This window comes from Candidatus Methylomirabilota bacterium (assembly GCA_036002485.1).
GTDB lineage: Bacteria > Methylomirabilota > Methylomirabilia > Rokubacteriales > CSP1-6 > AR37.
In genome coordinates, this window is record DASYTI010000105.1 from 1 (window position 1) to 41,894 (window position 41,894).

Annotated in this window: 40 protein-coding genes; 4 read left to right on the plus strand and 36 right to left on the minus strand. The window is 68.6% G+C overall.

Annotation, left to right across the window (positions count from 1 at the left end):
- Positions 1–15: 15 nt before the first annotated feature.
- From pgeF to VGT00_10235, 26 genes are all read right to left on the minus strand, one after another.
- A complete protein-coding gene (gene pgeF / locus VGT00_10110; protein ID HEV8531757.1) occupies positions 16–777 on the minus strand; it encodes a peptidoglycan editing factor PgeF in 762 nt (253 codons plus the stop codon).
- 167 nt (positions 778–944) lie between these two features.
- Positions 945–1,379, minus strand: a complete 435-nt coding sequence (gene mscL, locus VGT00_10115; protein HEV8531758.1) for a large conductance mechanosensitive channel protein MscL — start codon at positions 1,377–1,379, stop codon at positions 945–947.
- 182 nt (positions 1,380–1,561) lie between these two features.
- A complete protein-coding gene (gene ftsZ / locus VGT00_10120) occupies positions 1,562–2,722 on the minus strand; it encodes a cell division protein FtsZ (protein ID HEV8531759.1) in 1,161 nt (386 codons plus the stop codon).
- A gap of 94 nt (positions 2,723–2,816) precedes the next feature.
- A complete protein-coding gene (gene ftsA / locus VGT00_10125; GenBank protein HEV8531760.1) occupies positions 2,817–4,061 on the minus strand; it encodes a cell division protein FtsA in 1,245 nt (414 codons plus the stop codon).
- A gap of 7 nt (positions 4,062–4,068) precedes the next feature.
- Complete coding sequence (locus VGT00_10130; GenBank protein HEV8531761.1) at positions 4,069–4,938, minus strand: cell division protein FtsQ/DivIB; 870 nt, start codon at positions 4,936–4,938, stop codon at positions 4,069–4,071.
- A 13-nt stretch (positions 4,939–4,951) separates the two neighbouring features.
- A complete protein-coding gene (gene murB, locus VGT00_10135; protein ID HEV8531762.1) occupies positions 4,952–5,833 on the minus strand; it encodes a UDP-N-acetylmuramate dehydrogenase in 882 nt (293 codons plus the stop codon).
- Positions 5,833–7,233 carry a UDP-N-acetylmuramate--L-alanine ligase gene (murC, locus tag VGT00_10140; GenBank protein HEV8531763.1) on the minus strand — a complete coding sequence of 467 codons (1,401 nt, stop codon included), beginning with the start codon at positions 7,231–7,233 and terminating at the stop codon, positions 5,833–5,835. Before murC ends, murB begins: the two co-directional genes overlap by 1 nt.
- Positions 7,234–7,236: 3 nt before the next feature.
- A complete protein-coding gene (gene ftsW / locus VGT00_10145) occupies positions 7,237–8,337 on the minus strand; it encodes a putative lipid II flippase FtsW (protein HEV8531764.1) in 1,101 nt (366 codons plus the stop codon).
- Positions 8,338–8,512: 175 nt separating this feature from the next.
- Positions 8,513–9,937 carry a UDP-N-acetylmuramoyl-L-alanine--D-glutamate ligase gene (gene murD / locus VGT00_10150; protein HEV8531765.1) on the minus strand — a complete coding sequence of 475 codons (1,425 nt, stop codon included), beginning with the start codon at positions 9,935–9,937 and terminating at the stop codon, positions 8,513–8,515.
- A 4-nt stretch (positions 9,938–9,941) separates the two neighbouring features.
- Positions 9,942–11,021, minus strand: coding sequence for a phospho-N-acetylmuramoyl-pentapeptide-transferase (mraY, locus tag VGT00_10155; protein ID HEV8531766.1), 1,080 nt, complete (start codon positions 11,019–11,021; stop codon positions 9,942–9,944).
- Positions 11,021–12,412 (minus strand): UDP-N-acetylmuramoyl-tripeptide--D-alanyl-D-alanine ligase, encoded by a 1,392-nt coding sequence (gene murF, locus VGT00_10160; protein HEV8531767.1) that lies wholly within the window; start codon positions 12,410–12,412, stop codon positions 11,021–11,023. Before murF ends, mraY begins: the two co-directional genes overlap by 1 nt.
- Positions 12,413–12,420: 8 nt before the next feature.
- Entirely contained in the window at positions 12,421–13,908 is a 1,488-nt protein-coding gene (locus VGT00_10165) for a UDP-N-acetylmuramoyl-L-alanyl-D-glutamate--2,6-diaminopimelate ligase (GenBank protein ID HEV8531768.1), read from the minus strand.
- Between the two features lie 11 nt (positions 13,909–13,919).
- Positions 13,920–15,914 (minus strand): penicillin-binding transpeptidase domain-containing protein, encoded by a 1,995-nt coding sequence (locus tag VGT00_10170; GenBank protein ID HEV8531769.1) that lies wholly within the window; start codon positions 15,912–15,914, stop codon positions 13,920–13,922.
- A 29-nt stretch (positions 15,915–15,943) separates the two neighbouring features.
- Positions 15,944–16,384 carry a cell division protein FtsL gene (locus VGT00_10175; GenBank protein ID HEV8531770.1) on the minus strand — a complete coding sequence of 147 codons (441 nt, stop codon included), beginning with the start codon at positions 16,382–16,384 and terminating at the stop codon, positions 15,944–15,946.
- Between the two features lie 101 nt (positions 16,385–16,485).
- Positions 16,486–17,376 (minus strand): 16S rRNA (cytosine(1402)-N(4))-methyltransferase RsmH, encoded by an 891-nt coding sequence (gene rsmH / locus VGT00_10180; GenBank protein ID HEV8531771.1) that lies wholly within the window; start codon positions 17,374–17,376, stop codon positions 16,486–16,488.
- A 14-nt stretch (positions 17,377–17,390) separates the two neighbouring features.
- Complete coding sequence (gene mraZ / locus VGT00_10185; protein ID HEV8531772.1) at positions 17,391–17,837, minus strand: division/cell wall cluster transcriptional repressor MraZ; 447 nt, start codon at positions 17,835–17,837, stop codon at positions 17,391–17,393.
- A 211-nt stretch (positions 17,838–18,048) separates the two neighbouring features.
- Positions 18,049–18,831, minus strand: coding sequence for a M48 family metallopeptidase (locus VGT00_10190; GenBank protein HEV8531773.1), 783 nt, complete (start codon positions 18,829–18,831; stop codon positions 18,049–18,051).
- Positions 18,832–18,840: 9 nt separating this feature from the next.
- Positions 18,841–19,386, minus strand: coding sequence for a prepilin-type N-terminal cleavage/methylation domain-containing protein (locus tag VGT00_10195; GenBank protein HEV8531774.1), 546 nt, complete (start codon positions 19,384–19,386; stop codon positions 18,841–18,843).
- A gap of 145 nt (positions 19,387–19,531) precedes the next feature.
- A complete protein-coding gene (locus VGT00_10200) occupies positions 19,532–20,425 on the minus strand; it encodes a 3-hydroxyacyl-CoA dehydrogenase family protein (GenBank protein ID HEV8531775.1) in 894 nt (297 codons plus the stop codon).
- A 23-nt stretch (positions 20,426–20,448) separates the two neighbouring features.
- Positions 20,449–21,864: an amidase gene (locus tag VGT00_10205; GenBank protein ID HEV8531776.1), complete on the minus strand. Its 1,416-nt coding sequence runs from the start codon at positions 21,862–21,864 to the stop codon at positions 20,449–20,451.
- A gap of 25 nt (positions 21,865–21,889) precedes the next feature.
- Positions 21,890–22,801 carry an ABC transporter permease gene (locus VGT00_10210; GenBank protein ID HEV8531777.1) on the minus strand — a complete coding sequence of 304 codons (912 nt, stop codon included), beginning with the start codon at positions 22,799–22,801 and terminating at the stop codon, positions 21,890–21,892.
- Positions 22,791–23,744, minus strand: a complete 954-nt coding sequence (locus tag VGT00_10215; protein ID HEV8531778.1) for an ABC transporter permease — start codon at positions 23,742–23,744, stop codon at positions 22,791–22,793. Before VGT00_10215 ends, VGT00_10210 begins: the two co-directional genes overlap by 11 nt.
- Positions 23,745–23,754: 10 nt before the next feature.
- Positions 23,755–25,359: an ABC transporter substrate-binding protein gene (locus VGT00_10220; GenBank protein HEV8531779.1), complete on the minus strand. Its 1,605-nt coding sequence runs from the start codon at positions 25,357–25,359 to the stop codon at positions 23,755–23,757.
- Between the two features lie 204 nt (positions 25,360–25,563).
- Positions 25,564–25,911: a hypothetical protein gene (locus VGT00_10225; GenBank protein HEV8531780.1), complete on the minus strand. Its 348-nt coding sequence runs from the start codon at positions 25,909–25,911 to the stop codon at positions 25,564–25,566.
- Entirely contained in the window at positions 25,908–26,336 is a 429-nt protein-coding gene (locus tag VGT00_10230) for a MucR family transcriptional regulator (GenBank protein HEV8531781.1), read from the minus strand. Before VGT00_10230 ends, VGT00_10225 begins: the two co-directional genes overlap by 4 nt.
- 133 nt (positions 26,337–26,469) lie before the next feature.
- Positions 26,470–27,084 (minus strand): hypothetical protein, encoded by a 615-nt coding sequence (locus tag VGT00_10235; GenBank protein HEV8531782.1) that lies wholly within the window; start codon positions 27,082–27,084, stop codon positions 26,470–26,472.
- A 219-nt stretch (positions 27,085–27,303) separates the two neighbouring features.
- Here VGT00_10235 and VGT00_10240 point away from each other — a divergent pair, with 219 nt between their 5' ends.
- Positions 27,304–28,116, plus strand: coding sequence for a hypothetical protein (locus VGT00_10240; protein ID HEV8531783.1), 813 nt, complete (start codon positions 27,304–27,306; stop codon positions 28,114–28,116).
- 38 nt (positions 28,117–28,154) lie between these two features.
- Entirely contained in the window at positions 28,155–32,270 is a 4,116-nt protein-coding gene (locus VGT00_10245) for a sigma 54-interacting transcriptional regulator (protein HEV8531784.1), read from the plus strand.
- Here VGT00_10245 and VGT00_10250 read toward each other — a convergent pair.
- The 3 genes from VGT00_10250 to VGT00_10260 form a co-directional block, all read right to left on the minus strand.
- Positions 32,262–32,408, minus strand: a complete 147-nt coding sequence (locus VGT00_10250; protein ID HEV8531785.1) for a hypothetical protein — start codon at positions 32,406–32,408, stop codon at positions 32,262–32,264. The genes VGT00_10245 and VGT00_10250 overlap by 9 nt on opposite strands.
- Before the next feature lie 64 nt (positions 32,409–32,472).
- Complete coding sequence (locus VGT00_10255; GenBank protein ID HEV8531786.1) at positions 32,473–32,691, minus strand: hypothetical protein; 219 nt, start codon at positions 32,689–32,691, stop codon at positions 32,473–32,475.
- Positions 32,692–32,737: 46 nt separating this feature from the next.
- Complete coding sequence (locus VGT00_10260; GenBank protein ID HEV8531787.1) at positions 32,738–33,853, minus strand: hypothetical protein; 1,116 nt, start codon at positions 33,851–33,853, stop codon at positions 32,738–32,740.
- A 98-nt stretch (positions 33,854–33,951) separates the two neighbouring features.
- Between VGT00_10260 and VGT00_10265 the strand changes: the two genes are divergently transcribed.
- Positions 33,952–35,415: a CPBP family glutamic-type intramembrane protease gene (locus VGT00_10265; GenBank protein ID HEV8531788.1), complete on the plus strand. Its 1,464-nt coding sequence runs from the start codon at positions 33,952–33,954 to the stop codon at positions 35,413–35,415.
- Here the strand turns inward: VGT00_10265 and VGT00_10270 are convergent.
- From VGT00_10270 to VGT00_10300, 7 genes are read right to left on the minus strand one after another with little or no spacing between them, the layout of a single operon-like run.
- A complete protein-coding gene (locus VGT00_10270) occupies positions 35,412–35,852 on the minus strand; it encodes a heme-binding protein (GenBank protein HEV8531789.1) in 441 nt (146 codons plus the stop codon). The two genes, VGT00_10265 and VGT00_10270, sit on opposite strands and share 4 nt — an antisense overlap.
- Positions 35,853–35,877: 25 nt before the next feature.
- The gene (locus VGT00_10275) at positions 35,878–36,186 is read right to left on the minus strand and encodes a Rieske (2Fe-2S) protein (protein ID HEV8531790.1); all 309 of its coding nucleotides are present in this window, start codon (positions 36,184–36,186) and stop codon (positions 35,878–35,880) included.
- Between the two features lie 11 nt (positions 36,187–36,197).
- Positions 36,198–36,884, minus strand: coding sequence for an iron-containing redox enzyme family protein (locus VGT00_10280; GenBank protein ID HEV8531791.1), 687 nt, complete (start codon positions 36,882–36,884; stop codon positions 36,198–36,200).
- Positions 36,885–36,900: 16 nt separating this feature from the next.
- Positions 36,901–37,875 carry a dipeptide ABC transporter ATP-binding protein gene (locus tag VGT00_10285; GenBank protein ID HEV8531792.1) on the minus strand — a complete coding sequence of 325 codons (975 nt, stop codon included), beginning with the start codon at positions 37,873–37,875 and terminating at the stop codon, positions 36,901–36,903.
- Positions 37,876–37,903: 28 nt separating this feature from the next.
- Positions 37,904–38,884 (minus strand): ABC transporter ATP-binding protein, encoded by a 981-nt coding sequence (locus VGT00_10290; protein HEV8531793.1) that lies wholly within the window; start codon positions 38,882–38,884, stop codon positions 37,904–37,906.
- The gene (locus VGT00_10295; GenBank protein ID HEV8531794.1) at positions 38,881–39,783 is read right to left on the minus strand and encodes an ABC transporter permease; all 903 of its coding nucleotides are present in this window, start codon (positions 39,781–39,783) and stop codon (positions 38,881–38,883) included. The genes VGT00_10290 and VGT00_10295 overlap by 4 nt, the downstream gene beginning before the upstream one ends.
- Positions 39,773–40,693: an ABC transporter permease gene (locus VGT00_10300; protein ID HEV8531795.1), complete on the minus strand. Its 921-nt coding sequence runs from the start codon at positions 40,691–40,693 to the stop codon at positions 39,773–39,775. The genes VGT00_10295 and VGT00_10300 overlap by 11 nt, the downstream gene beginning before the upstream one ends.
- Positions 40,694–40,953: 260 nt before the next feature.
- Between VGT00_10300 and VGT00_10305 the strand changes: the two genes are divergently transcribed.
- Positions 40,954–41,894 (plus strand): MBL fold metallo-hydrolase (locus VGT00_10305; GenBank protein ID HEV8531796.1); only part of this gene is annotated, 941 nt, incomplete at its 3' end.

Sequence of the window (41,894 nt, forward strand, 5' to 3'; positions counted from 1 at the left end):
TCCCTCCGCGAAAGGCTACGGCGTGGCCGTCAGCGGAAGGGCGGCGATGGATACTAGTCGCCCCTTGTCCCCTCGGCGATACGAGTAGAAGAGATCGTCCCGGCAGCCGGTGCACAGGCGCGGATTGGCGATGCGGTCACCACGCATTCCCGCGTTTCGGAGCTGCTCTTCATTGGCCGCCCAGAGGTCGAGCATCCACTTGCCGCCTCCCTTGCTCCTCACCCATGATCCCCAGCGCCCGGGAAAGGCAGCGTCCAGGCGGGCCACCACGGGCTTGTCCACCTCGTAACAGCAGGGCCCGATGGAGGGTCCGATGGCCGCGAGGAAATGCTCGGGCTCGCCGCCGGCGCTCCTGAGCGCGTCCACCGCGGCCCGCGCGACGCCCTGTACCGTGCCGCGCCAGCCGGCATGCACGGCGGCCACCCGGCGCCCCTCGGGATCATAGAGAAGCACAGGCACGCAGTCGGCGGAAAACACCGCGATGGGCAGCCCGGGCTTGTCGGTCATCAGTGCGTCGGCCTGCCCGGCATGGCCTCCATCGCTCACGTGCGCCACGCTCGCTCCGTGCATCTGCTTGAGGAAGGCGGACGGCTGCACGGCCAGCGCATTGGCCTCGAGGAGGACCTGGGCTCCGGCGCCAAGCGGCGGGCCGGGCTCCCTGAAAGCGCTGATACCGGGAAAGTGGCGCGTCGTGAAGAGATGCGGCAGTCCGGCCTCCTCGAGCAGCGAGCAGAGGTAGTGACTTGGCGGATCGCCGCGAAAATCGGGAGCGGTCATGACCCCCATTCTCTCACGGAGCCCCGCACCCTTCGCGCAGCCAGAGACCTGCAGGCGGCTCAAAAAGGTCCAGATGCGAGGCGGCGAGGGCGGCGGCACCCCGAGGCGTACTCTCTGTACGTTGAGCGGGTGCCGCCGCCCTCGCCAACGAAGCAGATGGGCCTTTTTCAGCCGCCTGCGACCTGGGCGGTGCAGTGACCGCACCGCGTCGCCTTGACAGGGATCGGCATGAGGCAGAGCGGACACGGTCGTGTCGTCACGGGAGCGGGAGCGGGTGGGAAGAGCCGGGTGACCTGCCTGATGAAAAGGAAGACGGCGAAGGCGACGATGACGAAGTCCACGATGGACTGCAGGAAGGCGCCATAGTTGAGCGTGGGGGCGCCCGCTGCCTTGGCCGCGGCCACCGTCGGATACTTCGTGCTCGTCAGACTGATAAAGAGGCTGGACACATCGGCCTGGCCCAGGAGCAGACCGATGGGCGGCATGAGAATATCGCCCACGAAGGACGCGACGATCTTGCCGAAGGCCGTGCCTATCACCACGGCGATGGCGAGCTCCACCACATTGCCCCGCATGATGAACTCTTTGAACTCTCTCAGCATGTGGCCCTCCTCTCGCGCGGGCAACGGGCTGGCCTGGATCATTCGCGAGACAACGCCACCCTCACCCTGCCCTCTCCCTCTCCGAGGGAGAGGGATTCATTTTTATCCCTGCCCCCGAAGGGGGAGAGGGCAGGGTGAGGGGGAGGCCCGGATGCGGTACGCGCCCTCGTGAATGGTTTGCGCTAGTCGGCCTGCCTCCTCAAAAAAGCCGGAACATCCAGGTCCTCTTCGGTCGGCATGTCGGCATCGGCGCGGGCATCGGCCGGCACCCGCCGCCGCCAGTGATTGGCCGGGGCGGCGGCGCCGCTTCGGGGAGCGCGGGCCATGTCCACGACCTTCCCGGCGGGCTGGTTGGACTCCTTCCGCTCGATGAAGCCGGTGGCGATCACCGTGATCCGCACCTCGTCCTGGAGGCTCGGGTCGATGACGGCACCGAAGATGATGTGGGCCTCTTCGTGTCCCGCCTCCTGGACGATCCGCGCCGCCTCCTCCACCTCGTGCAGGGAGAGGTCGGGGCCGCCCGTGAAGTTCATGAGGATGCCGCGCGCGCCGTCTATCGAGGTCTCATCGAGGAGCGGGCTCGCCACGGCCTTCTGCGCGGCTTCGACCGCCCGGTGCTCGCCCTTGCCCACGCCCGTGCCCATGAGGGCCATGCCCATGCCCGCCATGATCGTGCGGACGTCGGCGAAGTCGAGGTTGATGAGCCCGGGCACGAGGATGAGATCCGAGATGCCCTGCACGGCCTGGAGCAGCACTGTGTCGGCGATCCTGAAGGCTTCGACGAGCGGGGTGCCGCGATCCACCACGGCGAGGAGCCGCTGGTTGGGAATCGTGATGAGCGTGTCCACCACGCCGCGCAGCTCGGTCAAGCCCGCCTCCGCCTGCTGCGCGCGGCGCCGGCCCTCGAAGGCGAAAGGCTTGGTGACGACGGCGACGGTGAGGATGCCCAGCTCCTTGGCCGTCGCGGCCACGATGGGCGCCGAGCCCGTGCCCGTGCCGCCCCCGAGGCCCGCCGTCACGAAGACCATGTCGGCGCCCTCGAGGAGCTTCTTGATCTGCTCGCGGTCTTCCAGAGCGGCATTCTTGCCGATCTCGGGATCGCTACCGGCGCCCAGCCCCTGGGTCAGTCGCGCCCCGAGCTGGAGCTTGATGGGAGCGGGCGAGGCGCGGAGGGCCTGCGAGTCCGTATTCGCCACGATGAACTCGACGCCGGTGAAGCGGGCCTCCATCATGCGGTTGATGGCGTTGGATCCGCCGCCGCCAAGTCCGATGACTTTGATCTTGGCGTTGTCCCTCGCCTCCTCGAGCTCGAATACCGGCCGCCCTGCCCGTGGATGCTCCATCGGCTCCTCCTTGACCGACCTGCGTGAGTACTGTGGTCGGCCCCGCGGCAGCTGGAGGAAGAGCTCCCCCTGCCCCGGGGGCCTGGGCCCCTTGCTAGAAGAGTTCACCGAACCAGTCCCTCAGCCGTCGTCTCATGCCCGACCCTGAGGTCGCGCCTGCCTCCTCGGCGGCTCCGCCGGCGCGCCGCCCGCGAGCGCCGTAGAGAGCGAGCCCCACCCCCGTAGAGTGGATGGGGCTCTGGACCACATCGTGGAGCCCGCCGATGCCCGTGGGCAGCCCGCGCCGCACGGGCAGGTCGAAGATCTGCTCGGCCAGCTCGGGCACTCCCTGCATGATGGCGGTGCCGCCGGTGACGACGACGCCCGCCGCCGCCGCGTCCTCGAGGCCGGCCTTGGCGAGCTCCCGCGCCACCAGCGTGAAGATCTCCTCGACGCGCGGTTGGATGATCTCCGAGCAGATCTGGCGGGACAGCTCCCGCGCCTTGCGCCCGCCCACGGAGGGCACGCTGATCACCTCGTCCTCGCGGACGAGAGCGGTGAGGGCGCACCCATGGCGCTTCTTGAGCTCCTCGGCTTCCGCGGTGGGCGTGCGCAGGCCGACCGCGACATCGTTGGAGATGTGATCGCCGCCCAGGGGCAGGATGCCCGTGTACCACACGGCGCCATCGCGGAAGAGGGCCGCGTCGGTGGTGCCGCCGCCCAGATCGATGAGGAGGATGCCCAGCTCCTTCTCTTCCTCGGAGAGCACGGCCTCCGCGGAGGCGAGCGGCTCCAGCACGATGTCCTGGACCTGCAGCCCCGCGCGGTTGACGCTCCGGACCACGTTTCTCACGGAGGAGGTGGCCCCGGTGACGAGGTGGACCTCCACCTCCAGGCGGACGCCCGACATGCCGAGGGGCTCCTTGACGCCGTCCTGATCATCGACGAGATAGGTCTGCGGCAGCACGTGGATGATCTCGCGGTCCTGGGGCAGGTTGATGGCGCGGGCGGCATCCAGGGCCCGCTCGACGTCGGCTTGGCTGACCTCTCGGTGCTTGCCCGAGACGGCGACCACCCCGCGGCTGTTGATGCCGCGGATATGCCCGCCCGCCACGCCCGCGATGACGCTCGCGATCTCGACTCCCGCCATCTCCTCCGCGTCACCCACCGCCTGCTTGATGCTCTCCACGGTCGAGTCGATATTGACGACCACGCCCTTGCGCAGGCCCCGGGAGGGGCTCGTCCCCACCCCGACGATGTCGAGGGTTCCGATGGACGACCACTCCGCGATGACGCAGCAGATCTTGGTCGTTCCCACGTCGAGCCCCGCGATGAGCTGCCGTCCTCTCGATCTCGCCATGGGCTCCCTACCTCGCCGCCGTTCTCAGCACGACCTGATCGCGGAAGCGCAGGTCGATGGACGCGACGGCCTGGTTGGTCGCGCGCAGCTGCGCGGCCACCCGCTGGAGGCGCCCGAGCCGGCCTTCCCAGTCGTCCCGGCCGAGCCTGACCTCGACGCCGTCCACCATGTAGAGCACGGGCCCCTCGGGCCGGCTGACGTCGACCTCGGAGATCTCGCTCAAGAGCGAGCTCTGCGCGCGCATGAGCGTACGTATGAGCGACAGTCCGGTGGCCATGCGGTCAGAGGGCACCCGGCCGATCGGCGCGAGGTCGGCGGGGCTCAGACCGGAAATCACGGGCGCCGCCACCACCACCGGGCGCGCCCCCGCCGACACCGCCACGCCGTGCTCGTCGACCCACACGAGCTTGCCCGCGGCCTGGACGAGCGTGAACGGGCGCCGCTCTTCGACGAGGAGGGTGACGCGGTTGGGAAAGGCGCGGATCAGCTCGACGTGGCGCACGAGCGGCAGGGCCTCGATGCCCGCCACGGCCCGGCGCGCGTCGAGCGTCCACAGATTCTGGCCCCGCGCGATACCCGAGGCCTTCACGATGGCGTCGGCGGAGAGATGCTCCTCCCCGATCACCTCCACGCGCTCCACCGCGAACGGGGCCGCGCCCAGCAGCCATCGCGACTCCCATGCCGCCGCCACCACGAGGAGCGCCCCCAAGAGGCTGGCGCCGCACCACGCCCCGACGCGACGCGCGCATCGGAGGGCGCGCTGGCGCTTTCGCTTGCGGTCGAGCCGCTGGCCGGTCATGGCGGCGAGTGGCTCCGCGAGGTCGCCGAGGCGCAGGGTCCCCCCGCGGGGCGAGAGGACGGCGCGACGGCCTCTCATGCCTCTCTCGATCTCACTTGTCCCCCATGATCCGGATCTCCGGCTCGAGGGTGAGGCCGAAGTGCGCCTGCACGCGCTCGCGGGTCATCTCCATCAGGGCCAGGATGTCCCCCGCCATGGCCCCACCCCGGTTGACGATGAAGTTGGCGTGCTTGGCCGAAATCTCGGCGCCGTTGAACCGCTTGCCCTTCAAGCCGACCTTTTCGATCAGGCGGGCCGCCACCTCGCTCTGCGGGTTCTTCCACACGCATCCCGCGGAGGCGAGGGCCAAGGGCTGGGTCGCCTTCTTCACCTTGAGGCGCTGCCGCATGTCCTTCTGGATGTCGGCCTGGGGGCGACGGTGGAGCTGCAGCCGCGCCCCCACCAGCACGGCTCCGGGAGGCGCGGAGAAGGCGCGGTGGCCGAAGCTGCCGTTGTTGGGCTTGAACTCGCCGAGGGTGCCGTCCGGATGCAGGAAGTACACGGCGGAGATGAAGTCGCCGATCCAGCCATCGGGCGTGCCCGCGTTCATGGCCACGGCGCCCCCGATGGTGGCGGGAATGCCCACCAGGCACTCGATCCCGCCGAGGTTCAGGGCGGCCGCCTCCCGGATCAAGGCGGAGAGACCCACCCCGGCGCCCGCCACGGCCTCCTCGCCATTGAAGTCGGCGCGCCCGAGGCAACCCTCGAGCTTGAGCACCACGCCACGGATGCCGCGGTCGCGGACCAGGAGGTTATTGCCGCCGCCCACGATCTCGACGGGCAGCTGCTCGCGCTCGGCGAAGCCCAGGGCCAGCCGGATGTCCTCGACGTCCTGGGGGACGATGAAGATGTCCGCGGGCCCCCCGATGCGCAAGGAGGTATGGAAGCTGAGGGGTTCCTTGAACCGCACCTCGCCCCGAATCTCTCCGAGCATTAGCTCCTCCTGTTGGACGGGTCAGGCATGTCGCCCAGGCGCGCGAGCAGCTCCGCCCCGAGCTGGCCCACATCGCCAGCGCCGAGGGTGAGCACGAGATCGCCGGGACGCGTGGATTCGGAGAGATAGTTGACGATGCCGGCGCGGTCCCCATCCATGTAGAGCACCTCGCGGTGTCCATGGGCGGCGATGCCGTCGGCGAGGTCGCGCGCATGGACGCCGGGAATCGGCGCCTCGCCCGCCGCGTAGATGTCCATCACGATCAGCACGTCGGACTGGTAGAACGCGGTGAGGAACTCCTGCCGCAGGGCTTGGGTCCGTGAGTACCGGTGAGGCTGGAATACCGTGATGACGCGCCGGTCGAACCCGGCCTTGGCGGCGGCCAGGGTGGCGCGAATCTCGGCGGGGTGATGCCCGTAGTCATCCACCACGAGGACGCCCGCGGCATCGCCGCGGATCTGGAAGCGGCGCTGAACGCCCGCGAAGGCGCTCAGGGCCTGCTGGATGCGCTCGAAGGGCACCTCGAGATCGAGGCCGACGCCGACGGCGGCGAGGGCGTTGAGCACGTTGTGGCGGCCCGGCACCTGGATGGAGATCGGCCCCAGGGTGCGGCCGCGCTGCAGGACCTCGAACTGGGACTGCACGCCCGAGAACGAGAGGCGCCGGGCCGTGAGATCGGCCCCCGACTCGAGCCCGTAGGTGATCACACGCTTCTCGATCTGGGGGATCATCTGCTGGATATTGGGCTGGTCGAGGCAGAGCACGGCCGAACCGTAGAACGGCACCTTGTTGACGAAGGCCAGGAAAGCCGTCCGGATCGCCTCCAGATCGGCGTAGTGGTCAAGATGCTCGGCGTCCACCGTGGTCACCACGGCGATGGTCGGCGTGAGCTTGAGGAAAGAGCCGTCCGACTCGTCGGCCTCGGCGACCAGAAACTCGCCGCGCCCGAGGCGGGCATTGGTGCCGAGCCCGTGGATACGACCGCCCACGACCACGGTGGGGTCGAGCCCCGCCGCGCCGAGCACCGCCGCCACCATGGAGGTGGTGGTGGTCTTGCCATGGGTACCCGCGATGGCGATGGCGTACTTGAGCCGCATCAGCTCCGCGAGCATCTCGGCCCGCGGGATGACGGGCACGCCGCGCTGCCTCGCCACCTGGACCTCGACGTTGTCGCGCGCCACCGCCGAGGAGTAGACGACCACGTGGGCGCCCTCGACATGGCTGGGCTCGTGGCTGACGAAGATCTTCGCCCCGTGTCGCTCGAGCCGCTCCACGATCTCGCCGCGCTTCAGATCGGAGCCGGTGACGCGATAGCCGAGGTTCAGCAGGACCTCGGCGATCCCGCTCATGCCGACGCCGCCGATGCCCACGAAATGAATCTGCTGGTACTTCTTGTACATGGGTCAGGCCGTCCCCGTGTGCTGAGAGATGTTCAGCAGGATGCCCGTCGAGAAGAGCGTCATGGTCAGGGCCGAGCCCCCGAAGGAGATGAAGGGCAGCGGGAGCCCCTTGGTCGGCAAGAGGCCCGTCACCACCCCCAGGTTCCCGAGCGTCTGGGTGGCGAGCATGACCGTGAGCCCGAGGGCGAGATAGGCGCCGAACGGCTCGGGCGCGCGGAGGCCGATGCGCAGGCCCCGCCAGACGAGGAGCGCGAAGAGCCCGACCACGACGAGGGCCCCCCCCGCCCCCAGCTCCTCGCCGATGATGGCGAAGATGAAATCCGTGTGCGACTCCGGCAGGTAAAAGAGCTTCTGCTTGGACTCGCCCAGGCCGCGCCCGAACCAGCCGCCCGAGCCCAGGGCAAGGAAGGACTGGATGATCTGGAAGCCGGCGTTCTGCGGATCGTTCCATGGGTTCATGAAGGCGGCCATGCGCCGGAGGCGATACGGCTTCATGGCGACGGCGATGGCGACCAGGGGAAGGGCTGCGCCGGCGACCAGACCCATGTGCCATGGCCGCGCGCCGCCGAGATAGGCCAGGGCCAGCGTCAACACCATCAGCACGACGGCATTGCCCATGTCGGGCTGCATCATGGTCAGTCCGGCCATGACCCCCGCCATGATGAGCGGGGGGAGCAGGCCCCGCCCGAAGCTCGCCATCGTCTCGCCCCGGCGCGCGATGAAGGAAGCCAGGTAGAGCAGGAGCGAGAGCTTGGCGAGCTCCACGGGCTGGAAGGACACGGGCCCGAGGCGTAGCCACCGCCGGGTGCCATTGATCTCCTGGCCGAATGGCGGAATGAGCACCAGCACGAGCAGCACGAAGGACAGCACGAGAAGCGGGGCCACCACGCGCTCGAGCCTCCGGTAGTCGAAGCGGAGCCCCGCGAAGAGCGCGATCATCCCCAGGCCTGCCCACACGCCCTGCTTTTTCAAGAAGTGCCCCGGATCGTGGAAGCGGTCGGCGGCCATGATGGCCGAGGCCGAATAGACCATCACCACGCCGATCGAGACCAGCGCGAGGACGATGCCGAAGAGCCAGAGATCGGGCGTGAGTCGCCGCGGCATTAGGTTCGTCCGGAGCTGGGGGGGAGCGAGCGCCGGTTTTCTTGGGGGTTGGCTCGGCTCGCTGTCTTGCTGGTCGCCTCGCCTGCGGCTGCGGCTCCTCCCGCGGGCTGCGCCTCACATGGCAGCCCCAGACCCCCCCACCGGTTCGTGGGCATCGCAAGCAGGTCCATGGCGGTCATCCGGCGAGCTCCCGGACGACGTTCTTGAACACTTCGCCGCGATGCTCGTAGTTGTCGAACATGTCGAAGGAGGCGCAGGCCGGAGAGAGGAGCACGACGTCGCCGATGCGGGCGGCCTCCCGCGCGGCCGCCACCGCCTCCTGCATGGAGCCCGCATCCTGGCACGGCACGCCGGCCGGCTCGAGCACCGCGCGCATCTGGCCGCGATCCACGCCGATGAGCACCGCGCGCTTCACGCGGCCGCGGGCGGCCTCGGCCAGAGGGGCGAAGTCTTGCCCCTTGCCCTTGCCGCCCGCGATGAGGATGACCGGCTCGGAGAAGCTCTCGAGCGCCTTGATGGTCGAGGCGACATTGGTGCCCTTGGAGTCGTTGTAGTAGCTCACCCCGCGCTCATCGAGGACGCGCTCGATCCGGTGCACCACCGCGCGGAAGGCCGCGATACCGCGCCGGATGCTCTCGGGGCTCAAGCCCGTCCAGAGGGCGCATGCGGTGGCGGCCAGCACGTTCTCGACATTGTGCTGCCCGCGGAGCGGGATGTCGGCGAGGGGGCAGATCTCCTCGACGTGGCCGTTCAGCTTGGCCACGATGGCGTCCCTCCGGACGAAGACGCCGTGGTCGAGCGCCCGCTGCCGGCTGAACCAGAGGACGGCCGCGCGGGTGCGGGGGGCGAGGGATGCCGTGACCGGATCGTCGGCATTGAGCACGGCACAGTCCGCCGGCGTCTGGTTGGCGAAGATCCTCGCCTTGGCCTCGAGGTAGCGCTCGACGGTCCCGTGCCGGTCGAGGTGATCCGGGGTGACGTTGAGCACGACGGCCACGCGCGGCCGTAGGTGCTCGATGGCTTCGAGCTGGAAGCTCGACGCTTCGGCGACGATGAGGCCGTCGGCCGGGAACTCGAGCGCGCGGGCGGACAGGGGCGTGCCGATGTTGCCGCCCACGAGGACGGGTCTCACCGTCCCGCCCACGAGCTCGCCGGTGAGGGTCGTGGTGGTGGTCTTGCCATTGGTGCCGGTGATGGCGATGAGATCGGCTTCCATGACGCGCCAGCCGAGCTCGAGCTCGCTGATGACGGGTACGCCCCGGCCGCGCGCGGCCTCGAGCACGGGCAGCTCGAGGGGCACGCCCGGACTGACCACGACCAGCCGGGCGCCGTCGAACGCGGCCTCCGGATGACCGCCCACCCAGAGGCGGCAGCCGAGCGGCTCGAGCTCCTGGGCCTCGCGGGACAGCGACTCCCGAGGACCTGCGTCCGAGGCGAGGACACGGCCGCCGAGGCGCCGGATCAGACGCGCGGCGGCCACCCCGCTCCGCGCCAGCCCCACCACGGCCACGATGCTCTCGGCCAGCCACTGCCGGTAGCCCTGGCCCCGCTCGCCCGTCATGTGATCCTCGTCCGTCGCATCGGCCGTGAGCGCGATCACCGGCCTACCTCAGCTTGAGCGTCGTCAGGGCGAGAAGCGCCAGCATGAACGAGACGATCCAGAACCGCACGATGATCTTGGGCTCGGGCCATCCCTGCATCTCGTAGTGATGATGGAGCGGGGCCATGCGAAAGAAGCGCTTGCCCGTGAGCTTGAAATAGACGACCTGGATGATGACGGAGGCGGCTTCGACCACGTAGAGCCCGCCGATGAGCGGGAGAAGCAGCTCCGCCTTGGTCAGGACGGCGAGGGTCCCGATGGCGCCCCCGAGGGCCAGAGACCCGACGTCGCCCATGAAGACCTGGGCCGGGTAGCTGTTGAACCAGAGAAAGCCCACGGCCGCCCCCACCAGCGCGCCACAGAAGATGGTCAGCTCGCCCGTGCCCTTGACGTTCAGGATCTTGAGATACTCGGCCGCCCGGAAATTGCCCGTGAGATAGCAGATGACGGCGAAGGCCCCGCCCGCCATGACGATGGGACCCACGGCCAGCCCATCCAGACCGTCCGTGAGGTTGACGGCATTGGACGATCCCACGATCACGAGGAGGGCGAAGGGAATCCAGAGCCAGCCCAGGGTCAGGAGCCATCCTTTGAAGAAGGGAATGGCGAGTCCCGTGGTGAAGCCGTCGGGGGGCCAGAGATACAGCCATCCCATGAGCGCCGTGACCAGGACGATCTGAGCACCGAACTTCTGCTTGGCCGAGATGCCTTTCTTGGTCCGGAGCTTTCTCCAGTCGTCGAGGAGGCCGATCACCGCGAAGCCCGCCGTGGCCAGGATGAGCACCCAGACGTACCGGTTGTGGAGATTGGTCCACAAGAGGGTCGAGATCAGGAGCGCGGCCAGGATCACGAGCCCGCCCATGGTCGGCGTGCCCGCCTTGCTGCGATGCCGCTCCGGCGTGTCCTCGCGGATGGTCTCGCCGCCGTGCTGGAGGGCCCGCAGCCGCCTGATCAGCCAGGGGCCGAGGACGAAGGAGATCACGATCGCCGTCACCGTGGCCATGGCCGTACGGAACGTGATGTAGCGGAAGACGTTGAAGACGATGCTGTCCTTGGCCAGCGGCACGAGGAGGTCGTACAGCATCAGCCATCCTCCCCTCCGAAGCGGGCCATGAGGCTATCCACGACGCGCTCCATGCGCATGCCGCGCGAGCCCTTGATCAGCACGGCATCCCCCGGGGCCAGGCGCTTGAGGAGCAGCGCGACGGTGTCCTCGAAGGTCCCCGCGTGATGGCTCTCGCCGAGCCCCGCCTCGCGCGCCGCCTCGACCGCCGTCCCGCTCCAGGGTCCGAGCCCGATGAACTCGGCGGCGCCGGAGGCCGCCACGGCCCGGCCCATCTCCCGGTGCTCGACGGCGGCGATGGGTCCAAGCTCGAGCATGTCGCCCAGCACCACCACGCGGCGGCGGCCGCCCGCCGAAGCGTGGAGCGTCTCCAGGGCGGCCCGGACGGACACGGGATTGGCATTGTAGGTATCGTCGAGAATGCGCAGCGTCCCCGCGCGGCGCCACACACAGCGTCCCTTGACCGGCCGCGCCGCCTCGAGTCCGGCGGCGATCTTCTCGAGAGGAAGCCCGAGGGCGACGCCCACTCCGGCCGCGGCCAGGGCATTCGTGACATTGTGGCGCCCGGAGAAGCGTAGGCGAACCGGATGCCGTCCCTCCACCGTCTCGAGCTCGAAGGCGACGCCCTCGGGCGACTCGCTGACCGGCCTTACCGCACGAACGTCGGCGGGGCCCCGGGCGCTCACCGTCCACACCCGAGCCCGGGTGAGCGCGGACATGGCGAGCACGCGCGGATCGTCGGCGTTCAGCACGGCGGCCCCCTCCGCGGGCAAGGCCCGGATGAGCGCGCTCTTCTCGAGCTGGACGTCATCGAGCGAGCCCAGGAACTCCGTGTGCGCGCTCGATACGGTGGTGACGGCGGCGATGGTCGGCCGGGCGATCTGGGCCAGGCCCGCGATCTCTCCGGGGTGATTCGTGCCGATCTCGAGGGCCGCCGCCTTGTGCTCCGCGGTGAGCTTGAGGAGCGTGAGGGGCAGGCCCCACTGATTGTTGAAGCTCGACTCGGGCTTGAGCACCGGGCCCAGCGTCGCCAGCACGGCCGCCATCATCTCTTTGGTCGTCGTCTTGCCGTTGGAGCCGGTCACCGCGGCCACGGGGAGCGAGAAGCGCGCCCGGTGCCAGGCGCCCAGACGTCCCAGCGCCCGCGTCGTATCGTCCACGAGGACCACGGGCACGCCCGGCGGCAAGTCGTCGGACACCGTGTCGACCACGAGGCAGGACGCGCCTTTGCCAACGGCATCCCGCACAAACGCGTGGCCGTCGAGGCGCTCGCCCCGGATGGCGAAGAAGGCCTCGCCGATGCCGAGGCCGCGGCTGTCTATCGACACGCCGCCCACGGCGATGCCGAGATCCCCACCGAGGAGCGCGCCCCCGGTGCCCCGGACGATGTCTTCCACGCTGAATGCCGGCATGCGCTGTCCTATTTCCCGATCTCCCGGAGCACGGCCCGGGCGATGGCACGGTCGTCGAAGGGGAGGACCTCGGTGCCGACGATCTGATATGTCTCGTGGCCCTTGCCGGCGATGACGACCACGTCGCCAGCCCTGGCCCAGGCGAGGGCGCTGCGGATTGCGGCCTTCCTGTCGGGAATTGTCTCATGCCGGTCCACGACCAGGCCGCCCGGTATGCCAGCGGCGATCTCGGCGATGATGGCTTCCGGCCGCTCGGTGCGCGGATTATCGGAGGTGATCCACACGCGGTCACAGAGACGCGCGGCGATCCCCCCCATGAGCGGCCGCTTGCCTCGGTCGCGATCACCGCCGCAGCCGAACACCGCGCCCAGCCGTCCCCCGGGCGCGACCAGCTTTCGCGCGGTCTCGAGCGTCCGCTCGAGCGCGTCAGGCGTGTGCGCGTAGTCGACCACCAGCAAGAATGCCTGTCCCGCCTCCACCCGCTCGAAGCGTCCGGGCACCGAGGTCACCGAGGCGAGCGCCGTGGCGATGCTGGCCGGGGCCACGCCGAGAGCCACCCCGACCCCCGTGGCCGCGAGCAGGTTCATCACGTTGTGCTCGCCGACCAACGGTGAGGTGATCTCCACGTGGCCCACGGGCGTCCGCACGCTCATGCGGATGCCCTCGGCGCCGGAGGTCCAGCGCGCCGGGCGCACGTCGGCGCGCCCGCGGATGGCATAGGTCACGGTGCGCAGCGGCAGGTCGGCGACCATGGAGAGCCCGGCGGGGTCGTCGGCGTTGACGACGGCGGCGCGATCCCGCTTGCTGCCCGCGGCCACCAGCTCGAAGAGCCGGCGCTTCGCGTGCCGGTAGGCCTCCATGGTGACGTGAAAGTCCAGGTGATCCTGGGTGAGGTTCGTGAAGACCGCCACGTCGAACTCGGTGCCGTCGATGCGCGAGAGGGCCAGGGCGTGGGACGACACTTCCATGGCGAGGGCGGCGACCCCGACGTCGAGCATCCGACGCATGAGGGACTGAAGCTCGACGGCTTCGGGGGTCGTCTGGCCGGCGGCCACGCGCTCGGCTCCGATCCGGTACTCGACGGTGCCGATGAGACCGGTCTCGAGCCCGCGCGCTCGCAGCAGGGCATCGACCATGAACGACGTCGTGGTCTTGCCATTCGTGCCCGTGATGCCGACGACGATCAGCGAGCCCGAGGGATGGCCGAAGTAGGCGTCAGCCAGGCGCGCGAGGGCCGCCCGGGAGGACGGGACGAGGACACGCCCCGTCGGCTTGCCTTCGAGCACGTCGGCGCCCTCGAGAACCACGGCGACCGCGCCGCGGGCCAGCGCATTTTCCACGAAGCGCCGGCCATCCTGCTTGAGTCCGGGGATGGCGACGAAGATGTCCCCGGGCACGACTTTTCGCGAGTCGTAGGCTACGCCGGAGACCGTGGGGGGCAGCGCGCCCCGCACTTGCTTCTCCGGCAGCGCGTCGAGGAGAGCCGTGATGGGCACTTGGGCGGCCCTCATGGCCTCGCGGCCGGCCGCTCGGGAAGGCCGGCCAGGACGAGCCGGCAGAGCGTGCCGGGTACGAGAGGGGTGCCGGGCTCCGGCCACTGAGCGACCACGGCCCCGCGACCGCTGACCTCGAGCGTCACGTCGAAGGAGGCCAGCGCGGCCATGGCCTGGCGAAGCGAGCGGCCCTCGAGCGCCGGCATGGCGCCCGGAGCGTCGGGAGCGGCGTCGAGGCCCACGCGTCTCACGGGCAGGCCCGCCGCGGCAGGCGACGGCGACTCCGCCTCCACGCGCAGGAGGTGCACGGGCATGGTGCCTCGCGGCGGCACGTTCAGGTGTCGCAGCGCCTCGCGGCCGATGGCCGAGAAGATGGGCGCGGCCGCCTCACTGCCCCACTTCTCGTTCTTGGGCTCGTCGAGCAAAACGATCATGGCGATGCGCGGATCATCCGCGGGGGCGAAGCCCACGAAGGAGAGGATGCCCGGAGCGTGCGAGTAGCGGCGGGTGTTCGGGTCCATCTTCTGGGCGGTGCCGGTCTTGCCGGCGACATCGTAGCCGGGGATGGCGGCATTGTGTCCGGTGCCCTCACGGACCGCGGCCGTGAGGATGGTCGTGAGCTCGCGCGCCGTGTCGGGGGAGATGACCTGGCGGACGGCCTTGGGCTCGAAGGCGCGGACCTCGCGTCCATGGGCGTCCAGGAGCGCACGCACGATCTGCGGCTGCATGAGCCGTCCGCCATTGGCGATGGCCGCGAAGGCCGTGACCATCTGCACGGCCGTCACCGAGATCTCCTGGCCTATGGACATGGTAGCCAGCGACAGGGCCGACCACTGCGGGGGCGGGCGAAGCTGACCGCGGCTCTCCCCGGGCAGACCGAGTCCCACGGGCTGGCCGAAGCCGAAGCCGGTGATGTACTTGTAGTAGCGCTCCTGCCCCAGCTGGAGGCCCGCCTTGATGGAGCCGACATTGGAGGAGTTCTGCAGCACCTCGCTGAAGGTGAGCCAGCCGAAAGGCTTCCAGTCGCCGATCACCGCGGTGGCGATCTTGATCTTGCCGTTCTCGCCGTAGAAGCGGTCGGTGGGCCGGACCACGCCTTCCTCGAGCGCGCCCGCGGCCATGATCACCTTGAACGTGGAGCCCGGCTCGAAGGGATCGGTGATGGCGCGATTGCGGCGCTCCTCGTCCGTGGCCGCGCCGAAGGCGTTCGGATTGAACGTGGGCCGGATGGCGATGGCGAGGACCTCGCCCGTGCGCGGGTCCATCATCACGGCCATGGCGCCCTTCGCCCGGGTGCGACGCCACGCCGCCTCCACTTCCTTCTCGGCGATGTACTGCAGGGTGGCGTCGATGGTGAGGGCCACGCCCTGGCCGGGAACGGAGGGCTTGAGGACGATCGGGGCGCCGGTGACGTCACGCCCGAGGGCGTCTCGCTCGACCAGCGCTTTGCCCTCGGCGCCGGCGAGATGGACGTCCCAGGCCTGCTCGATGCCGGAGAGACCTTTCCCATCGAGGCCCTCGAAGCCGACGACATGGGCGGCGAGCTCGCGGTTCGGGTAGAGACGCAGGCTTTCCTGCATGAAACCGAGCGTGGGCTCGTGGAGATCCTGGACCGCCTGGGCGGTCCGAGGGGGCAGCTTGCGCTTGACCCACACGAACCGCTTGTCGGGATCGAGACGCCGGGCGATGTCGGTCGCGGGCTCTGCCAGGATGGGCGCCAGCGCCGCGGCGACGCGGGCCGTGTCGCTCATGCGCGCCGGCAAGCCGAAGAGCGACTCCGCGACCGAGGATTCGGCCAGCACGAGGCCCGTGCGATCGACGATCGGGCCGCGCTTGGGACGGAGGGGAACGGTCTTGGCGCGCTGGGCTTCGGCCAGCCGCGAGTATTCGTCGTGCTTGAAGACCTGAAGATAGGCGAGCCGGCCCAGGATCCCGAGGAAGGCACAGGCGACCAACGCGGCAAAGATCAGCGTCCGGCTCCTCAGGGCCGTGGTCCGGAACTCCGTCATGGTGGAGGGATGGCCTCGCCTCGCATGTGTCAGCGAACCCGTTCCTGGACACCCGCGGCCGGGGGCGCCTGCGCGGTGCGCTCGCCGAGCCGGGCGGCGGACGCGGCGCTCGGGGCCGCGAACTCGCGGGCGAGCTGCACCTGCTGCTGGCTGGCCGCGACCATGCCGAGCCGGGTCCGAGCCTCGCCTTCGATACGGCCCAGCGAGGAGAGACTCGCCCGCTCCACGGACAGGCGCCGGTTCGCCTCCTCGAGCTCTGTCCGCGTCGTCCGGAGCGCATCGAGCCGGTAGGACAGCCGCACCTGCTGGACCTTGAGGCCGACCACGCCCAGCACGAGGGCGACGAGGAGGCCCGCGCCCACCACGGAGGCGGCCATGGCGCGAAGTCGGCGGCGGTCACTTTCCCGGTGGAAGCGCGCCACCTGCTGATCGGCGGTGGCCCGAAGTCCCAGCGAGAGCTGGAAGGGCATCGGCTGCCGGATCCTCTCAGCCCTCGCCTCACCGCTCTCCTCGCCTGCGGCTCGTCGGCAGCGTTTCGGCTCGAGAGACATTTCAGCCCTCGCCTCGCCGCTCATGCCGCCTCCAGCCGCTCGAGCACACGGAGCTTGGCGCTCCGGGCTCTCGGGTTCTCTCCCACCTCGTCGCGCGAGGGTGCGACCGGCGAGGGCTCGAGCTCGGCGAAGCCGGCTGTCCGGAGCGCTCGGAAGGCGCGCTTGACCGCCCGATCCTCGCCCGAGTGGAAGGAGATGATCCCCAGCCTCCCCCCGAGGGCCAAGAGGGCCGGCGCGGCCGCGAGGACCTCGGCCAAGGCCTCGGGCTCCTCGTTGACGGCGATGCGCAGAGCCTGGAAGGTTCGCGTGGCGACATGGGTGCGCGAGGACCATGCCGCTCGGGGCACGCCCCGCTTCACCGCGTCCACGAGGTCGCCGGTCACGGTGAGCGGGCTCTGGCGTCGACGCTCGACGATGCGCCGGGCTATGCGCCGGGCGTGGCGCTCCCCCCCATACTCGAAGAGAAGGCGGGCGATCTCGACCTCGGGCAGCTCGGCGAGCAGCTCGGCGGCCGTGCGTCCTCGCGTCGGATCGAAGCGCATGTCGAGCGGCTCGCTCTTCTGGAAGGTGAAGCCACGGCCGGAGGCGTCGAGCTGGTAAGAGGAAAGGCCCAGGTCGAGGAGGATGGTGGCGGCGGGTCCGACGCCGGCCTCGCGGGCATGGGCTCCGATCTCACGGAAGCTCCCGTGGCGCAGGGTCACCCTGTCCCCGAAGCGGGCGAGCCGCTGGCCAGCGCGGGCGAGGGCCTCGGGATCAGCGTCCAGCCCGAGGAGGCGTGTGCCCTCGCCGCCTACTTCCAGCAAGCTCTCCGCGTGTCCGCCCATGCCTATGGTCCCGTCCACCACCCAGCCCCCTCGTCGGGGGCGCAAGAGAAACCTCACTTCGTCGGCAAGCACCGGGAGGTGCGCCACCTCCCGCTCCACGTCTACACGCCCTTGTCGGCCAGCTTCTGCTCCACGTCCTCGATGGGCGCCCCGACCTTGTCCCGCTCGAAGTGCGTCCACCGCTCGGCGTTCCAGATCTCGAACTTCTCCTGCATGCCGATGATGGTCACGTCCTTGGTCAAGCTCTCGCTCTCGCGGATGTCGAGGGGAATCTGAATCCGGCCCTGCGGATCGAGGCTCACGTCCTGCCCTTTCGACAGATACTGGTACTGAAACGTGCGCCGAAACGAATCCAGGCGCGGCAGCCGACTGACACGCTCCTCGAGCTCCTTCCAGTTCCGCTCCGGATACACATCGAGCGCGCCTCGCCCATTCGGAACGATGACGAGCTTGTCTCCGAAGCCGTCGGCCAGTGCTTCCCGGAACTTGGCCGGGATGCTGAGCCGACCCTTCGGGTCGACGGTGTGCCTGAAATGCCCCCGAAACACGTCCTCTCCCCGAGAGGACGATTTCCCCTCTCGCCTTGGCAAGCCAACCACTTCATGGGATTTCATCCCACCTAGCGGGCTAATCTAGGAGGAATGCAGGGGGGTGTCAAGCAAAAACTCCTATTTAGCTGGTATATCCGAGCCATCCGGCGAGGGCGACCCGTGGGGCCGGCCGGAAATGCCGGCTACCCTGGGTAGAGGACGGGGGCGATCAGCGGGGCTTGTAGTACTGGAGGGCCTCCGGGAGCCAGCCCTCGATCTGGCGAATTCGGGTCGGGTCCGACGGGTGGGTGGAGAGGAATTCCGGCTGGCCGGCGCCCTTCTGCTGACTCATGCGCACCCACAGCTCGCGAGCGGCGCGCGGGTCATACCCTGCCTTCGCCATCAGGATGAGCCCGAGATGATCGGCTTCCGACTCCTGCTGGCGGCTCCACGGCAAGAGCACGCCGACCGCTGCCCCCGCTCCCAGAAGCGAGCCTACGGCCTGGACGGTGGCGGGATTGCCGCGGGACAGGGCTGCCATGGTCGTCTCGAGACCGACGTTCACGAGCAGCTGCTGGCTCACGCGCTCCCCGCCGTGACGGGCCACGACGTGGCCAATCTCATGACCGAGGACAGCGGCCAGTCCGTTCTCGTCGCGGGTGACGGGCAGCATCCCCGTGTACACCGCCACCTTGCCGCCCGGTAAGGCGAAGGCGTTCGCCGTCTTGTCGTTCTGGATGAGCCGGTATTCCCACTGGTACTCGGTGCGGCCGCTGACCGCGGCGATCCGCGATCCCACCCGCTTGACCATCTCTGTCGCCACGGGGTCGGACGACAGCTTCTCCTTGGCGAGGGTCTGCGTGTAGGCCTGGGCGCCCATCTGGACTTCCTGCTCCGCGGAGATGAGCTGAAGCTGCGACCGACCCGTATACGGCACCGTCTCGCAGGCCGCCCCCATGACCGGCGCCGCCAACGCGAGGAAGAGCCTTCGAGAGATGCGGGGATCGTGCATGCCGGAATTCTACCAGACGGGCACATTCCTCAAGGTGACGACGGTGGCCATGATCGCTTCGGCCCTCGCGCGACCTGTCTCGAGCTCTATCCTCACCGACACCACCTGCCCGAGATCGGTCGTGGCGGCGCCCTCACGGTCGAGATAGGACAGGGCGAGGCGACGGACGCCCTCGGCGATGGGCTGAGCGCCCCCGCCGGCGTCGCGTCGCAGCGTGGTCTCGCCGGACCGCAGGAGGTAGGTGACCCGCTCGCGCGTCGGATCGATCACGCCATTGCCGTTCAGGTCCCTCTGGAAGACGACCCGGGTCGGCTCGGCCACGAGCAAGACCTTGAAGCCCGCTCCGGTCGGATCATAGCCGGCCTCTTTGAGCTCGCGCGCCATGCGCTCGAGAGCCACCCGCGCGGACTGCTGCGCCTCGACGCGGCCCGCGCCCCAGCCCCAGGCGGCCAGCCCCGATTGCAGCAGCATCGCCGTCGCCGCCATCACGAGGCCCAGGAGCCCGAGGGCCACGAGGAGCTCGGCCAGGGAGTAGCCCGCCGTTCGCCGCGCCATGCCGGCAGACTGGCGCGCGCGTCCTGACGGCGTCAATGTCCAATATCGGTCGCGCCGCCACGCCGTGACACGTATCGCTCAGGAGTCGGGAAGGGCGCGCGCGAGGAGGCGCGCGGCCCGCTGCCCGCGACCCATCGCGGGCTACTCAGTCGAGGATGGGCTTGGGCGGATCGGTCGAGTAGTCGTAGAAGCCGCGCCCCGTCTTCCGCCCCAGATCGCCGCGCTTGACGCGCTTCTCGAGCTCGGCCGGGGGGTAGTCGTTGGGATTCTTCGTGACTTCGAAGGTCTCGAGACGGGCGTTGTAGCCGATATCGAGACCGGAGAGGTCGCCCAGCTTGAAAGGCCCGAGCGGATGATTCAGTCCCAGCTCGACGGCCTTGTCGATGTCGGCATGATTCGCCACGCCCTGCTCGAGACAGTAGTAGGCCTCGCGGACGAGGGCGCGGAGGATGCGGTTGACGAGGAACCCCGGGAGCTCTTTGCGAAGGGTGACGGGCTCCCGGCCACTGCGGCGCGTGACCTCGGCGGTGATCTCCAGGGTCTCCTCCGTCGTCCACTGCCCCTTGACGACCTCGACCAGCTTCATGACGAGAGGCGGATAGAAGTAGTGCATGTTGACGCACTTCTCGGGCCGCTTGGTCGACGGCGCGATCTGGGAGTTCATGAGGGTGGACGAGTTGGTGGCGAGAATGGTGTGGGGCGGGCAGAAGCGGTCGAGCTTGGCAAAGCACTCCTTCTTGGGCTCGAGGCGCTCGACGATGGCTTCGATGGCAAAGTCGGCATCGCGCGCGGCCTTCTCGAGATCGGGCTCGAGGCGAACGCGGGCGATGGCCTCTTCCATCTTGTCCTTGGTCATCTGGCCCTTCTGGACGCGGCGCTCGAGCTGCTTGCGGTTCCCGGCCATGCCCTTCTGCAGGAGCTCCATGGTGAGGTCGTTCAGGGTGATCTCGTACCCGTGGAGCGCGGACTGCATGGCGATCTGGGCGCCCATCTGCCCCGCCCCCACTACGAGAATGCGTTTGACGTCATCGGCTTTCATGTCGCCTCCTTCGTGGTCATTGCTCAGTCGATGGGGGGTGTCAGGTGGGCCCAGGGCTGGGCCTTTTCGAAAGCGTGGGCGGCGCGGAGCACCGTCACGTCGTCGAAGCGCCGGCCGACGATCTGGAGGCCGACGGGCAGCTTGTCGGCGGTGAAGCCGGCGGGGATCGAGCAGGCCGGCTGCCCCGTCATGTTGAACGGATACGTGTACGGGATCCACTCGTAGCTATCGGCCGGCCGCCCGGCGATCTCGCCGGGGTTATCGAGGCCGACCTTGAAGGGCGGGCAGGCCACGGTGGGCGAGAGCATGAGGTCATACGTCTCGAAGAGTCGCCTCGGGTGATCCCACCAGGCCATGCGATCAAACCAGGCCTGCACGTACGTCGTCGGTCCCCACGATAGGGTCTCGTCGATGAGGGCGGCCAGCCCCGCATCGATGTCGGCGCGCCGCTCGGGCAAGAAGGGCGCCAGGCGCGTGGCGATGCCGCCGCAGAAGATGGCCTTCCAGGGCTGCTTGGGCAAGGGCCACTTGGGATTGACTTCCTCCACGCGGCAGCCGAGCTCGCGAAAGCGCTTGGCCGCGCGCGCGCACACCGCCGTCACCTCGGGGTCCACCAGCTTGGCATAGCCGGGATCGGGCACCCAGGCGATGCGCAGCCCCTTCAGCGATCCCTTGAGGGCTTTCACGTAGTCCACTCGCTCGGCGGGGAGGGAGAACTGATCGCGCGAATCGGGGCCCGCGCACACGTTCATCATGAGCGCGGCGTCCGTCACCGTGCGGGTCATGGGTCCGATATGCGAGAGGCTCCACGCCGCGCTCGCCGGATAGGCGGGGATGCGCCCGAAGGACGCCTTGTGGCCGAAGATGCCCGCGAAGGACGCGGGAATGCGGATGGAGCCGCCCCCGTCCGTCCCGATGGCCAGCGGCCCCAGGCCCGCCGCCACCGCCGCGCTGGCCCCACCGCTCGAGCCGCCGGGCGTCCGGTCGAGGTTCCACGGATTTCGCGTGACGCCGAAGAGCAGATTGTGCGTGGCGCCGATCCAGCCCATGGTCGGCGTGTTGGTCTTGCCGAGCTGTATGGCCCCGGCCTCCACCAGGCGTTCCACCATGGGCGCGGTTTCGGTGGGGACATTGTCGGCATACAGCCGCGTCCCGAAGGTGGTCCGGATGCCCTTGGTGATGACGAGGTCCTTGGTCGAGAACGGCACGCCGTGCAGCGGCCCGAGCTTGGCCCCTCTCTTCATGACCGTGCGCTCGGCCGCCCGGGCCGCCCGCATGGCCTGATCGGCCGTGATGGTGACGAAGGCGTTGAGGGTCGGGTTCAGCTTCTCGATGCGGGCGAGCACGGCCTTTATCACCTCGACCGGCGAGACCTTCCGGCGCCGGATGGCCGCGGCCATCTCCGAGGCCGGCATCCAGCAGAGCCCATCCGAAGCCATGGGAGCCTCCTTCCCGCCGGGCACCTCAGGCGCCCCGCAGTCGTGGATCGAGCGTGTCGCGAAGGGCATCGCCGAGGAGATTCGAGCCGAAGACGGCCAGACTGATGGCGATTCCCGGGAAGAGCACGAGGTGCGGCGCCTTCTGCGCGTACTCCGCGGCCGAGACGGAGAGCATGCGACCCCACGACGGGTATGGCTCGGGAACGCCCAGCCCCAGGAAGGACAGGGTCGCCTCGACGAGAATGGCGCTGCCGAGCTGCGCGGTGGCCAGCACGATGAAAGGGCCGACGGTGTTGGGCAGGATGTGGCGGAAAGCGATCCGGAGATGGGTAACGCCGAGGGCGCGGGCGGCTTCCACGTACTGGAACTCGCGGATGCTGAGCACGCTCGCGCGGATGACGCGCGCGGCCCGCGGCATGATGGGGATCGAGATGGCCACGATCACGTTCTGGATGGAGGGGCCGAGGGCCGCGGACATGACGAGAGCGAGCACGAGGAGGGGCAGGCCCTGCAGGATGTCCATGACGCGCTGGACGACGAGGTCGGTCTTGCCGCCGATATATCCCGAGAGGAGCCCGATGATGCCTCCCAAGAAGGAGGCGAGAATCGTGGAACCCACCCCGACCATCAGGGACACGCGCGCGCCGTGGATGATGCGCGAGTAGATGTCGCGGCCCAGGTGATCGGTGCCCATCCAGTGCGCCGCGCTCGGGCGGGCCAGCGTGTCGGCGGCCTCGGTGGCGATCGGATCGTGGGTCTGGATGACGTCGGCGAAGATCGCCATGAGGACGATCACCAGCATGATGGCGGCCCCCCCCGCCCCCAGGGGCTTCTTGCGGCAGAAGCGCAGGATGGTGGGAAGGACTCCCTCGCGGCTGGCCCCCTGGCGCGCGGCAGTGGAGAGTCTGACCTCGACGGTGGCGGGCTCAGCTGCCATAGCGAACGCGCGGATCGAGGACGCCGTACAGCATGTCCACGGTGAGGTTGGACAGGATGACCACGATGGCGATGAACATGACCAGGTTCTGCACGATCGGGTAGTCGCGCCACGAGATGGCCTGGACGAGAAAGCGCGCCACGCCGGGGAGATTGAACACGGTCTCCGTGACCACGAGCCCTCCGATGAGGAAGGCGAACTCGATGCCGATCACCGTCACCACGGGCAGGATCGCGTTCTTGAGGGCGTGGCTCCAGATCACCGTCTTCTCCGCCTGCCCCTTGGCGCGCGCCGTCCGGATGTAGTCCTCACGCATGACTTCGAGGAGAGCGGAGCGGGTGATGCGCATCATGAGCGCCGAGGAGCGGTAACCGACGGCGAGGGCGGGGAGCAGGAACTGGATGGCGTGGAGCGGTAAGTTCTCCCACGGGGATACGTAGGTCACGGGGGGGATCCAGCCGATCCAGGCGACGAGAACCAGGATGATGACCATGGCCAACCAGAAGGACGGCATGGAGAGCCCGGCCAGGCTGACGACGCGGAGGACGTAGTCGAGGGCGGTGTCCTGACGGACGGCGCTGATCACGCCCGTGGGCACGCCCAGGAGCACGGCGATGATGAGCGAGAGCACCGCGAGCTCCACGGTGACCGGGATGAGCGGCCGGATGATCTCCCAGGCCGGAAGATCGTAGCGGTACGACTTGCCCAGATCGCCCACGAGGAGGCGTCGGATCCAGTCGAGGTACTGTACCCAGAGCGGCCGGTCGAGACCGAGCTCCTTCTCGATGGCCACTCGCTCGGACGGGTTGACGTACCCGCCCGTCGAGAACAGGATGTCCACGATGTCCCCCGGGGCCAGACGCAGGAGGACGAAGATCACCAGCGACATCCCGAACAGCGTCAGCGCCGCGATGCCGAGACGCTGGGCGAGATAGGTCTTCACGTCCCCGGGGCTACTTGTCCCGCCACACGTCAGTCATGCGGCCGAAGTTGTAGATGTTGTTGTGGGGGATCATGTTGTGGACGTGCGGCCACACCGTGAAGTAATCGAGCTTCCAGTCGAGGATGGGCCGCGCCGCCTCCTCCTCGAGCTTCTTCTGCAGGGCCGCGAGCATCTCGAGCCGCTTCTGGGGATTGAGCTCCTGCGACTGCTGGTCGATCATCTTCATCACGGTCTCGTTGCAGTACTGGCTATAGTTGCGCGGCGAGCCGCACGCGTAGTTCTCGTAGAAGTTGGCGTCGGGATCGTCCACGCCGAGACCCGTCAGGTTGGCCCCGATCTGGTAGTCGCCGCGCGTGGCCATGGCGTGCCACTGGGCCGTCTCCACCTGCTTGAGCGTCGCCTCGATCCCGATCTGCTTCAGCTCGTTGATCACGAAGGAGGCCATGTCCACGTAGACGGCGATGGCGCGCGTGACGATCTCGACCTTGAGGGGCTTCTCGGGCGTGTGGCCGACCTCGGCCATGAGCTTCCGGGCCTTGTCCTTCATGTCGGCGGCCTTGCCATAACCGGGGAGGGCCAGGAGCCCCTGCTCGGCGATGCCCCAGACGCCCCAGGGCTTGGGGGCCAGCGAGGCGCCGAGGACGGCCCCGCCCTGGTGCACGGCCTGGATGAGGCCGCGACGGTCGATGCCGTAGCTCACGGCCAGACGGACCTTGGGATTGTCGAAGGGCGGCTTCTTGACGTTCATGATGATGTTGTCGCTGACCGTCTGCCCGACCGGCGTGACCACGAGCTGCGGCACCGCCTTCTTGAGCTGCTCGGAGGCGGTCTTGGTCGTCTCGCCCGGGAAGGACACGTCGAGCTTGCCCGCCTGGAGGGCGGAGACGCGGGTGCCGCGGTTCTCGATCACCACGTAACGAAGAGTGTCGAGGTAGGGGCGGCCCTTGACGAAGTAGTCGGGGTTCTTCACGTAGTCGACGTACTCGCCCTTGCGCCACTCCTTGACCTTGAAAGGTCCCGTGCCGATGCAACCCGTGCGATAGCTCGCCGGGGGCACGTGGGCGGCGTAGATGGGGGTGTAGCCCGAGGCCAGCATCAGGAGCAGCGAGGGCTGGGGGCGCTTGAGTCGGAAGACGACCGTGTGCGAATCGGCGGCCTCCACGGCCTCGATATTGGCGTACCAGTCCTTGCGCGGATTGATGCGAAGCTTGGCTTGGGCTTCGGGCGCCTCGCGCAGCATGTCGAACGTGAACTTGACGTCGCGCGAGGTGAACGGCTTGCCGTCGTGCCACTTGACGTCTTTCCGGAGGAAGAAGACCAGGTTCCGGTAGTTGTCCTGCCAGGACCACTTCTCGGCCAGCTCGGGAAGAAGGGTCTCGAGGCTCTCCGTACGCTTCAGCTGGTCGAAAAAGACCAGGTTGTTGAAGCACGGCAGTGACGGATAGCTCGTGGAGATGGTCGACGTCTCGTGCACCGCGAAGCCCTGGGACAGGTCCTCGCGCAGCATGATGTTGAGGTGTCCACCGGGCTTCGGTGCCTGAGCGTGCGCGGCGGAGGTGAAGCCGGTGACCGCCAGGACCAGCCACAGGAACGCGGCGACACGGAAACGCGTCATTGTGTTCCCTCCCTGCGAGTCTTTCGGCACTCTGCTAGTCCTCTGGTGGGAGAGAACCGCGGACGGTCGAGGAAGGATTCCTCGGCACAGGGCAATATACGCGAAGGGACTCGCGCTCTCAACCTCTATGCCCTGGCCAGAGCCGGCGGTGCCGGTGCCCTGGCCGGGGCCTAGGCATGTTACGCGCCGCGTTACTTCGTGGCGCTACGCGGCGCTCACCCCTGGAGACGAGAGCAGCCACTTCACGCGGATCTCCATGGTGACCAGTTCCGGCCCGCGCTTTTCCTGAATCGCCTCCACCAGGTCGCCCACGCGGATCTCGGCAAGCGAGATGGGATAGCCATCGACGCCGAAGAGCGCGGTCGTCCCTTCGTCGATCTCGATGAGACCGGTGGCGTCTTCGGCCTCGAGGACGAGGCTGCCCCTTCGACCATCATTCTCCATGACAATGCCGCTGCGGCAGGTCGCGCTTGAATCGGCATCAAGGCGCCGAGCGCTCAGGGCGAGGAGGCCGGCGAAGGGCCAGCCCGCGACCAGCACGAGCCAGTTCATGGGCTGCCCCGTCTCGTAGTCCGGCGCGCATCGCGCCGAGTCAACAGTTCCTCGAGCGCGACCGGGCGCGAGCCACCCCGCCGGCGGAGCTCCGGCTCGGCCACGATGGGGCGGCGCCGGATCCGTAGCGCCAACCCGCTGCGCACGGCGCGCTCGGCGTAGAAGCGGAGGAGCCAGCGGCACATGAGGGGCCGCCGGCGGTTGTAGCCGAAGCGTCGCTTGTACTCGGCCGCGGAGGTCTCGTGCCCCAGCAGGTGGGTATTGGTCAGCTGCCGGAACGCGCGGCCACAGATGAGGCAGATGATGCGCTCCTCCTCGATGGCCTGGCGGGGATCCAGTTTGAGCGCGGCCAGCCATTCCGTCGATCGCGGCCGCGGGGTCGATAGGAGCGAAGGCGTCGGCAGGGCGGCGGCCAGGGGGCTCATCTCATCGCCTCCGCGGCCCGTTCGGCGCGCATGAAGCCTCCCGCCATCATCATTCGGCGTTGCGTGTTCGTCATGACGTGCTCCCCTCGAACAACGTGTGAGCCTGCGACGCAGGGCGCGCAGGCGTGGTGCACTACTGAACGGCGACGTTCGATGTCCGCTGTGCGCCCGCCCAGTGCTGAACGAACTCATCCACCCGGCCCATGGCCATCTCGTCACGCCCGGCCAGCTCGCGCGCGACGCGGACGCCCTGCTCGACCAAGTCGCGATCGCCGAGCCGCGCGAAGGCCTCGGTGACACGGAGCGTGCCCTCGAGGGAGTGGGCTTGGCGGGCCCGGACCATCGCGGAGAGATAGGCGCGGCGCGCCTCCGGCTCCATCGCGCGACGCCCCGGGCCTGCCTCGCCGAGCCGCAGCGCTCCATCACCCACGGCGAGGAACCCTTCCCAGCCCGGGCTGGCCAGCACCGCGAGATCGGCCTTGTGGCGGGCCATCGTTGCCGCCGAGAAGTCGCCGCGCGCAAGAGCGTCGTCCATGTCGCGCAGAGGCGAGATCCACGGCGACTCCTGCTTCGCCGAGGGATCGCCCACTCGAGCGAGCGTCACCTCGAGGGCGGCGAGAACCGCTACCACCGCCATCACGAAATAGAAGACAATCCGTCGGAGCGTTTCGGCGTCCATGGCGTTCCCCTCGCGGGCGCTGAGCATCCCGCTCTCGACCGTTTCCGTGGGAGCCTTGCTCTGTCGCATGCCCCTACAGTTCGCAAGTGGGGTGCCATGAAGAATCCGTTGCAGATCAATACGTTGTGGTGGTCAGGGTAGGTGGTCAGTGGTCAGAGTGGTAAGAAGCTGAGCAGCGATTTGAGCAGTAAGGGTACTCTAGCGGCGCTATCGATCCGCTCATCAGGAGCAGTAGCGAGCGGCCGCCTATGACGTTCTAAACGGCGGTCACCCTCAGGGAGGGCGTGCGTGAAAGCCCACAAGAAGGTCAAGCTCGGCAAGCACCCGCCTCGAATCGACTACCGAGCGTTCAGGCTTGCCGACTATGTCACCCGGAAGCTTCCGCCGCCGCCCCTGAAGGCAGATCTCACGGCCAAGGTAGACACCTGGCCCATGATGGGAAACGACGAGTACAACGATTGCGCGTTCGCCGCAGCCGGCCATCTCATCATGGAGTGGACGGCGAATACCGGACGTCCCGTCACTCCGGGCGAGAAATCCATTCTCGCCGCGTATTCGGCCGTGACGGGCTTCGTCAAGAAGAAGGGTGGGCACGGGCCCGGGGCGGTCGTACTCGATGTGCTCAATCACTGGAGGCAGCGCGGCATTGCCGGACATCGGATCGCCGCCTTCCTCTCCCTCACCCTCAAGGATCGCGAGGAGATCAGGGAGGCCGTAGCCCGGTTCGGAGGATGCTATCTCGGTCTGAATTTCACCAGGGAGCGCAAGGATTTTCCGCTCGTATTGTCAAAGGCGAATCTCTGGCGCGTTCGCCCCGGAAAGCGCGGAGGCCCGGGAAAGCCCAATCCGAACAAGGGGCATGTGGTCGCCGTCGTGGGCTACGATCCGCGAGCCCTCACCTGCGTCTCCTGGGAGGACACGTACCAGATGACCTGGAAATTCTGGGAACGATATGCTGACGAAGCCTTCGCGATCATCAGTCCCGACTGGCTCAGGGGCAAGAGGCTGCCCGTCGAATTCAATCTGCCCGCGGTGCTGGCTGACTTGAAAAAAGTGAAGAGATTGAAGAGGCAGAGAAGGGCGATGAGCGGAACGAACTGAGTCCGGAGCGCCCCTGACAATCTGCTGTCGTGGATCCCATGGACCCGCTGGCTGAGCTTCTCGGAGAGAGCGCGGCGATGGAGGCCGTCCGCGAACAGATCCGGCGGCTGCTCACCCGCCGCGAAACGGGGCGCCGGCTGCCCTCCATCCTCATCACTGGCGACACGGGCACGGGCAAGGGCCTGATTGCGCGCTCCATCCATCGGGCCGGTCCCCGGGCCGCCGGCCCGTTCGTGGACGTCAATTGTGCCGCGATCCCCGAGACGCTGATGGAGGCCGAGCTCTTCGGTTTCGAGCGCGGCGCCTTCACCGATGCGCGGCGGGCCAAGCCTGGGCTGTTCCAAGCCGCGCACCGCGGCACGATCTTTCTGGACGAAGTCGGACTCCTGCCCGAAGCGCTCCAGGCCAAGCTGCTCAAGGCGCTCGAGGAGCGCGCGGTCCGCAGACTCGGCGCCACCACCGCCGATCCCGTGGACGTCTGGATCGTCAGCGCGACCAACGCCGATCTTCAGGCCGCGGTCCGCCAGCGCGCCTTCCGCGAAGACCTCTATCATCGCCTCGCCGTCCTGACCCTCAGGCTTCCCCCCCTCCGCGAGCGCGGTCGCGACGTTCTCATCCTCGCCGAGCGATTCCTCGCGCGCGTCTGCGCGGACTACGCACTGCCGCCGAAGCGCTTTGCCCCCGACGCCGAGGCAACCCTGAGCGCCTATTCCTGGCCCGGGAACGTCCGCGAGCTCGGCAACGTGATCGAGCGGGTAGCCCTCCTCGCCGACGGCGATCTCGTGACCGCCGACATGCTCGACCTCCAGACCGGCCCCGTCGAGGGGCGAGCCACGGTGCCGCCGCCTGCCCCCGTCGCCGTCTCGCTCGACCACGCCATGCGCGAGCATCTTCTTGCCGCGCTGACCCAGACTCGGTGGAACATCTCGCGCACCGCCGCCCTGCTGGGCATCTCACGCAACACCCTGCGGGGGCGAATCGAGAAATTCGGCTTGAGAGAGACGGGCAGCGCCCGCGCGGCCGCGCGGCCCGCCGCGCGGCGCAGCCCGCCCCCCGCACCATCGATCACGCCCGAGAACCGTCCCGCTCAGGTGCCCTCCACCGTCCGCTGGGAGCAGCGCCGGATCACGCTCCTCCGGGCCGCCCTCGTGGTTCCCGCGGAGACGGACGCGTTGTCGGGCACCAGCCGCGCGCTGGATGTGCTCATCGACAAGGTCAAGGTCTTCGGGGGCCGGGTCGAAGAGATCAGCCCGGCCGGACTCCTGGCCTCATTCGGCCTCGAGCCGGTCGAAGAGGCCCCCCGGAGAGCCACCCACGCGGCCCTCGCGATGCAGAAGGTGGCGGACCGAGCCCGACGGGATGACCCGCTCTCCCCGCGCCTGCGGGTGGGGATTCATGTCGCGGAGGTTCGCATTGGACAGGGCAATGACTTCGTGAAGCTGGACAGCGATGACGAGCGCGTCCATCGTGCGACGATCGCGGCACTGCTGGAATCGGCGGGGGCCGACGACATAGTGGTCAGCGCCACCGCCCTGCCGTTTCTCGCGCGACAATTCGAACTGGCTCCCGCGCCCCGGGCGGGGCTCGAGATGCAGGCGTACCGGGTGACGGGCCATGAACGGAAAGGGTTCGAGGTCCTGGGCCGGGTGGGCGCCTTCGTCGGGCGGAGACATCAGTTGGACCTCCTCGACAGCCGCCTGGGATCCGCGGTCGGTGGACACGGGCAGGTGGTGGCTCTGGTCGGAGAGCCGGGCATGGGCAAGTCTCGTCTCGTCTGGGAGTTCACGCGCTCCCGCGGGAGCGCCGTGGGACTCCTGCTGGAGGCATCGGGCGTGTCCCATGGGAGGTCCGCGCCGTTTCTGCCGATCACCGATCTCCTGAGACGGTACTTCCAAATCCAGGAAATCGACAGCGTGGAGCAGATCGCGACCAAGGTCACCATGGCCGTCCGTCGCCTGGACGAGGGGCTCCTGTATTCCCTTCCCGCGATCCAGGCCCTTCTCGATGTCCCCGTGGACGATCCGCGGTGGGGCAAGCTCGACCCGCCGCAGCGGCGCCAGCAGACCCTTGACGCCCTCAAGGGTATCCTGATGCGGGAGAGCCGGCAGCGACCGCTCCTGCTCCTCTTCGAGGATTTGCACTGGATCGATACCGAGACCGCAGCGCTGCTGGACACCCTGATCGAATCCATACCGGCGGCTCGCATGATGCTGCTCGTCACCTATCGTCCGGAATTTCGTCATGCCTGGGGAGGCAGGAGCTTCTACGCCCAGCTGAGCCTCGAGCCCCTATCCACGGAGAGCGCCGGGGACCTTCTTGACGCGCTCCTCGGTCGCGATCCCGGTCTCGGGCCGGTCAAGTCGAGCCTCATCCAGTGGGCCGAAGGCAACCCGTTCTTCCTGGAGGAAAGCGGCCGAACCCTCGTGGAGACCGGCGTATTGGTGGGCGAGCGGGGCGCTTATCGTCTCTCGAAGCCGGTCAAGCATGTGGAGGTCCCTCCCACCGTCGAGGAGATGCTGGCCGCGAGGCTGGCGCGCCTGCCCTCGGAAGAGAGAGACCTTCTCGACTGCGCCGCCGTCATCGGGAAGGACGTCCCCCTGCCCCTCCTTCACGCGGTCACCGATCTGGCGGACCTGGACGTATTCTCGCGGATGCGACAACTGCAAGGGGCCGAGCTGCTCTACGAGACAGGCAGCTTCCCCAAGGTCGAGTACACCTTCAAGCACGCCCTGACCCACGAGGTCACGTACCGGACGATTCCCCCGGAGCGTCGACGCGACCTCCACGGCAGAGTAGTTGCGGCGCTCGAGCGGCTGTCGCCCGAGGCCATCCAGCAGCTCGGATACCACGCGTTCAGGGCCGAACGATGGTCACAGGCGCTCCCCTATCTCCGCCAGGCCGGGATCAAGGCGGCGGCTCAGGCCGCCAACCGGGAAGCGGTAGTCTGCTTCGAGCAGGCCTTGTTCGCCCTCGATCACGTTGCCGAGAGCCGCGAGCGGATCGAGCAGGCCGTCGATCTCCGATTCGACCTGCGGACCGCCCTCCTGCCCCTCGGCGAGTTCGCCGCCATGATGTCGCATCTGGGCACGGCTCAGGAGCTGGCGGAGTCTTTGGCTGACCAGGAGCGGCTGGGACGCGTCCACGCATTTCTCGCGGATTATTTCCGGCAGATCGGCCAGTACAGGGAGGCGATCGAGACGGGCCGGCGAGGCCTCGCCATTGCCCTCGCCCTCGGCGATCTCCCGCTCCAGGTGGCGACGCAGATGTACATGGGTCATGCCTTCCACGACCTCGGCGACTACCGGCGCGCGAGCGATCTGTTCAGGGAGAACGTGACGGCCATCGCGCCACCGCTCAGGGGCAAGCGGTTGGGGCTCCCCTACGTGGCATCCGTGCACTCGCGCACGTGGCTCGTCTTGTGCCTCGCCGAGCTGGGTCAGTTCGCTGAGGGCGCCGCCCTCGCGCGGGAAGCTCTGGAGATCGCCGAGTCCGCAGACGAGGTCGCGACTCTCATCTCCGCCTGCTACGGGCTGGGGCGGCTTCACCTTCGGCGGGCCGACTTTCCCCAGGCCATTCCCGTGCTCGAGCGTGGGCTCGAGCTCACCCGCGCCTGGAACATCCGCCTCTGGTCCGCCGTGCTCGCGGAGGACCTCGGCTCCGCGCACGTCCGGTCCGGGCGGATCCACGAAGGCATTTCCCTGCTGGGGGAAGCCATCGAGCTCCACCGCGCCATGCGGGGAACAGCGGGGCAGTCACGCCGCCTGACCTCGCTCGGCGAGGCCTACCTCGCCGCCGGTCGAGCGGAAGAGGCGGCCGCCCTCGCGGAACGTGCCCTCGAGCTCTCGCGCGCACACCAAGAGCGCGGTAACGAAGCCTGGGCGCTCCGCCTTCAAGGCGACCTTGCCGCGCGCCCGGGCTCCGCGGGGCTCGCGCGCAGCGACGCCGCCTACCGGGACGCGCTCGCCCTGTCCCGAGAACTCGGCATGCGCCCGCTCGAAGCGCAGTGTCAGCTCGGGCTCGGCCGGCTTCAGCGGATGCTCGGGCAGCGCGACGTCGCCCTCGAGAACCTTGCCGCCGCCCTGGCGGCCTTTGGCGAGCTCGAGATGGAACTCCACCGGGGCCAGGCTCAGGCAGAGCTTGGCGCCTTAGGTTAGGCCTTTGCCCTCGCGCTTTCTCTCTATGCTCACCGGACCGACCTTGAGGGCGTATCGGCTCGCGAGGAGCTCCAGCTCGAGCCTGACCGCTTCCGCCTCGAGCCGACCGAGCTCGGCGGAGATCTCGAATCCGACCACGGCTCGGCTCCGGTGCCGTCGATGCCGCTCGCGCGGTCCCCTGGCCTGGCCTGCCATGCCCTGCCTATCTTCCGCGGCCCTTCTTGCGCTTCTTCGCCGTCGCCCCGGCCCTGCGCGGCTTAGGATGGTAGCGAATCGAGACCACCCTGGCCCGGATGCCTTTATGCTTCTTGAGGAACGCGACCATGTCCTTCTTGAAACGCTCCCATTGCCTCGGCGACGTCGGACCATGCACCACCATCTGCAACGTTTGCATCTCACCCACTCCCAAATGTTGAGCCATCACAGCTCTCCTCATCCCCGAAGGGATCGGCGGTGCGCAGCAGTCCCTACCCTCTCGCGTCCTCAATGCCCTCGAACACGTCCACACCTCTGAAGATCTCCGCCGGCGTGTCGAGATCTCGCGCCATGTAGTAGCCCTCCGTCGCGTCGTAGGGATCGGCAATGTCCACCCGCTCGCCGAGCGCCAGACGCACGTGGGTCAAGGCCATGTTGTGCTTCCCCGCGAGGTCGAAAATGGGAGTGCCCGATAGCATGCGGCCGACATTGATCTCGGTCACGCAGGGCTCGCCGTCCGTGTTCTCCTTGAGGTCGACGCTGAAGGCGCCGGAGGCATCGGGGTCGACGGCACGGACGGCCGCCGCGCTGACCTCCGCGACCCGGGGCTCGCGCACGGTCTTGTGCACTCCACCCACGGAGGAGACGCCGCTCGGCGTGTGGCCGCCCCCGAAGTATGAGAGCCGCTCGGTGGTCTTGATGAGGACGAGCGAGCCGTCCATCCAGAGACTCTGGCAAGCGTAGTCCCGCCCGGGAAGGTACTCCGACAGGGTGAAGGCATCATGCGGCACTCCGCGCATCTCCTGCCAGTAGCGAATCCAGCCGCGGGCGTGCTCGGAAGTTCTCACCGGGGTTGCCGCCACGGACCCGGCACCCTTGCGAATGCGGCACCACACGATCGAGTGGAGAGCCAGCTTCTCGAATGCTTCCTCGACGGTGGCTAAGCTCTCGACGGGGACGGTGGCCGGGACGGGCACGCCCCGAGAGGCCAGGCGGCAGGTCAGCGAGTACTTGTCCTGACAGAGATCGATCACCCTGTCCGCGGGAAGGAAAACGTGGCAGGGCAGCTCGTGGCGCAGTCGGGAGATCGTCTTGACGTCCTCGTCCGTGTTCGGGATCACGAGATCGACCCGGGCCTTGGCGACGACGCGGCGGAGACTCGAGGCAAACCCACGCTCGTCCGGTCGACACACAAGATAGTTGCGATCGGCCGTGGATTTTCTCAAGGAGAACACGTCGTGGTGACAGCCGACCACGACGAGGGAGCGATCTCCAGCCTTGAGACTGCGGATGAGATTGTTGGTCGCGCCCGTGCCGGCCCGGAGAACAAGGACGGTCCGCCTGGCCCGTTTTGGCCGACTCCTCCGCTTGCTCGTACCCTCGGGCACGGCGGGAGTCTAGTGGATGGAGAAAGAGCGTGTCAAGCCGCCGGCGTATGACGCCATGTCTCTCTCGACCCGTGTGGACCCGCGCCCGCCAGAACGCGATGCTATACTGCCGCGGCATGTCCGGCCTCGAGTCCGACGGATCACCGCTTCCGCCCGAGCCTGCGCCCGGAGCGCCCCGCCCGTTCTTCCATCCAAAGCTCACCTGGCTCAACACGGCCCTCGTTCTGCTCATCACCGGCTATCTCCTGCACCTCAGCGGCGGCGGGCCCCTGGAGCACCTCCGCTCGCCGGAGGACTCTCTCGAGCGCCTGACGGAGCGAGAGATGGACGCGAGGGCGGCGCTGGCCCGCGCAACCCCTTTCGAACGCCGCCTCTACGCCGCGCTGTCGAGCGGTGACGAAGGGCTCGAGGACTGGATTCGCTGGCACGACGAGCTGGCCCAGCGGGTGGACTCTCCCGAAGTCGAGCTCGAGCGCTTCGTCCTGCTCGGCGAGGCCAAGCAGACCGACGCGCTCCGTGAGGGAATCGAACACTGGGAGCGCTCGGGTGACGAGGTCGCGCGCATGAAGGAATGGCTCGCCGCCGCCTATCTCGTCCCGGCCATCGACCGATCGACCGCGCGGGCCCTCATGGCCGAGGTGCGGGACACCCTCCCCGCGGGCTGGTTCGCCGACACCCTGGTGGCGCGTATCGCCCAGCGCGCGGGAGACGCGGTGGCGCGAGCGCAGGCGGAGTCGGCCACGGTGACGCGAGGGACCGCTCTCCTGCGGCGGTGGCTCGTGCTCGAAGCGGGCGGGCTCGTGCTCGTCGTGGCCGGGCTCGCGGGGCTCACGGCCATGCTCGTCACGCGCGTGGACCTGCGCATCGCGAATGCGCGCATGCCGGCAGACTTCTCGCTCCTCGAGGGCTACGGTCTCTTCATCCGTGGCGCCCTGGGCTTCCTTCTCGCGGGCATCGTGCTGGGCATCACCATCCCTCCGGACAGCGGGCTCGAAGTCGTGACGGGGCCGGCGACGGCCGCGCCGATCGTGCTCCTCACCCTCTGGTACGTGCGCTCGCGCGGGCTCGCGCTCACGGAGGCCCTCGGCCTGCGGCCGGCGGTCCACGACCTGCCCAAGCTCGCCTGGGTCAGCTTCACCCTCGTCGGCGTGGCCATCGCGGGGGAGGCCGCGGCAACCTTCGCCCTGGACGCGCTCCACCTGAGCGCCCACTGGGCCGACGGCCTCCAGGAAAACCTCATCTGGGGCTCATGGGGCATGGTGGCGAGAGAAACGGTGGACAGCGTATTCTGGGCCCCCCTCGCGGAGGAGATCGGATTTCGCGGCGTGCTCTACCCGGCCCTCCGCACGCGGTGGGGCGCGGGGGCGGCGGCCGCGATGACGGCGGCGGTCTTCGCCGCCGCCCACGGCTACGGGGTAGCGGGTTTCGCGGCCGTCTTCTGGAGCGGCATCCTGTGGGCGTGGGCCTACGAGCGGACAGGAAGCATTCTGCCGAGCCTGGCCGCCCACGCCTTCAGCAATGCGGCGGCCACCGCCGGAGTGGTTCTCCTCCTCCGCCTCTAGCCCTTCAGCGAAGCTACGAAGGCGGCGATACCTGCCTCGCCCACCTGGGTATCCTGCTCGCCCGTGCCTCCGCTGATCCCCACGCCGCCGACGACATCACCTTCGACCTCGATGGGGAAGCCGCCCACGAAGATGGCGAACTTGCCGGGGTGCATGGCGTGGATGCCGAAGGCCTCGTTCCCGGGCAGGGCGGGACCGGATGGCGGCGCGTTGAACTTGTGGGTGGCGCGACGGTGTCCGGCCGCGGTGAAAGCCTTGGCCATGGCAATCTCGACGCCCGTGATGCGGGCCCCCGTCATCCGGTGCAGCGCGATGGGATGCCCCCCGTCGTCACAGACGCAGATCGTCTCCGTCACCCCGATGACCTTGGCCTTGGCTTCGGCCGCCTCCAGAATGATGCGCGCGTCCTCGAGCGTCAGCCGCTTGACCGTGATCATCCGTGCCGTCCCTCGTGGGCGCGGTTCATGGCAGGTCCACCCAGATTTCGCCCGACTCGACCCGGACGGGATAGGTGGCAATCGCGGTCCCGCGGGCCGGCAACAGGCACTGCCCCGAGCGCACGTCGTACATCCACCCGTGCCAGGGACAGGTCAGCCTCGTCCCCTTGAGCACCCCCTCGCCGAGCGGACCGCCTTGGTGCGAACACGTGCTGCCGCAGGCGTAGACCTGGTCGCCCACACGCGCGAGCACCACCGAGTTTCCCCCTACCTCCACGAGCTTGCAGCCGCCCGCCGGGAGATCGGTGAGCGCGGCGGCGTGATGCTCGGCCACGCCGCTCCTGCCTAGAGGTCTTCCTTCAGCACGTAGGCGCGGTGCAGGCCGCTCATGTACTGCCAGCGCATCTCCGTGGCCTGGCGCACCTGCTCGACGGCTTCGGCCTGCTTCTCCGGCGTGGTGCTGTGACCCTCGACGATCTGATAGCCACGCTCGCCGTGCACCTCGTCGGCCTCGATGTGGATCGCGAAGAACTCGACCTCGTGGTCGCTGAACCCGTAGTGCGTCTTCAGGGGCGGCAGGTTGCGCTGGTAGATGCCGGGTACCTGGGACTCGAGCCCGACGAGCAGGCCGGCGGCGGCGATGTGGAAGGGCCGCTGGGAGGTCTCGTAGCACCAGGCGGTGAGGGCCCGGGTCGTGGGCAGCTGCGTGGCCGTCTCCACCTGCGTGCGGCTGACCCCGCAGGCCTCGGCGAAGCGGATCAGGAGATCGACGTGCTTCACGCCTGATTCTTCTTCCACGATGTTCTCGAGCAGGAAGTCGCGGGCATCCGAGTCCGGACACTCGGCGTAGACGGCCGCGCACCACCGCGCGAACTGCGAGACGTACTGGTAGTGCTGGCACGCCCACGCGCCAAGCTGCGCGCGCGACAGCTCGCCCTTCACCCATTTCTCCGTGAAGGGGTTCATCCGGCTGTGCTTCGCGGCCACGGCGCCTTCCAGGCGCTGGCGGAAGGGACTCTTGCTCTCGCTCATGGTGGCCTCCTGTGGGTTAGGCGCGCGCGTCGTCGTAGAGATGACAGGCGACCGTCACGTTCGCCGCAGATTGGAGCTTCGGCTCCTCCTCAGAGCAGCGCGCCATGACCTTGGGACAGCGCGGGTGGAAGCGGCAGCCGGAGGGCGGATTGAGCGGGCTCGGGACCTCGCCGGCGAGCACGTCCTCCTCGCGCGCTTCGTCGGGGTGCGCGGGCAGGGCCGCCGCGAAGAGGGCCTGCGTGTACGGATGCGCGGGGCGCGCCGCGACATCCGCCGCCGCTCCGATTTCGACGATACGCCCCAGGTACATCACGGCGATCGTGTGACTCATGTGCGCCACCGCGGCCAGGTCGTGGGCGATGAAGAGGTAGGCGAGGCCAAGGTCTCGCTGGAGATCCCGCAGCAGGTTCAGGATCTGGGCGCGGATGGAGACATCGAGGGCCGAGACCGGCTCGTCGAGGATCACCAGCCGGGGCGAGAGGGCGAGCGCGCGCGCGATGGCGATGCGCTGGCGCTGGCCGCCCGAGAACTCGTGCGGAAAGAGCTCGCTGGACCGCGCGGGAAGGCCGACCACGTCGAGCAGTCGCGCGATGCGTGCGGCGATCTCCGGCTTCTCCAGACGCTCGTGGGTGATGAGGGGCTCGGCGATGATGGCCCCCACGCGCATGCGCGGGCTGAGGGAGGCAAAGGGATCCTGGAAGACGGCCTGGACGCTCCGGCGATAGCGATGGAGGCCCTCGCCGTTCAGCGTGGTCACGTCCGTTCCGTCGAAGAGAAGCTCGCCGGCCGTCGGCTCCTCGAGCCGCAGGAGGAGCTTGGCCGTGGTGGTCTTTCCGCAGCCGCTCTCCCCCACGATCCCCAGCGTTCGCCCGGGCTCGATCGCGAACGAGATGCCGTCGACCGCGCGCACCGCGCCGCCGCCGCGACCGAAGAGCCCGCGACCAACCGGGAAGAGCTTGGTCAGGCCGCGGGCCTCGAGGAGTGCCGTCATGGGGGCGAGGGGCTTCCTTTAATTAGGGCTAGATAGGGCGTTCGGAGGCCAGCCAGCACCGTGCGTGATGCGCGACGGCAACCCGGACTTCCGGGGGAGCCTCGGCGCGACACCGCTCCACGACCAGCGGGCAGCGGGGGTGAAAGGCGCAGCCAGGGGGGAGGGCGGCGGGATCGGGCGGTTGCCCGCCTATGGCCGTGAGCCGCGCCGTGGGGTCACCCAGGCGCGGAATGGACTCGATGAGCGCCCGCGTGTAGGGATGCGCGGGGGCGTCGAAGATGCGGCGCACGGGGCCGAACTCGACGAGACGGCCAGCATACATGACGGCCACGTCATCGCACATCTTGGCCACGATGCCGAGGTTGTGGGTGATGAAGATCAAGGCGAGGTCGCGCTCGCGCTGGATCTCGCGCAGCAGCTGCAGGTACTGGGCCTGGATGGTCAGGTCCAGGCTCGTGGTGGGCTCGTCGGCGATGAGGAGCTTGGGCTCGCAGGAGATGGCGATGGCGCCCACCACACGCTGGCGCATCCCGCCCGACATCTCGTGCGGGTATTCGCCCACCCGCCGTTCGGGCACCGCGATGCGGACGGCCGCGAGCAGGTCGCGCGCGCGCGTCCACGCCCCGCGCCTCGGCATCTGCTCGTGCGCGCGCAAGGTCTCGGCGATCTGGTCGCCCACGGTGAAGAGCGGGTTCAGCGAGGCCATGGGGTCCTGGAGGATCATGGCCATCCGCTTGCCGCGAATCGCGCGCATCTCGCTGTCGCTCTTCGTGAAGATGTCCTCGCCCTCGAAGCGCACCGACCCCCCGGCGATCCGCGCTCCCGGGGGCAGGAGACGCATGAGGGTCAGGGCCAGCGTGGTCTTGCCCGACCCCGATTCCCCCACGATGCCGAGCGTGCGCCCGGCCTCGAGCGAGAACGACACGTCCTCGACGGCCCGGGTGACGCGCGTGCCGCGCGCGGCGACATAGTGGGTCGACAGACCAGAGACTTCGAGGAGCGTGGTCACAGCTGGCGGAGCTGGGGGTCGAGCTTGACGCGGAGCCAGTCGCCCAGGAGATTGGCCGAAAGCACCATGAACATGATGCAGAGGCCGGGGAGCACGGTCAGCCACCAGTAGCCCGCCATGAGGCCCTTCTTGCCGTCGGCGAGCATGAGTCCCCAGGCGGGCTTGGGCGGCGGGACGCCCACCCCCAGGAAGGACAGCGAGGCCTCGGTGACGATGACCACCCCCAGCATGAGCGTGCCCAGCACGATGGCGGAGTTCAGCACATTGGGCAGGATGTGGCGCCGCATGATCGTCCACTTCGAGCAGCCCGCGACCACGGCCAGCCGCACAAAGTCGCGCTCCCGCAACGAGAGCACCTCACCGCGGATGACGCGCGCGTACCGTGTCCAGTACACCGCGCTCAAGATGATGACGATATTCATCACGCTTGGGCCGTAAATGGCCGCCAGGAAGATGGCGAAGGTCAGACCGGGCACGGCCAGCCACGTGTCGGTGAGACGCATGATGACCTGATCCAGCCAGCCACCCAGGTAGCCCGCGAGGATGCCGAGCGTGGTGCCGATAGCCCCCGCGACGATGACGGCGAGGAAGCCCACCACGATCGATACCCGCGCGCCGAAGATCAGCCGGGAGAGGACGTCGCGGCCCACATGGTCAGTGCCGAGCAGATGGGCCCGGCTGCCGCCGTCGACCCAGGCGGGCGGCTTGAACCGGTCGGTGAGCGTGCCCACCTCCGGGTCCGAGGGCGCGAGCACATCGGCGAAGATCGCGGTCAGGATCAGAATGCCAAGGATGGCGATCGGGAGCACCGGCAGGTTGCCGCTCCGGAGCCCGGACCAGCGGCCCGGCAGGGGGAGCACCTCTGCCTGAACAGTGGGAAGAACGCGGCTATCGCTCATAACGGATCCTCGGATCGATGACGGCGTAGAGCACGTCAATGATCAGGTTGACGGCCACGATCATGATGCCGCTGAGCAGCACGGTGGCCTGCACCACGGGAAAGTCGCGGAAGGTTATCCCTTCAAAGAGAAGGCGACCTATGCCCGGCCAGGCGAACACCGTCTCGACGACCACCGATACATTGACCATGAGCACGAGATTGATGCCGGCCAGCGTGAGCACCGGGATGAGCGCGTTCTTGAACGCGTGCTTGGCGATGACCAGCGCCTCGGGCAGCCCCTTCAGCCGGGCGAGCTTGACGTACTCCGAGCCCAGCACCTCGAGCATGGAAGATCGCGTGAGCCTCATGTGCGCCGCCGCGAAGTACCACCCCAACGCGAAGGCCGGCATGAGCAGGTGGAGCGGGGTCCCGGACCCCGACGAGGGCAGCCAGCCGAGGTAGACGGAGAAGAAAAGAATGAGGAGGAGGCCTGTCCAGAAGGACGGCAGCGAGAGCCCGAGGAGGGCGAAGAGCTTTCCCGCGCTGTCCCACCAGCTGTTCACCCGCACCGAGGCCAGGATCCCGCTCGGGATGCCGATGAGGAGCGAGAACGTCATGGCCGCCACCGCCAGCATGAGAGAGTTGGGCAGGCGGGAGAGATAGAGCTCGAACACGGGTGTGCGGTAGTAAAAGGACTGGCCGAGGTCGCCCCGCGCGAGGTCGGCCATGAAGCTGCCGAACTGCGCGATGAGCGACCGGTCGAGACCGAGGCGGGCCCGCATGGCCTCGACGTCGCCCTTGGCGGCGCCCGGCTCGACCAGCAGTACCGTCGGGTCGCCCGTGAGGCGAACGAAGAGGAAGATGATCAGACAGAGCAGCAGGAGCGAAAGGGCCGCATAGCCTATCCTTCGCAAGATGAAGCGCCGCATCGTTTGTCCTCCGCTGCGCTGCGACAAGGACCAGGAACGCTCGCAGACCGCGAGGTTGCCCGATTATCCCTGAATCCCCCGCCCTGTCAATCCCGCGCTATTGTCGTGAGCTCTTTGCCTGTGCTAGGGATCTATCCAAGGAATCCAATGTCCTCGCGCCGAGGAATGTTCCGCTTCGAGCGCCGGCTTCGCCGGCGCAATCTGTCCGGGGGGAGGCTTCGGAAGGGGGGCGGAGCCCCCCTCCGAGCTATCTAGCCCACATGGGCGACGTGCTCGATCTCGCGGAGCGCTTCTGGCGTGGGGAGGTCCCGCGCCGCGATCTCTGGCGCCCCACCGGCAAGCACGAGGAGCTGGTCCCGGGGCTGGTCTTCTTCCACATTTGGGCCAATGTCACCGCCCTGCGCACGGAGGCAGGGCTCGTGCTCGTGGACACCGGCAATTTCGCCTCCCGGGACCGCACCTTCGCCGCGGTGCGCGCCGTCGATCCCGCACCGGTAGCCGTCGCCGTGTACACCCATGGCCATGTCGACCATGCCTGCGGCCTGCCCCCCTTTCTCGCCGAGGCGCGGGAAAAGAAGTGGCCGGAGCCCGGCATCATTGCCCACCGGAATGTGGCCGCGCGCTTCGACCGATACCGGATGACGGCGCCGTGGAACGGGCTCATCAACTCGCGCCAATTCTCGAGGGCCGCCACCTGGCCGACCGAGTACCAGTACCCCCAGACGGTCTACGACACCACGCATGCCCTCGAGGTCGGGGGCGTCAGGCTCGAGCTCACGCACGCGCGCGGCGAGACCGACGACCACACGTGGCTGTGGTGGCCGGCGCGGCGCATCCTCTTCACCGGCGATCTCTTCTTCTGGGTGGCGCCGAACGCGGGCAATCCGCAAAAGGTCCAGCGCTATGCCGCCGAGTGGGCGCAGGCTCTCCGCGCCATGGCGGATCGCGGCGCCGAGCTCTTGATCCCGGGGCACGGGGCGCCCGTGGTGGGGGCGGCGCGCATACATCAGGCGCTCACCGACACCGCGCTCTGGCTGGAGACCTTGGTCGCCGAGACGGTGGCGCGGATGAATGCCGGACTCACGCTCGAGGACATCCTGGCCGAGGTCAAGCCTCCCGCGCATCTGAGCGAGCGGCCGTACCTCCAGGCCGTCTACGATGAGCCCGACTACGTCATCCGGAACATCTGGCGGCTCTACGG

Excerpts from the sequence above, each read along its gene's own strand:
- VGT00_10280 (HEV8531791.1), bottom strand. The coding sequence starts at position 36,884 with ATGAGCGAGAGCAAGAGTCCCTTCCGCCAGCGCCTGGAAGGCGCCGTG.
- VGT00_10220 (HEV8531779.1), bottom strand. The coding sequence starts at position 25,359 with ATGACGCGTTTCCGTGTCGCCGCGTTCCTGTGGCTGGTCCTGGCGGTC.
- VGT00_10190 (HEV8531773.1), bottom strand. The coding sequence starts at position 18,831 with ATGCACGATCCCCGCATCTCTCGAAGGCTCTTCCTCGCGTTGGCGGCG.
- VGT00_10265 (HEV8531788.1), top strand. The coding sequence starts at position 33,952 with ATGCTATACTGCCGCGGCATGTCCGGCCTCGAGTCCGACGGATCACCG.
- VGT00_10210 (HEV8531777.1), bottom strand. The coding sequence starts at position 22,801 with ATGGCAGCTGAGCCCGCCACCGTCGAGGTCAGACTCTCCACTGCCGCG.
- VGT00_10300 (HEV8531795.1), bottom strand. The coding sequence starts at position 40,693 with ATGCGGCGCTTCATCTTGCGAAGGATAGGCTATGCGGCCCTTTCGCTC.
- VGT00_10295 (HEV8531794.1), bottom strand. The coding sequence starts at position 39,783 with ATGAGCGATAGCCGCGTTCTTCCCACTGTTCAGGCAGAGGTGCTCCCC.
- murC (HEV8531763.1), bottom strand. The coding sequence starts at position 7,233 with ATGTACAAGAAGTACCAGCAGATTCATTTCGTGGGCATCGGCGGCGTC.
- pgeF (HEV8531757.1), bottom strand. The coding sequence starts at position 777 with ATGACCGCTCCCGATTTTCGCGGCGATCCGCCAAGTCACTACCTCTGC.
- VGT00_10225 (HEV8531780.1), bottom strand. The coding sequence starts at position 25,911 with ATGAACTGGCTCGTGCTGGTCGCGGGCTGGCCCTTCGCCGGCCTCCTC.
- VGT00_10175 (HEV8531770.1), bottom strand. The coding sequence starts at position 16,384 with ATGCCCTTCCAGCTCTCGCTGGGACTTCGGGCCACCGCCGATCAGCAG.
- mraY (HEV8531766.1), bottom strand. The coding sequence starts at position 11,021 with ATGCTGTACGACCTCCTCGTGCCGCTGGCCAAGGACAGCATCGTCTTC.
- murB (HEV8531762.1), bottom strand. The coding sequence starts at position 5,833 with ATGCTCGGAGAGATTCGGGGCGAGGTGCGGTTCAAGGAACCCCTCAGC.
- VGT00_10130 (HEV8531761.1), bottom strand. The coding sequence starts at position 4,938 with ATGAGAGGCCGTCGCGCCGTCCTCTCGCCCCGCGGGGGGACCCTGCGC.
- VGT00_10195 (HEV8531774.1), bottom strand. The coding sequence starts at position 19,386 with ATGGCGCGGCGAACGGCGGGCTACTCCCTGGCCGAGCTCCTCGTGGCC.
- ftsA (HEV8531760.1), bottom strand. The coding sequence starts at position 4,061 with ATGGCGAGATCGAGAGGACGGCAGCTCATCGCGGGGCTCGACGTGGGA.
- VGT00_10170 (HEV8531769.1), bottom strand. The coding sequence starts at position 15,914 with ATGACGGAGTTCCGGACCACGGCCCTGAGGAGCCGGACGCTGATCTTT.
- VGT00_10200 (HEV8531775.1), bottom strand. The coding sequence starts at position 20,425 with ATGAAAGCCGATGACGTCAAACGCATTCTCGTAGTGGGGGCGGGGCAG.
- VGT00_10205 (HEV8531776.1), bottom strand. The coding sequence starts at position 21,864 with ATGGCTTCGGATGGGCTCTGCTGGATGCCGGCCTCGGAGATGGCCGCG.
- VGT00_10285 (HEV8531792.1), bottom strand. The coding sequence starts at position 37,875 with ATGACGGCACTCCTCGAGGCCCGCGGCCTGACCAAGCTCTTCCCGGTT.
- ftsW (HEV8531764.1), bottom strand. The coding sequence starts at position 8,337 with ATGCCGCGGCGACTCACGCCCGATCTCTGGCTCTTCGGCATCGTCCTC.
- VGT00_10255 (HEV8531786.1), bottom strand. The coding sequence starts at position 32,691 with ATGGCTCAACATTTGGGAGTGGGTGAGATGCAAACGTTGCAGATGGTG.
- mscL (HEV8531758.1), bottom strand. The coding sequence starts at position 1,379 with ATGCTGAGAGAGTTCAAAGAGTTCATCATGCGGGGCAATGTGGTGGAG.
- ftsZ (HEV8531759.1), bottom strand. The coding sequence starts at position 2,722 with ATGGAGCATCCACGGGCAGGGCGGCCGGTATTCGAGCTCGAGGAGGCG.
- VGT00_10235 (HEV8531782.1), bottom strand. The coding sequence starts at position 27,084 with ATGCGACAGAGCAAGGCTCCCACGGAAACGGTCGAGAGCGGGATGCTC.
- VGT00_10270 (HEV8531789.1), bottom strand. The coding sequence starts at position 35,852 with ATGATCACGGTCAAGCGGCTGACGCTCGAGGACGCGCGCATCATTCTG.
- VGT00_10230 (HEV8531781.1), bottom strand. The coding sequence starts at position 26,336 with ATGAGCCCCCTGGCCGCCGCCCTGCCGACGCCTTCGCTCCTATCGACC.
- VGT00_10245 (HEV8531784.1), top strand. The coding sequence starts at position 28,155 with ATGGACCCGCTGGCTGAGCTTCTCGGAGAGAGCGCGGCGATGGAGGCC.
- murF (HEV8531767.1), bottom strand. The coding sequence starts at position 12,412 with ATGCCGGCATTCAGCGTGGAAGACATCGTCCGGGGCACCGGGGGCGCG.